At 74.8% G+C, this 46,698-nt stretch carries 51 protein-coding genes; 20 read left to right on the top strand and 31 right to left on the bottom strand.

Going from position 1 to position 46,698, the window contains the following annotated elements:
* The first annotated feature begins 60 nt into the window (after positions 1-60).
* Positions 61-699, top strand: a complete 639-nt coding sequence (locus EDJALFJO_RS17430) for a GDSL-type esterase/lipase family protein (RefSeq protein ID WP_088287558.1) — start codon at positions 61-63, stop codon at positions 697-699.
* 27 nt (positions 700-726) lie between these two features.
* Here EDJALFJO_RS17430 and EDJALFJO_RS17435 read toward each other — a convergent pair whose 3' ends face one another.
* The 3 genes from EDJALFJO_RS17435 to EDJALFJO_RS17445 form a co-directional block, all read right to left on the bottom strand.
* Positions 727-1,260: a GNAT family N-acetyltransferase gene (locus EDJALFJO_RS17435; RefSeq protein ID WP_088287560.1), complete on the bottom strand. Its 534-nt coding sequence runs from the start codon at positions 1,258-1,260 to the stop codon at positions 727-729.
* Complete coding sequence (locus EDJALFJO_RS17440) at positions 1,257-2,228, bottom strand: zinc-binding dehydrogenase (RefSeq protein WP_088287561.1); 972 nt, start codon at positions 2,226-2,228, stop codon at positions 1,257-1,259. Before EDJALFJO_RS17440 ends, EDJALFJO_RS17435 begins: the two co-directional genes overlap by 4 nt.
* 141 nt (positions 2,229-2,369) lie before the next feature.
* Positions 2,370-3,611, bottom strand: coding sequence for an NADP-dependent malic enzyme (locus EDJALFJO_RS17445; protein ID WP_088287563.1), 1,242 nt, complete (start codon positions 3,609-3,611; stop codon positions 2,370-2,372).
* 255 nt (positions 3,612-3,866) lie between these two features.
* Here EDJALFJO_RS17445 and EDJALFJO_RS36110 point away from each other — a divergent pair, with 255 nt between their 5' ends.
* The 5 genes from EDJALFJO_RS36110 to EDJALFJO_RS17470 all read left to right on the top strand — a co-directional run bounded on the left by EDJALFJO_RS36110 (position 3,867) and on the right by EDJALFJO_RS17470 (position 8,642).
* Entirely contained in the window at positions 3,867-4,238 is a 372-nt protein-coding gene (locus tag EDJALFJO_RS36110) for a S24 family peptidase (RefSeq protein WP_198950399.1), read from the top strand.
* 142 nt (positions 4,239-4,380) lie between these two features.
* A complete protein-coding gene (gene sodN / locus EDJALFJO_RS17455; RefSeq protein ID WP_088287564.1) occupies positions 4,381-4,788 on the top strand; it encodes a superoxide dismutase, Ni in 408 nt (135 codons plus the stop codon).
* 133 nt (positions 4,789-4,921) lie between these two features.
* Entirely contained in the window at positions 4,922-6,628 is a 1,707-nt protein-coding gene (locus EDJALFJO_RS17460; RefSeq protein ID WP_088287566.1) for an acetolactate synthase, read from the top strand.
* A gap of 332 nt (positions 6,629-6,960) precedes the next feature.
* Positions 6,961-7,512: a GNAT family N-acetyltransferase gene (locus EDJALFJO_RS17465; RefSeq protein WP_198950400.1), complete on the top strand. Its 552-nt coding sequence runs from the start codon at positions 6,961-6,963 to the stop codon at positions 7,510-7,512.
* Between the two features lie 173 nt (positions 7,513-7,685).
* Entirely contained in the window at positions 7,686-8,642 is a 957-nt protein-coding gene (locus tag EDJALFJO_RS17470; protein WP_088287567.1) for a hypothetical protein, read from the top strand.
* A gap of 23 nt (positions 8,643-8,665) precedes the next feature.
* Here the strand turns inward: EDJALFJO_RS17470 and EDJALFJO_RS17475 are convergent, their stop codons facing one another.
* On the bottom strand, positions 8,666-9,076 hold the full coding sequence (locus EDJALFJO_RS17475) for a GFA family protein (RefSeq protein WP_198950401.1): 411 nt from the start codon (positions 9,074-9,076) through the stop codon (positions 8,666-8,668).
* Entirely contained in the window at positions 9,073-10,062 is a 990-nt protein-coding gene (locus EDJALFJO_RS17480) for a helix-turn-helix domain-containing protein (protein WP_233149922.1), read from the bottom strand. Before EDJALFJO_RS17480 ends, EDJALFJO_RS17475 begins: the two co-directional genes overlap by 4 nt.
* A 93-nt stretch (positions 10,063-10,155) precedes the next feature.
* Between EDJALFJO_RS17480 and EDJALFJO_RS17485 the strand changes: the two genes are divergently transcribed.
* Positions 10,156-10,353, top strand: a complete 198-nt coding sequence (locus EDJALFJO_RS17485; RefSeq protein ID WP_088287569.1) for a hypothetical protein — start codon at positions 10,156-10,158, stop codon at positions 10,351-10,353.
* 22 nt (positions 10,354-10,375) lie between these two features.
* Here EDJALFJO_RS17485 and EDJALFJO_RS17490 read toward each other — a convergent pair whose 3' ends face one another.
* Both EDJALFJO_RS17490 and EDJALFJO_RS17495 read right to left on the bottom strand, forming a co-directional pair.
* Positions 10,376-10,765: a thioesterase family protein gene (locus EDJALFJO_RS17490; protein WP_088287571.1), complete on the bottom strand. Its 390-nt coding sequence runs from the start codon at positions 10,763-10,765 to the stop codon at positions 10,376-10,378.
* A gap of 36 nt (positions 10,766-10,801) precedes the next feature.
* Positions 10,802-11,896 (bottom strand): type IV pilus twitching motility protein PilT, encoded by a 1,095-nt coding sequence (locus tag EDJALFJO_RS17495; protein ID WP_198950402.1) that lies wholly within the window; start codon positions 11,894-11,896, stop codon positions 10,802-10,804.
* Positions 11,897-12,016: 120 nt separating this feature from the next.
* Between EDJALFJO_RS17495 and EDJALFJO_RS36475 the strand changes: the two genes are divergently transcribed.
* Complete coding sequence (locus EDJALFJO_RS36475; protein WP_369812550.1) at positions 12,017-12,091, top strand: 50S ribosomal protein bL37; 75 nt, start codon at positions 12,017-12,019, stop codon at positions 12,089-12,091.
* A 93-nt stretch (positions 12,092-12,184) separates the two neighbouring features.
* Here the strand turns inward: EDJALFJO_RS36475 and rsrA are convergent, their stop codons facing one another.
* From rsrA to EDJALFJO_RS17515, 4 genes are all read right to left on the bottom strand, one after another.
* Entirely contained in the window at positions 12,185-12,448 is a 264-nt protein-coding gene (gene rsrA, locus EDJALFJO_RS17500) for a mycothiol system anti-sigma-R factor (protein ID WP_088287573.1), read from the bottom strand.
* Positions 12,445-13,086 (bottom strand): sigma-70 family RNA polymerase sigma factor, encoded by a 642-nt coding sequence (locus tag EDJALFJO_RS17505; protein WP_088287575.1) that lies wholly within the window; start codon positions 13,084-13,086, stop codon positions 12,445-12,447. The genes rsrA and EDJALFJO_RS17505 overlap by 4 nt, the downstream gene beginning before the upstream one ends.
* 273 nt (positions 13,087-13,359) lie before the next feature.
* Positions 13,360-14,058: an alpha/beta family hydrolase gene (locus tag EDJALFJO_RS17510; protein WP_143448630.1), complete on the bottom strand. Its 699-nt coding sequence runs from the start codon at positions 14,056-14,058 to the stop codon at positions 13,360-13,362.
* Entirely contained in the window at positions 14,042-14,992 is a 951-nt protein-coding gene (locus EDJALFJO_RS17515; RefSeq protein ID WP_088287578.1) for an SOS response-associated peptidase, read from the bottom strand. The genes EDJALFJO_RS17510 and EDJALFJO_RS17515 overlap by 17 nt, the downstream gene beginning before the upstream one ends.
* Positions 14,993-15,123: 131 nt before the next feature.
* Here EDJALFJO_RS17515 and EDJALFJO_RS17520 point away from each other — a divergent pair, with 131 nt between their 5' ends.
* Genes EDJALFJO_RS17520 through rsgA form a run of 4 tightly spaced genes read left to right on the top strand, consistent with a single transcriptional unit; the run spans position 15,124 to position 19,041 of the window.
* Positions 15,124-15,714 carry a DoxX family protein gene (locus EDJALFJO_RS17520; RefSeq protein ID WP_088287580.1) on the top strand — a complete coding sequence of 197 codons (591 nt, stop codon included), beginning with the start codon at positions 15,124-15,126 and terminating at the stop codon, positions 15,712-15,714.
* Between the two features lie 38 nt (positions 15,715-15,752).
* A complete protein-coding gene (locus tag EDJALFJO_RS17525) occupies positions 15,753-16,583 on the top strand; it encodes a YqjF family protein (RefSeq protein ID WP_088287632.1) in 831 nt (276 codons plus the stop codon).
* 11 nt (positions 16,584-16,594) lie between these two features.
* The gene (aroA, locus tag EDJALFJO_RS17530; RefSeq protein WP_088287582.1) at positions 16,595-17,917 is read left to right on the top strand and encodes a 3-phosphoshikimate 1-carboxyvinyltransferase; all 1,323 of its coding nucleotides are present in this window, start codon (positions 16,595-16,597) and stop codon (positions 17,915-17,917) included.
* A 20-nt stretch (positions 17,918-17,937) separates the two neighbouring features.
* On the top strand, positions 17,938-19,041 hold the full coding sequence (gene rsgA, locus EDJALFJO_RS17535; RefSeq protein ID WP_088287584.1) for a ribosome small subunit-dependent GTPase A: 1,104 nt from the start codon (positions 17,938-17,940) through the stop codon (positions 19,039-19,041).
* Positions 19,042-19,067: 26 nt separating this feature from the next.
* On the opposite strand, the gene EDJALFJO_RS17540 is transcribed toward rsgA, so the two are convergent.
* The 6 genes from EDJALFJO_RS17540 to EDJALFJO_RS17565 are packed head-to-tail and all read right to left on the bottom strand — an operon-like array spanning position 19,068 to position 23,618.
* Complete coding sequence (locus EDJALFJO_RS17540) at positions 19,068-20,117, bottom strand: 2Fe-2S iron-sulfur cluster-binding protein (protein WP_088287586.1); 1,050 nt, start codon at positions 20,115-20,117, stop codon at positions 19,068-19,070.
* 4 nt (positions 20,118-20,121) lie between these two features.
* Positions 20,122-21,129 (bottom strand): toluene hydroxylase, encoded by a 1,008-nt coding sequence (locus tag EDJALFJO_RS17545; protein WP_088287587.1) that lies wholly within the window; start codon positions 21,127-21,129, stop codon positions 20,122-20,124.
* Position 21,130: 1 nt separating this feature from the next.
* Positions 21,131-21,451, bottom strand: a complete 321-nt coding sequence (locus EDJALFJO_RS17550; protein WP_233149924.1) for an MmoB/DmpM family protein — start codon at positions 21,449-21,451, stop codon at positions 21,131-21,133.
* On the bottom strand, positions 21,448-21,810 hold the full coding sequence (locus EDJALFJO_RS17555; protein WP_088287588.1) for a Rieske 2Fe-2S domain-containing protein: 363 nt from the start codon (positions 21,808-21,810) through the stop codon (positions 21,448-21,450). Before EDJALFJO_RS17555 ends, EDJALFJO_RS17550 begins: the two co-directional genes overlap by 4 nt.
* Positions 21,807-22,052 (bottom strand): toluene-4-monooxygenase system B family protein, encoded by a 246-nt coding sequence (locus tag EDJALFJO_RS17560; RefSeq protein WP_088287589.1) that lies wholly within the window; start codon positions 22,050-22,052, stop codon positions 21,807-21,809. The genes EDJALFJO_RS17555 and EDJALFJO_RS17560 overlap by 4 nt, the downstream gene beginning before the upstream one ends.
* A 51-nt stretch (positions 22,053-22,103) precedes the next feature.
* Positions 22,104-23,618 (bottom strand): YHS domain-containing protein, encoded by a 1,515-nt coding sequence (locus EDJALFJO_RS17565; protein ID WP_088287591.1) that lies wholly within the window; start codon positions 23,616-23,618, stop codon positions 22,104-22,106.
* A gap of 219 nt (positions 23,619-23,837) precedes the next feature.
* On the opposite strand from EDJALFJO_RS17565, the gene EDJALFJO_RS17570 reads away from it, so the two are divergent.
* Both EDJALFJO_RS17570 and EDJALFJO_RS17575 read left to right on the top strand, forming a co-directional pair.
* Positions 23,838-24,479, top strand: coding sequence for an MEDS domain-containing protein (locus EDJALFJO_RS17570; RefSeq protein WP_158220468.1), 642 nt, complete (start codon positions 23,838-23,840; stop codon positions 24,477-24,479).
* On the top strand, positions 24,476-26,152 hold the full coding sequence (locus EDJALFJO_RS17575) for a CdaR family transcriptional regulator (RefSeq protein WP_088287594.1): 1,677 nt from the start codon (positions 24,476-24,478) through the stop codon (positions 26,150-26,152). The genes EDJALFJO_RS17570 and EDJALFJO_RS17575 overlap by 4 nt, the downstream gene beginning before the upstream one ends.
* 25 nt (positions 26,153-26,177) lie before the next feature.
* Here EDJALFJO_RS17575 and EDJALFJO_RS17580 read toward each other — a convergent pair whose 3' ends face one another.
* The 5 genes from EDJALFJO_RS17580 to EDJALFJO_RS34410 form a co-directional block, all read right to left on the bottom strand.
* A complete protein-coding gene (locus EDJALFJO_RS17580) occupies positions 26,178-27,968 on the bottom strand; it encodes a DUF429 domain-containing protein (RefSeq protein WP_088287635.1) in 1,791 nt (596 codons plus the stop codon).
* 89 nt (positions 27,969-28,057) lie between these two features.
* Positions 28,058-28,357 (bottom strand): DUF2087 domain-containing protein, encoded by a 300-nt coding sequence (locus tag EDJALFJO_RS17585; RefSeq protein WP_088287596.1) that lies wholly within the window; start codon positions 28,355-28,357, stop codon positions 28,058-28,060.
* A 67-nt stretch (positions 28,358-28,424) separates the two neighbouring features.
* Entirely contained in the window at positions 28,425-28,880 is a 456-nt protein-coding gene (locus EDJALFJO_RS17590; RefSeq protein WP_088287598.1) for a DUF2231 domain-containing protein, read from the bottom strand.
* 497 nt (positions 28,881-29,377) lie between these two features.
* Complete coding sequence (locus EDJALFJO_RS17595; RefSeq protein WP_369812549.1) at positions 29,378-30,463, bottom strand: IS110 family transposase; 1,086 nt, start codon at positions 30,461-30,463, stop codon at positions 29,378-29,380.
* A 98-nt stretch (positions 30,464-30,561) separates the two neighbouring features.
* Positions 30,562-31,044 (bottom strand): DUF2231 domain-containing protein, encoded by a 483-nt coding sequence (locus tag EDJALFJO_RS34410; protein ID WP_088287602.1) that lies wholly within the window; start codon positions 31,042-31,044, stop codon positions 30,562-30,564.
* 286 nt (positions 31,045-31,330) lie between these two features.
* Between EDJALFJO_RS34410 and hisN the strand changes: the two genes are divergently transcribed.
* Positions 31,331-32,071, top strand: coding sequence for a histidinol-phosphatase (hisN, locus tag EDJALFJO_RS17605; protein WP_369812551.1), 741 nt, complete (start codon positions 31,331-31,333; stop codon positions 32,069-32,071).
* Here hisN and EDJALFJO_RS17610 read toward each other — a convergent pair.
* Positions 32,027-32,854: a hypothetical protein gene (locus EDJALFJO_RS17610; RefSeq protein WP_088287605.1), complete on the bottom strand. Its 828-nt coding sequence runs from the start codon at positions 32,852-32,854 to the stop codon at positions 32,027-32,029. The two genes, hisN and EDJALFJO_RS17610, sit on opposite strands and share 45 nt — an antisense overlap.
* A 64-nt stretch (positions 32,855-32,918) precedes the next feature.
* On the opposite strand from EDJALFJO_RS17610, the gene EDJALFJO_RS17615 reads away from it, so the two are divergent.
* Genes EDJALFJO_RS17615 through EDJALFJO_RS17625 form a run of 3 tightly spaced genes read left to right on the top strand, consistent with a single transcriptional unit; the run spans position 32,919 to position 35,018 of the window.
* Positions 32,919-33,863, top strand: a complete 945-nt coding sequence (locus tag EDJALFJO_RS17615) for a DMT family transporter (RefSeq protein WP_088287607.1) — start codon at positions 32,919-32,921, stop codon at positions 33,861-33,863.
* Entirely contained in the window at positions 33,860-34,513 is a 654-nt protein-coding gene (locus tag EDJALFJO_RS17620) for a GntR family transcriptional regulator (RefSeq protein ID WP_158220469.1), read from the top strand. The genes EDJALFJO_RS17615 and EDJALFJO_RS17620 overlap by 4 nt, the downstream gene beginning before the upstream one ends.
* 43 nt (positions 34,514-34,556) lie before the next feature.
* Entirely contained in the window at positions 34,557-35,018 is a 462-nt protein-coding gene (locus tag EDJALFJO_RS17625; protein ID WP_088287610.1) for an Rrf2 family transcriptional regulator, read from the top strand.
* 261 nt (positions 35,019-35,279) lie between these two features.
* Here EDJALFJO_RS17625 and EDJALFJO_RS17630 read toward each other — a convergent pair whose 3' ends face one another.
* The 3 genes from EDJALFJO_RS17630 to EDJALFJO_RS17640 form a co-directional block, all read right to left on the bottom strand.
* Positions 35,280-35,825 (bottom strand): type 1 glutamine amidotransferase domain-containing protein, encoded by a 546-nt coding sequence (locus EDJALFJO_RS17630; protein ID WP_233149926.1) that lies wholly within the window; start codon positions 35,823-35,825, stop codon positions 35,280-35,282.
* A 103-nt stretch (positions 35,826-35,928) separates the two neighbouring features.
* The gene (locus EDJALFJO_RS17635) at positions 35,929-36,249 is read right to left on the bottom strand and encodes a hypothetical protein (protein ID WP_088287611.1); all 321 of its coding nucleotides are present in this window, start codon (positions 36,247-36,249) and stop codon (positions 35,929-35,931) included.
* Positions 36,250-36,852: 603 nt separating this feature from the next.
* Complete coding sequence (locus EDJALFJO_RS17640; RefSeq protein WP_088287613.1) at positions 36,853-37,614, bottom strand: TetR family transcriptional regulator; 762 nt, start codon at positions 37,612-37,614, stop codon at positions 36,853-36,855.
* A gap of 99 nt (positions 37,615-37,713) precedes the next feature.
* On the opposite strand from EDJALFJO_RS17640, the gene EDJALFJO_RS17645 reads away from it, so the two are divergent.
* A complete protein-coding gene (locus EDJALFJO_RS17645) occupies positions 37,714-38,253 on the top strand; it encodes a ferritin (RefSeq protein ID WP_088287614.1) in 540 nt (179 codons plus the stop codon).
* On the opposite strand, the gene EDJALFJO_RS17650 is transcribed toward EDJALFJO_RS17645, so the two are convergent.
* From EDJALFJO_RS17650 to EDJALFJO_RS17660, 3 genes are read right to left on the bottom strand one after another with little or no spacing between them, the layout of a single operon-like run.
* Positions 38,172-41,693, bottom strand: coding sequence for a TM0106 family RecB-like putative nuclease (locus tag EDJALFJO_RS17650; RefSeq protein ID WP_088287616.1), 3,522 nt, complete (start codon positions 41,691-41,693; stop codon positions 38,172-38,174). The genes EDJALFJO_RS17645 and EDJALFJO_RS17650 overlap by 82 nt on opposite strands.
* A gap of 10 nt (positions 41,694-41,703) precedes the next feature.
* Complete coding sequence (locus tag EDJALFJO_RS17655; RefSeq protein WP_088287617.1) at positions 41,704-43,200, bottom strand: cation:proton antiporter; 1,497 nt, start codon at positions 43,198-43,200, stop codon at positions 41,704-41,706.
* 9 nt (positions 43,201-43,209) lie between these two features.
* The gene (locus EDJALFJO_RS17660) at positions 43,210-43,689 is read right to left on the bottom strand and encodes a MarR family winged helix-turn-helix transcriptional regulator (protein ID WP_088287619.1); all 480 of its coding nucleotides are present in this window, start codon (positions 43,687-43,689) and stop codon (positions 43,210-43,212) included.
* 160 nt (positions 43,690-43,849) lie between these two features.
* Here EDJALFJO_RS17660 and EDJALFJO_RS17665 point away from each other — a divergent pair, with 160 nt between their 5' ends.
* Positions 43,850-45,121, top strand: coding sequence for an amidohydrolase family protein (locus EDJALFJO_RS17665; protein WP_088287620.1), 1,272 nt, complete (start codon positions 43,850-43,852; stop codon positions 45,119-45,121).
* 2 nt (positions 45,122-45,123) lie between these two features.
* On the opposite strand, the gene EDJALFJO_RS17670 is transcribed toward EDJALFJO_RS17665, so the two are convergent.
* Both EDJALFJO_RS17670 and EDJALFJO_RS17675 read right to left on the bottom strand, forming a co-directional pair.
* Positions 45,124-45,387, bottom strand: coding sequence for a metal-sensitive transcriptional regulator (locus EDJALFJO_RS17670; protein WP_088287622.1), 264 nt, complete (start codon positions 45,385-45,387; stop codon positions 45,124-45,126).
* A 109-nt stretch (positions 45,388-45,496) separates the two neighbouring features.
* Positions 45,497-46,698, bottom strand: a 1,202-nt coding sequence (locus EDJALFJO_RS17675) for a peptidoglycan-binding protein (RefSeq protein ID WP_143448631.1), incomplete at its 5' end; no start/stop codon positions are given.

The raw sequence follows: 46,698 nt of genomic DNA on the forward strand, positions 1-46,698 counted from the left end.
CGGGGGGCGGACGACCATCGGGGGGCGGACATGGGACCAGCCGGACAGGACGGCACGACGATGACGGCGACGGACGGCACGGGGCGGTACGCCTCCCGGACCCCTGAGCTGCGCGTCTGCGTCGTCGGCGACGACTTCGTCGCGGGCGTCGGCGACCCGCGTTCGCTCGGCTGGGTCGGGCGGGTCGGGGCGCGGACGTCGCGCACCGAGAGCCTCGTGACGCTCTTCCCGCTCGGGGTGCCCGGCGAGACGACGACCGGCCTGCTCGCCCGCTGGCGGGAGGAGACCGGGCGCCGGTTCGCCGACGCGGACCCGGAGTCGTTCCGGCTCGTCATCGGGCTCGGGCACGCCGACCTCGCCGACGGGATGTCGCTGGCCCGGTCGCGGCTCAACCTCGCGAACGTGCTCGACGAGTGCCTGGCGCGCAACCTGCCGGTCTTCGTCGTCGGACCGCCGCCGGCCGACCGGGCGCAGCACGCCGACCTCGTCCCCGAGCTCTCCGACGCCTTCGCGGACGTCTGCCTGCGCCGCCGGGTGCCCTACGTCGACTGCTGGCGGCCGCTCGTCCACCACGAGGACTGGCTCACGGACATGGCCGCCGGCGACGGCCGGCACCCCGGCCAGGTCGGGTACGGCCTCATGGCCTGGCTCGTGCTGCACAACGGCTGGGCCCAGTGGCTCGGCGTCGCCGAGGACTGAGGCAGCGCCCGTCACGGACGCACGGCCTCACAGGTCCCGGCGCCACCACAGCATGCCGTCGTCCTCGGCGCCGACCAGGCCGAACCCGTTCTTCTCGAGCACCCGGCGGCTCGCCGCGTTGGTGACGGCGGTCTCAGCCGTGACAGCGTGCAGCCCGAGCCGGCGCGCGAGGTCGAGCATGCCCGCGAGGGCCTCGGTCGCCAGCCCCGTGCCGTGCACGGACGGCGCGAGCCCGTAGCCGACCTCGACGACGCCCGCCGCGTCCGGCGCGGTCTTGAAGCCGATCCCGCCGACGGCGACGTCCACGGCGTCCGGCTCCCGGAGGAGCCGCACCTGGAGCGGCCCCCACGGCGCGCCCGCGGTCGGGACCGCGTCGTGCCGCAGGGACAGTCCGGCCATGAGCACGTCACCGTCCGTCGGGTAGTCCGGCGCCCAGGCGCCGTCGTCGACGAGGACCGCACGCACCCTGTCCCGCACCGCGACGAGGTCCGGCCCGGGCAGCGCCACGAGCGCGAGCCGTGCCGTCCGGACGACGACCTCGGCCCGCGCGGGACCGCTCACGGCCGGGTGAAGACGACCTTGCCGACGAGGTCCCCGGCCGCCATCTTCGCGAAGCCGTCACGGGCGTCCTCGAGCGGCATCACCGAGTCGACGAGCGGTCGCACCCCGGTCTGCTCGCAGAACCGCATGAGCCGCTCGAGCTCCTCCTTGGTGCCCATCGTCGAGCCGACGACGCGCAGCTGGAGGAAGAAGATCCGGTTGAGCTCGGTCGCCGCCGGGTTCGGGCCGGACGTCGCCCCCGAGATGACGACGGTGCCGCCCTGCTTCAGCGACTTCACCGAGTGCCCCCAGGTCGCCGCGCCCACGGTCTCCATGACGGCGTCGACCCGCTCCGGCAGCCGGGCGCCGGACTCGAACGCGGCCGCGGCACCCAGCTCGAGCGCCTTGGCCCGCTTGGCCTCGTCCCGGCTCGTCGCCCAGACCCGGTACCCGGCCGCGGCGCCGAGCGCGATGAGCGCCGTCGCGACCCCGCCGCCGGCGCCCTGCACGAGCACCGTGGAGCCGGGCTGCAGGCCGGACTGGGTGAAGAGCATCCGGTAGGCCGTCAGCCATGCGGTCGGCAGGCAGGCGGCCTCCTCCCACGACAGCGCAGCAGGCTTGGGCACGAGGTTGCGCCGCGGGACGACGACCTCGTCGGCGAGCGTGCCCTGGTACCGCTCCGAGAGCAGCGACCGCTTCGGGTCCATCGTCTCGTCGCCGCGGTAGTCCGGGTCGCCGATGACGGCGTGGACGACGACCTCGCGGCCCTCGTCGTCGAGCCCGGCGGCGTCGCAGCCGAGGATCATCGGGAGCCGCTCCGCGGGCAGGCCCACCCCGCGCAGGCTCCACACGTCGTGGTGGTTCAGGCTCGCGGCGCGCACCCGCACCCGGGCCCAGCCCTCGGGCACCTCCGGGGCGGGCCGCTCCCCCACGACGAGGGCGGACAACGGGTCGTCGGGACTGGTCGTGGCGGCGTAGGCAGCGAGCATGGCCGCAATCTACGGGTCAGGCACCCGGTCCGCACCGTCCGGGCGGCCTTCTGGGCCGGGGAACGGTACGCACCGGGTGCCTGAGGCGGGACTTCGGGTCTCGCCGTGGGGCCGCCGGGTGGGCGGCCGGTTCTGCGGGGGTCAGGCGCGGGCGACGCCGTCGGCGCGGGCCGCCGCCATGACCGCCTGGGCGACGGCGGTGACGACCCGCTCGTCGAAGACGCTCGGGACGACCTCGCCCGCCGTGGGTGCGTCGACGCAGCCCGCGATCGCCTCGGCGGCCGCGAGCTTCATGCCCTCGGTGACCCGCGTCGCCCGGCAGTCGAGCGCGCCCCGGAAGATCCCCGGGAAGGCGAGGACGTTGTTGATCTGGTTCGGGAAGTCGCTGCGCCCGGTGCCGACGACCGCCGCGTACCGGCCGGCGACGTCCGGGTGCACCTCGGGGTCGGGGTTGGCGAGCGCGAAGACGACGCCGCCGGGGGCCATCGTCGCGACGACCTCCTCGGGGACCGTCCCCCCGGACACCCCGACGAAGACGTCCGCGTCGCGCAGCGCCTCGGCGATGCCGCCGGTGACGCCGCGCGGGTTCGTCCGCGCCGCGAGCTCGCTCTTGACCTCGCTGAGGTCGTCGCGCGACGTCTCGACGATGCCGCGGCTGTCGCACACGACGACGTCCTCGACGCCGGCCCGGCGCAGGATCGCCGCGATGGCCACGCCGGCGGCACCCGCTCCGCTGATGACCGTCCGCAGCCCGGTGAGCTCGCGGCCGACGACCTTCGCGGCGTTCATGAGGGCGGCGAGGACGACGACGGCGGTGCCGTGCTGGTCGTCGTGGAAGACCGGCATCGCGAGCCGCTCCTGGAGCCGGCGCTCGATCTCGAAGCAGCGCGGCGCGGAGATGTCCTCGAGGTTGATGCCGCCGAAGGTCGGGGCCATCAGCGCGACGGTCTCGACGATCGTGTCGACGTCGGTCGTGGCGAGGCAGATCGGGACGGCGTCGACGCCCGCGAAGTGCTTGAAGAGCAACGCCTTGCCCTCCATGACGGGCATCGCGGCGCCGGGCCCGATGTCGCCGAGCCCGAGGACGGCGGTGCCGTCCGAGACGACCGCGACCGTGTTGCCGCGCCCGGTGTAGACGTCGAGCAGGCCCGGGTTCGCGGCTATCGCGCGGGACACGTCGGCGACGCCGGGGGTGTAGGCGAGCGACAGGTCTCGACGGTCGCGCAGCGGCGACCTCGGGACGACCTCGAGCTTGCCGCCCGCGTGGAGCGCGAAGACCGGGTCGCTCGGGTCGGGCCGGCCCGCAGCGGGGTCGTGCGGCGTGGTGAGGGAGCTCGTGAGCTCCTCGAAGGTGACGTCGAGATCGAGCGGTTCTGCAGACATGGATGACCCCAGGAAGGAAGGACGGCGAAGCCCGCGCGCGCCGGGACGGCGTCGACGGGCGGCCGAAGCGAAAGGTGGGATGTCGAGTGGTGTCTCGACGAAGGAATCGGCGACTCGGTTGCGGTCGCGCGACCTCGCGGTCGCGGCGTGCGCGACACGGTGTGGTCGCTGACACCTGGAGAACGGGGGTCACCCGTGGCAACACTCTGCCACAACCGGACGGCGCGGCGCGAGAGCGTGGGCGACGATGGGCACGTGACGAACGCCTCGCCCGACCTGCTGCCGCTGCCCGGCGGTCTCGCCCTGGTGCGACTGGGAGCGCAGGCCCGGTCGATGCTGCCGACGCTGCGGCCCGGCGACCGGCTGCTCGTGCGGGCCGGCGCGGGCGCGACCCGACGTGTCCGCGACGGACGGCTCGTCGTCGTCCGGCTGCCCGGCGGCCGTCCGCCGTCCGTCAAGCGGCTCGTCCACACCGATGCCGAGGGCTGGTGGGTCGAGCGCGACAACCCGGCCGAGGGGGTCGACTCCTGGCAGGTGGGGTCGATCCCGGAGGGCGACCGGCTCGGTGTCGTGGTCGCGCGGCTGTGGCCGCGGCCGGGCCTGCTCCGGGCGGGGCCGCGGCGCTGACCGGTCGTGGCGGGCGCCGGTTCGGGGGTGGCGCCCATGCGCGGTGCAGGGGACGCAGGTAGCGTGACCGGCGTCGGTCCCGACCAGGGGCCGCGCACGAGCCAGACATCATCTTCGACGTTCCACGAAAGGGAGTGACGGGATGCTCAGGCGTCTCCTCGACGCCCTCGCGGGGACCGAGGTCAGCGCGCACTGCGACCTCCCCTGCGGCGTCTACGACCCGGCCCAGGCCAAGATCGAGGCCCAGTCGGTCAAGGCCACGATCGAGAAGTTCCTCGCCTCCGACGACGAGACCTTCAAGGCGCGGGCCATCGCCATCAAGGAAGAGCGCAGCGACCTCGTCAAGCACCACCTCTGGGTGCTGTGGACGGACTACTTCAAGCCGCCGCACTTCGAGAAGTACCCGCAGCTCCACCAGCTCTTCAACGACGCGACGAAGCTCGCGGGCGCGGGCGGCACGAAGGGTTCGACCGACGTCGCCGTCGCCGACCAGCTGCTCGCCAAGATCGACGAGATCGCGGAGATCTTCTGGGAGACCAAGAAGGCCTGACGCTCGACCGATCCTCGAACGGCGCCCCGGCCCTGCGGCCGGGGCGCCGTTCGGCGTCCCGGCGCCGTCTGTCCCCGGTCGGTCCTCACGTCCGGCCTCCCACCTGCGGTTACCGGCGGGTAATGTGCGCCGCATGACGACGGAGTCGCAGCCCGCAGCCGCCCACGCCACCGCCGACGGGGACACCCCCGCGACCCTCGAGGGCCACGGCGGGGCGCTCGCCGTCGCGGCCGCCCGGGCGCACGGCGTCCGCGCGATGTTCACCCTCTCCGGGGCGCACGTGTTCCCGCTCTACGACGGGGCGGTCAAGGCGGAGCCGCCGATGCCGCTCGTCGACGTCCGGCACGAGCAGACGGCGGTCTTCGCCGCCGAGGCGACCGCGAAGCTGACCCGGACGCCGGGCCTGGCCGTCCTCACCGCGGGGCCGGGCGTGACGAACGGCGTGAGCGCCGTGACGACCGCGCACTTCAACGGCTCCCCGCTGCTCGTCATCGGCGGCCGGGCGCCCGCCTACCGCTGGGGCACCGGCAGCCTCCAGGAGCTCGACCACCCGCCGCTCCTCGCGCCCGTGACGAAGCGGTCCGCGACGATCGGCTCGACCGACGCGATCGCCGCCGAGGTGGACGCCGCCCTCACCCTCGCGACGAGCCCGCACCGCGGGCCGGTCTTCCTCGACGTCGCGATGGACGTCGTGTTCGGCGGCGCGGCCGTGCCGGCCCCGACCGCCCCCGAGCGGGTGCGGGTCACCCCCGACACCGACACCCTCGACCGGGCCGCCGCCGCTCTCGCGGGCGCTCGCCGTCCGCTCCTCGTGCTCGGCTCGGACGTCTGGTCGGACGGCGCCGAGGACGCCGCGGTCGCGCTCGCGACCGAGCTCGGGCTGCCGGTCGTCCCCAACGGGATGGGCCGCGGGATCCTGCCGCCGTCCGACCCGCACCTGGTGACCCGGGCCCGCGGCGCGGCGTTCGGCGGTGCGGACGTCGTCGTCGTGGCCGGCACCCCGCTGGACTTCCGGCTCGGCTACGGGCAGTTCGGCGGCAAGGACGGCGCACCGCTCGCGCAGGTCGTGCACCTCGCGGACGACCCCTCCGGCCTCGCGCGGCACGTCGACCTCGCCGCCGGCGTGAGCGGCGACCTCACGCTCGTGCTCGACGGGCTGCGCGAGCGGGTCGCCCGCACCGGCCCGCACCCCGAGGTCGCCGCCTGGACGGCCGGCCTGCGCGCGCGGCACGAGGCGGCCCTCGCGAAGGACGCCGTGGAGCTCAGCGCCGAGAGCGACCCGATCCACCCGGCGCGGGTCTACGGCGACCTCGTCCCGCTCCTCGCCGACGACGCGGTCGTCATCGGCGACGGCGGCGACTTCGTCTCGTTCGCCGGCAAGTACGTCGAGCCGGCCCGCCCCGGCGGCTGGCTCGACCCCGGCCCCTACGGCTGCCTCGGCACCGGCCTCGGCTACGCGGTCGCGGCCCGGCTCGCCCGGCCGTCGGCGCAGGTGGCGCTCATGCTCGGCGACGGCGCGGCCGGGTTCTCGCTCATGGACGTCGACACCCTGGTCCGGCACCGCCTGCCGGTCGTCATGGTCGTCGGCAACAACGGCATGTGGGGGCTGGAGAAGCACCCGATGCAGATGATGTTCGGCTACGACGTCGCCGCGGAGCTGCTCCCCCAGACCCGGTACGACGAGGTCGTCCGTGCCCTCGGCGGCGCCGGCGAGCTGGTCACCCGCCCCGGCGACCTCCGGGCGGCGCTGCAGCGCGGCTTCGACTCCGGGGTCCCGTACCTCGTCAACGTCGTGACGGATCCGGCCGTCGCTTACCCACGGAACACGACCGGCATCTGACGGTCACCGTCTGTTTTCCGCGTGTTGCTCTGAAGTGTCACGGACATCACTCACCCGGACAGGTGACCCATCTCGCCCGTCGGATCATCGGGTTGTAGGATGAATTTCATGGAACCGATCATCATCCTCGTGACCCTGCTCCTCGTCTCCGTCCTCTCCCCGTTCTTCGGCACCGACACCCGGACCGCCGAGCTCGAGAAGCGCCGCTGGGGCGGCATGCGCTGACCTGGACGACCTCCGTCCAGCACCACGCGCAGCACCGAACCCCACCACCGGCACCACCCGCACGACCTGTGGCGCGCCGCGGGTGCCAGGCGTCGTAAGGTCCCGTCATGGACCGCACCGCCGGCACCGCGGACGCCACGACCGGCCCCATGACCGTCATGACGACCCCTGACGGCCTGACCGTCCGCCCCGCCCGGGCCGACGAGCTCGAGGCGGCCGGGCTCGCCGTCCGGGACGCCTACGCGGCAGACGGTTTCGCCGCCGAGGGCGGCTACCTCGAGACCCTCGCTGACACCCGCTCCCGGGCCCGGGACGCGACCGTCGCGGTCGCCGTGTCGACGGACGGCACGGTGCTCGGCAGCGTCACCTTCGCCCTGCCGGGCAGCCGCTGGGCCGAGCTGTCCCGCCCCGGCGAGGCCGAGTTCCGCGCCCTCGGGGTCGCCCCCGACGCCCGCGGCCGGGGCGTGGGCCTGGCGCTCACGCAGTGGTGCCTCGCCGAGGCCGGCCGGGTGGGCGCGACCCGGCTCGTGCTGTGCAGCCTCGACCGGATGCACGCGGCGCACCGGCTCTACGGCCGGCTCGGCTTCACCCGCCGGCCCGACCTCGACTGGGCCCCCGAGCCCGGCGTCGACCTGCTCGCCTTCTCCCGCGACCTGTGACGCGCGACCCGGACGCGCAGGTCACCGCGCACAGTCCCGACGCACCGGCCCGACACACACCCACCCGGGGCACGCCGGGCACCGTCACCGCCCGTTAGCCTTCGGTGTGACGTCCGTGAGCGGCGGACGCCCGGCCGTCCGGCCGATGGTGCGCAGGGGTGCGGGGGTGGGCGATGGCGATGTTCCGGCGGCGTCCGGCCGCCCGGGTCGGTGACGACCTGCCCGACCCCACGTTCTCCTTCCTCACCGTCGGCGAGGCCGCACGGCTGCGCGCGCTGACCCGGGAGGCGTTCGCCCGGCACGGCCTCGAGGTCGACGTCCACGCCGACCACCTGCGGTCGGACGACGGTGCCGGGTACGGCCTGCACAACCTCTTCGCCCTGTGCCACAACGCGCGCAAGGGCGAGCGCGAGTGGCCCTCGATCGTCGGCGACCACGTCGCGCGGATGATCCGGGCCCGGCAGGGGCCGGAGCTCACCGAGCTGGCCCCCGAGGAGATCCTCGAGCACGCGTTCATCCGGGTCGTCGCGGCGACGTCCCTGCCGGACCTGTCGGGGTTCGGCTACCGGCGCGAGGTCGTCGGGGACCTCGTCGAGCTGCTCGCGTTCGACACCCCGGACGCCGTCGTCCTCATGCCCGACGAGGTGGTCTCCCGGGTCGGCGTCGACGACCTGCGCGCGGCCGGCGTCCACAACCTGCTCACGGAGCCGTTCGGCGGCATCGAGTGGCTCGAGGCCGGCGACGTCCGGTTCGGGGTCGTCGCGGGCGAGTCCGTGCACACCGCGAGCCGGATCCTCACCGTCGACGACGTCCTGCGCCGGGTGCACGGCGAGCCCGACGCCCCGCACGGCACGCTGCTCGCGATCCCCTACCGGCACCAACTCGCCTTCCACGTCGTGCGCGACGCGAGCGTGCTGCCGACGGTCGAGGCGATGGTGCGGTTCGCGATCGCCGGGTACGACGACGGCGTCGGGAGCATCTCGCCGCACCTGTACTACCGGGCGGCGTCCGGCGCGCTGCAGCAGCTCACCGTGCACAGCGAGGAGGGCGAGGTCTCGGTGCACGTCGAGGGCGCGTTCGCCGACGCCATCGAGGCCGTCATGCCCGAGGGACCACCGCTCGACGACTGAGAGCCACGGCCGGCGGCAGGGCCTCAGCCCTCGTGGTCGTGCTCGACGACCCCGGCCGGCCGCTCGTAGTAGTCCCCGGCCTCGGCGCACCACCAGGCCTTCGTCGTCCGCAGCCCGGTCGGCCCGTCGAGGGTGCCGGCGGCGATGACGAGCTTGTCGGGCCGGCCCGCCGTCCGCCAGAACAGCGTCGACCCGCACGTGCCGCAGAACCCGTACTCGACGCCGGGTGCCGGCTCGTACCAGCGCAGCGTGCCGTCCACGGTGAGGACGACGTCCGCCGGGGCGGCCGCGGTGGCGGCCATGTGGTGGCCGGTGATCCGCCGGCAGCGCGGGCAGTGGCAGTCCCAGACGTCGCGCAGCGGCCCGGTGACGTCGTACGCGACCCCGCCGCAGTCGCAGCGGCCGTGCGCCCGGCGGGGCACCGGCCCGCTCACCCGGCGTGCCCGAAGGTGCGGCGGTAGCGGGACGGCGGCGTCCCGCGCAGCCGGGTGAAGTGGTGTCGCAGCATGGTCGCGGAGCCGAAGCCGCAGCGCCGGGCGACCTCCTCGACGGCGAGGTCGCCGGTCTCGAGAAGCTCCTCGGCGAGCGCGACCCGGCGCAGCAGCAGCCAGGCGTGCGGCGTCGTCCCGGTCTCCTCGCGGAAGCGCCGGGCGAACGTGCGCTCGGACATCGCCGCCCGCCGGGCGAGGACGGCGACCGAGAGGTCCTCGTCGAGGTGCGCGACGGCCCAGTCGAGGACGGGCGCGAGCGTGCGCGCCTCGACGTCGCGGACCGGGCTCTCGACGTACTGCGCCTGGCCGCCGTCGCGCTGCGGCGGCACGACCATCCGGCGCGCGACGGTGTTCGCGGCGGCGGCGCCGAAGGCGCTGCGGACGATGTGCAGGCACAGGTCGATCCCGGCCGCCGTGCCGGCGCTGGAGGCGACCGGGCCGTCCTCGACGAACAGGACGTCGGGCACGAGGTCGACCTCCGGGAAGGCCTCCTGGAACTCCTTCTCGTACCGCCAGTGGGTCGTCGCGCGGCGACCGTCGAGCAGGCCGGCCCGGGCGAGCACGAAGGCGCCCGAGCACAGGCTGACGACCCGGCCGCCGCGGGCGACGACGTCCTCGAGGGCCGCGACGAGGTCCGGCCCGGGCCGGTAGCCGGTGCCGCACGCCGGGACGACGACGAGGTCGGCCGTGGCGAGCCGGTCGAGGCGGTGGTCGGCGACGACGCCCAGGCCCGCCTCGCCGCGGACGACGCCGGGCCGCGGGGACGCGATCGCGAAGTCCACCGTCGGGACGCCCGCGTCACTGCGGTCGATGCCGAAGACCTCGCAGGCGACGGCGAGCTCGAACGGCGAGACGCCGTCGTCGACGACGGCAACGACGTCCGTCAGGGGGTACCGGCCGCAGGCGGCCTGGTCGCAGGCGATGGACACCCGACCATCATGCGCCGGCACTGGCTGGATGTCTACGAGAAGTGGCTTTCCTGCCACTGGTGGCAGCCTTTCAGTGCACGCAGACTTTCTGCCATGACACCTCTGCTGATCCTCGCCCTCGTCGTCACCCTCGCCCTGCTCGCGCCGCTGCTCGGCACGGACAGCCGCGACCTCGCCGGCCGCGGCAACCGTGGCGACCACCCGCTCTCCCCCGACCCGCTCTCCCCGGACGGAACGACCACGAGCGGCGACCGGCCGCGCCACCTGCGGCGGCACCAGCCGCGGTTCTGAGCGTTCCGGGCGGGGCGGCGGCTCAGGCCTCGGGCAGCCGCCCGACGAACCGCTCGACGTCGACGACCACCCGGGTCACCTCGCCGGTGCCGACGAGCCGGCCGGCCCGGTCGGTCGCGGCCACCCGGAAGCGCAGCAGCCGCCCGTCCTGGGCGACGAGCTCGGCGGTCACCTCGACGCGGCCACCGACCGGGGTCGCGAGCAGGTGCTCCAGGCTCACCCGGGTGCCGACGCTCGTGAGGCCGTCCGTGACCGGGCCGGCCACCACGGCGCAGGTCGCGGACTCGCACCACGCGAGCAGCCGCGGCGTCGCGAGCACCTCGACGATGCCGCTGCCGAGGGCGAGCGCCGTGTCGGCGGCCGTGACGTCGAAGGCGAGCCTGGCGGTCGGGGGTGCTGCGTCGTCCGGCATGGTGCGAGCGTACGGACCGCGCCGGCCGGTGCAGTGTCAGGCGACGAGACCGATCCGGCGCAGCTCGACGGACAGGTCGTGCGGGTGGCTGGACGCCGCCATCGCGTCGTCGACGGTGACCACCCCGTCGCGCACCAGCGCCACGAGGTGCTGGTCGAAGGACTGCATGCCGTAGTAGCCGCCCTCGGCGACCAGCGCCCCGATCGTGCCGGTCTTGTCCGGGTCGACGATCGCGTCGGCGATCCGGCCGGTGCTCACGCAGACCTCGGCGGTGACGCACCGCCCGAGCCCGTCGGCGCGCTGCACGAGGCGCTGGCAGACGATGCCCTTGAGGGCGCCGGCGAGCGAGATCCGGACCTGCTTCTGCTCGTGCGGCGGGAAGAAGTCGATGATGCGGGTGACCGTCTCCTGGGCGTCCGTCGTGTGCAGCGTCGACATGACGAAGTGACCGGTCTCGGCCGCGGCGATGGCCGCCTTGACGGTCTCCTGGTCGCGCATCTCGCCGACGAGGATGACGTCCGGGTCCTGCCGCATCGCGGCCCGCAGCGCGGTCGCGAAGTCCTCGGTGTCGACCCTGACCTCGCGCTGGTTGACCATGCCCATCTGGTCCTCGTGGAGGATCTCGATGGGGTCCTCGATCGTCACGATGTGGACCTCGCGCGTGGCGTTGACGAGGTTGACCATGCCCGCGAGCGTCGTCGACTTGCCGGAGCCGGTCGGGCCGGTGACGAGGACGAGCCCGCGCGGCTCGAGGGCGAGCGCGGCGACCGCGGGCGGCAGACCGAGGTTCTCCAGCGGGACGGCGCCCACGGTGACCCGGCGGAACACCAGACCGGCGGTCCCCCGCGCCCGGAACGCGTTGACCCGGAACCGGCCCAGCCCGGGGATCGAGTACGCGAAGTCGGCCTCGTGGGTGCGCGAGAACTCCTCGGCGAGGTCGGCGCGCATGACCTCGCGGACCATCGCCTCGGTGTCCTCGGGGGTGAGCACCGGGGCCTGGAGCTTGCGCAGGCGACCGTCGATCCGGACCCGTGGCGGCGAGCCGACCTTGCAGTGCAGGTCGGACCCGAAGAGCTCGACGAGCGCGCGCAGGTACGGCTCGACGGTCGCGGAAGACGTCAGGGGGTCCACGTCCGTGGTGTCGGCCCCGGCGGTCCCCTCCTTGAGCGCCGCGCCGTGGAGGACGTCGAACCGGTGTGGGACGATGACCGCGTGCGCCGTCGCGCACGAACCACACCTCGAGGAGTTCCGATGAGCAAGCGCGCCCGTAAGCGCCGCGCCCGCAAGGGCAACTCCAGCAACCACGGCAACAAGCCGAACTGCTGACCCCGGCGGTCGACGCCGTCCCCTACGGGACCGAGAAGGGCCCCGGCCGTCGGCCGGGGCCCTTCGTCGTCGGTGACAGGGGTGGAGGGTCGGTCAACCCAGCTCGAGCCGCACCTGGGTGATCCGCACCATGATCTTCGCGCGGAGCTCCTCCGGAGCGCTCTCGCAGGCGCAGCTGCGGCGCACGAGGGCCTTGAGCGCGACGTCGAGGTCGTACTCCGACAGGCACGGCGAGCACTCCACGAGGTGCTGCCGGATCTTGTCGATGTCGATCTCGGTCATCTCACCGTCGAGGTACTCGTAGACGCGGTCGAGAACCTCTCGGCAGTCCGTGTCGTGGGGGTTGCCGCAGCTCATTCCGCACCGCCCTCAGTGCCGTCCGCGCCGGTGCCGCTCGAGGCGGCGACGAGCCCGCGCTCACGCGCGTAGTCCTCGAGAAGAGCCCTCAGCTGCCGCCTCCCGCGGTGCAGCCGGGACATGACGGTGCCGATCGGGGTGCCCATGATCTCCGCGATCTCGCGGTAGGCGAACCCCTCGACGTCCGCGAGGTAGACCGCGATGCGGAACTCCTCGGGGATCTGCTGCAGCGCGGTCTTCACGTCCGAGTCGGGCAGGTGGTCGAGCGCCTCCGCCTCGGCCGAGCGGAGCCCGGACGACGTGTGCGACTCGGCGCGCGCGATCTGCCAGTCCTCGATGTCGTCGGACTGGGCCTGCTGCGGCTCCCGCTGCTTCTTGCGGTAGGTGTTGATGTACGAGTTCGTGAGGATCCGGTAGAGCCACGCCTTGAGGTTCGTGCCCGGCTCGTACTGGTGGAACGAGGCGAAGGCCTTCGTGAAGGCCTCCTGCACGAGGTCCTCGGCGTCCGACGGGTTGCGCGTCATCCGCAGCGCCGCCGAGTAGAGCTGGTCGAGGTACTGCAGCGCGTCGCGCTCGAAGCGCGCAGCACGCTGCTCGGTGGTCTCCGTCGCCGGGGCGCGGCCCGTGTCCTCGCTCATCACCCGTGAGCCTATCGGCCGCGGCCGACGCTCACCTTCCCAGGACGGCGTGAGACCCGGACCCAGCAGACCGCCCGGTGCCAGATCGTCGACGGCTGTCAGCAGCAGCACGCGCGAGGCCACCTTCTCGTCGTGGGGCACCTCACGGCGCCACCTGCCCTGACGACCCTCCCGGCCGCCGCCGCGCACCTGCAGCGCGGCTCGCCGGTTCAGAACACCGACCCGGCCGGGGGCATTCCTGACCGAACTGCACAGGTCGTCGGGCCGGGCGGATCAGCCGGAGAACGTGGCGAGGAGCACCCGGACGGCGGCCGCGACGGCGCCGTCCGGCCCGGCCGAGGGCTTGAGGCCGTGGTCGCCCTCGACGGCGGTCACGAGGACGCCCTCGAGCCCGAGGGCCTCCACCTCGGCCGGGCCGCCGAACGGGTCGCGGCGGCCCTGGACGACGTGGACCGGCACCCCCGCCCCCGCGAGCTCGCCGGACCGGGTCTTCTCGGGCCGGCCGGGCGGGTGCAGCGGGAACGCCAGGCAGAGGACGCCGGCGGCCCCGGTCGTGAGCGCCGTCCGGCAGGCGACCCGGGCCCCGGCGCTGCGGCCGCCGACGACGAGCGGCCCGGTGCCGGTGCCCGGGCCGGCGAGAGCGTCGTCCGCGAGCGCCGCGAGGACGGCGAGCCAGCCGGTGTCGAGCCGGGCGGGTGCGGGCGCGACCTTCCCGCCCGCCACCCGCCACGGCTGCTCGACGAGGACGCACCGCCAGCCGCCGGCCACGGCGACCGCGGCCGCCACCTGCAGGTCGGGCGCACCGATGCCGCCGCCCGCGCCGTGGCCCAGCACGAGGACGCCGGCCGGCCGCCGGCCGTCCGCCGGGTCGTGGACGTGCGCCCGGGCGAGGCCGACCGGGGTCCCGACGTCGACGACGGCGTCCGGGACCACCACGCCGGACGGGCGGGCGGCGTCAGAAGAGCGGGGCACTACCGCCCCCGATGAGCTCGCCGGTCGCCGGGTCGACGACGCCGCGCAGGTCGGCCACCGGGACCGCCTCGAGCAGCTCCGCGCCGTTGTTGCCCACCGCGTTGACCCGCGTCGACACCGCCGTCGCGAGGAAGCGACCGGCGACGGGCGGCTCGACGAGCGCGCGGACGTCGTCCGCGTCCGTGAGCCCCGGGTCGAGCCAGGCGTCCCAGCGGTCCCGCGGCAGCACGAGCGGCATCCGGTCGTGGATGACGTCGAGCCCGGGCTCGGCCGCGGTCGTGACGATCGTGAACGAGGTGAGCCAGGCGGCCGGGTCGTCGGGGTGGACCGCCGGGTCGCGCCAGAACTCGTAGAGCCCGGCGAACGCGATCGGCCCCTGCGCGACAGGGTGGATGAAGAACGGCTGCTTGCGCGGCTTGCCCTTGGCGTCGGTCTCGGTCGGGCTCTTCTGCCACTCGTACCAGCCGTCGGCCGGCACGAGGCAGCGCCGGGTCAGGGCGGCGCGCTTGAAGCCCGGCTTGTCGAGGATCGTCTCGACCCGGGCGTTGATCATCCGGTTGCCGACGGACCGGTCCTTGGCCCAGGACGGCACGAGACCCCAGGTGAGCAGCCGCAGCCAGCGCACCGGTTCCGCGGCCGCCGTGCCGCCGTCCGCCTGCGCGTCCTGCGCCTGCTCGACGGCGGCGTCCGCGGTGACGTCGCCGTCCTCGTCGCTCGCCTCCGCCGCCTGCTCGTCCGCGACCTCGCCCGACGCGCCCTCGACGGGCCGCGGCCGGCGTTCGAGGACGACGGGCACCTGCTTGGTCGGGGCGACGTTGTAGTCGGGCGCCGCGGCGTCCGGGGTCTCGCCCGGTCCCGGCCCCTCGGTCGCGTCGACCTCGAACTCCTCGACGAGGTCCTCGGGGCGGCTGCTCGCCGCGTAACGTCCGCACACCCCTCCCACCCTGCCACGGCGGGCGCGGTCCGCCGCGGAACCCGTGCCGATCCGGGGCCCGGAGCAGGAACGAGGGCGCCGGCGGGCCGGGCACGCGTGCGCACGGGGTCGGATAGGGGTAAGCAGGAGTCATGACCGTCGTCCGGCGCCTCGCCCGTCCCCTCCTCGCCGCCTCGTTCGTCTCGAACGGGCTCGACGCCTTCCGGCACCCGGCGCAGCGCGTCGAGGCCGCCCGGCCGCTCGTCGACCGGGTCGCCGAGCCGCTGGGCCTGCCGCGCGACCCGGAGACGTTCGTCCGGGCGAACGGCGCCGCGATGGCCGCCGCGGGCACCCTCTTCGCGCTCGGCAGGCTGCCCCGGCTCTCGGCCCTCGTCATGGCCGTGACGCTCGCCCCGACCGCCTACGCGCAGCACGCGTTCTGGCAGGAGAAGGACCCGGTGCGCCGTCGCGAGCAGCGCCGCGCGCTCGTCCAGGACGCCAGCCTCGTCGGCGCGGCGCTCGTCGCGGCCGTCGACACCCAGGGCCGGCCGGGGCTCGCCTGGCGCAGCCGGCACGCGGTCGAGCAGGCCGAGCGGACGGCGAAGCGCGCCTCCCGGGACGCCAAGCGCGCCGGGCGGCAGGCCAAGCGGGCCGCGCAGCTCGAGACGCGGCACGCCGTCCGGACGGCACGGAGCACGGCGCGCGGCGCAGCGACGTCGGCGAGGTCCGCGCTGCCGGGCTGACCGGCACAGGCACCGGCGAACGGCCTAGGGTCGTGGGCATGACCTCCGAGGTCGAGCCCGTCACGCCGACCGCACCACGCCCGGTGGGGCGCACCGTCTTCACCCAGCGCTGGGCGCACCTGACCTTCCTCCACTGGGCCGTCGAGCCCGACGTCGTCGCGCCGTTCCTGCTGCCGGGGCTGCGCCCGGACACGATCGACGGCCTCACCTACGTGGCCCTGGTCCCGTTCGTCATGCAGGACGTCGGCCTGCTCGGCGCACCCCGGATGCCGTACGTCGGCGACTTCTGCGAGACGAACGTGCGGCTGTACTCGGTCGACGAGCAGGGCCGGCGCGGCGTCGTCTTCCGCTCGCTCGACGCCTCCCGGGTCGCCCCGGTGCTCGTCGCCCGGTGGGGCCCCGGGCTGCCGTACGTCTGGTCCCGGATGCGGTTCTCCGCCCGGCCGACGCCGGCCGGCGGGACGGCGACCCCGCCGACGGACGGCGCGGCCCGGCTGCCGCGGACGGCCTACGCCGCCGGGAGCGTGCTCTCGTACACGAGCCGTCGCCGGTGGCCCGCGGGCGGTTCGTCGGCGCACCCGGCGCACCCGGCGTCGACCGTGCGGGTCCGGGTCGGCGACCCGGTCACGGCGGGGCCGCTCGAGCACTTCCTCACCGCCCGCTGGGGACTGCACCTGGCCGACCGGCGCGGCCGCACCCGGTACTGGCCCAACGAGCACCCGCAGTGGCCGCTGCACGCCGCGCAGGTCCTCGACCTGGAGGACCAGGTGCTCGAGGCGGCCGGCTTCCCGGGCCTCGTGGGGCGCCCGCCGGACAGCGTCCTGCACTCCCCCGGGGTCGACGTCCGCTTCGGCCCCGTCCTGCCATAGGCTCGCGGACCATGAGCCTGCCGACCTGGGCGGCCCCGAGGGCCGTCGAACCGGTCGACGCGACGGTCGCCCTGCCCGGGTCGAAGTCGCTGACGAACCGCTACCTCGTGCTCGCCGCGCTCGCGGAGGAGCCGTCCCGCCTGCGTGCCCCGCTGCGGTCACGCGACACCGACCTCATGGCCGCGGCCGTCGCCGCCCTCGGCGCGGACGTCGTCGACGTCCCGACGACGCAGGCCCTCGGCGCGACGTCGGCCGGCGGCGACGACTGGCTCGTGACGCCCGGGCCGTTGCGCGGCCCGGCGCAGATCGACTGCGGTCTCGCCGGCACCGTCATGCGGTTCCTGCCGCCGGTCGCGGCGCTCGCGGACGGCGACGTCCGGTTCGACGGCGACCCGCGGGCCCGGGAGCGGCCGATGGGGCCGGTCGTCCGGGCGCTGCGCGACCTCGGGGTCGAGGTCGACGACGGCGGCACCGGCCTGCTGCCGTTCACCGTCCGCGGGAAGGGCAGCGTCCGCGGCGGGACGGTCCGGATCGACGCGTCCGCGTCGTCCCAGTTCGTCTCCGCCCTGCTGCTCGTCGGCGCCCGGTTCGACGAGGGGCTCGTCGTCGAGCACGTCGGCCCGCCGATCCCGAGCGAGCCGCACGTCGTCATGACCGTCGAGGCGCTGCGGGACGTCGGGGTCGTCGTCGACGACGCCGACCCGTCGGTCTGGCGGGTCGAGCCGGGCCCGGTCGGGGCCCTCGACGTCCAGGTCGAGCCGGACCTGTCGAACGCGGCGCCGTTCCTCGCCGCCGCCGCCGTCACCGGCGGCCGGGTGTTCGTGCCCGGCTGGCCGCAGCACACGACCCAGGCCGGCGACGAGCTGCGCGACCTGCTCGACCAGATGGGCGCCGACGTGTCGCTCGAGCGCGAGGGCCTCACGGTCCGCGGCACCGGCGACCTCTACGGGATCGAGGCCGACCTGCACTCGGCGGGCGAGCTGACCCCGGTCGTCGCGGCCCTGTGCGCCCTCGCCGACACCCCCTCGCACCTGTACGGCATCGCGCACCTGCGCGGCCACGAGACCGACCGGCTCGCCGCGCTCGCCCACGAGATCAACGCCCTCGGCGGCGACGTCACCGAGACCGAGGACGGCCTCGTCATCCGCCCGAAGCCGTTGCACGGCGGGGTGTTCGCGACGTACCACGACCACCGGCTCGCAACCGCCGGCGCCCTCCTCGGGCTGGCGGTGGACGGCGTCCTCGTGGAGAACGTCGCGACGACCGCGAAGACGCTGCCGGACTTCACGGGCCTCTGGGCGCGGATGATCGAGGGCGGGGACGCACGCGGGTGACCCCCTCCAGGCGGCGCGCCATGGACGAGTCGGACATCCGCGTCCGGCCGAACCCGCGCGGCACCAGGCCCCGGACGAAGGAGCGGCCCCGGCACTCGGACGCCGTCGCGGCCCAGGTGCTCACCGTCGACCGGGGGCGCTACACCTGCCTCGTCGGCGGGTTCGACCGCGACACCGGCGACGCGCCCGTCACCGGCCCGGCTCACGAGCGGGACGACTCGGGGCTGCAGGACACCGGCGTCCCCGGCACGGTCGTCGTCGCGATGAAGGCCCGCGAGCTCGGCAAGCAGGGCGTCGTCGTCGGGGACCGGGTCGGGCTCGTCGGCGACGTCTCCGGCCGCCCGGACACCCTCGCCCGCGTCGTCCGGGTCGAGGAGCGGGCGTCGCTGCTGCGACGCAGCGCCGACGACACCGACCCGGTCGAGCGGGTCGTCGTGGCGAACGCCGACCAGCTCTGCATCGTCCTCGCGCTCGCCGACCCGGAGCCGCGGCCCCGGATGGTCGACCGCTGCCTCGTCGCGGCCTACGACGCCGGGATGGACGCGCTGCTCGTGCTCACCAAAGCCGACCTCACCGCCCCCGACGCGTTCGTCGCCGGGTACGCGCCGCTCGACGTCCCGTACGTCGTCACGCGGCGGCGCCCGGACGGCGGCATCGAAGGGCTCGACGAGGTCCGGTCGGCACTGTCGGGGCGGGTCAGCGTGCTCCTCGGGCACTCCGGCGTCGGCAAGTCGACGCTCGTCAACGCGCTCGTGCCCGGGGCCACCCGGTCGGTCGGGGTCGTCAACGACGTCACCGGCCGCGGCCGGCACACCTCGACGTCCGCGCTCGCGCTGCGGCTGCCCGGCGGCGGCTGGTGCGTCGACACCCCGGGCGTCCGCTCCTTCGGGCTCGCGCACGTCGACCCGGACCGGATCATCGGGCACTTCCCCGAGCTGGCCGCCGGCACCGACGAGTGCCCGCGGGGCTGCTCGCACGACGAGGAGGAGTGCGGGCTCGACGCGTTCGTCGCGGCCGGCGGGGCCGGCCCGGCGGGCGTCGCCCGGCTGGAGTCGCTGCGCCGCCTCCTGCGGTCGAGGGCCGGCTCGCCGGAGGACCCGAAGGACGAGGTCCAGCACCTGTGAGGCCCGGTCCGCCCTGCCGGTGAGGGTCAGCCGAAGCTGTCGTGGTGCACCCGGTCGAGCTGGACGCCGTGCGTGCGCAGCAGGGCGGTCACCGCGTCCGTCATGACCGGCGGGCCGGCGACGTAGAAGTCGGCGTCCCCCAGGGCGGGGAGCCGATCGGCGAGCGGCTCCGTGACGAACCCGACCGCACCGCCCCAGCCGGCGTCCGGGGTCACGAGCGCGCCGTGCAGGTGCCCGTCCGGCATCGCCGCCGTGTGCTCGACGAGCTCGTCCCAGCACACGAGCTCGGCCCGGGTGGCCGCACCGTAGAAGACGTGGACGGGCCGGGAGACCCGTTCTGCGGCGGGGGTTCCGGCCTGCCCGGCGAGGTGCTGCGCGAGCGCCGAGATCGCCGAGATCCCGGTGCCGCCGGCGACGAGCACCGCCGGCCGGTCGCCGTCCCGCAGCCACATGTCGCCGTACGGGAGCTCGACGTCCACCTCCTCCCCCGGCGCGAGCGCGAACGCGCGCTCGCTGCCGGGCCGGCCGGGGTAGCGCTTGACGACGAACGAGACCTCGGTCGAGCCCGGCGGGCCGGCCATCGAGTAGCACCGGCGCAGCCCCGGCCCCAGCCCGAGGACGGCGTGCTGGCCCGGCCGGTAGACCGCCTCCCGGTCCAGCCGCAGCCGCAGCCGCACGATGTCCGGGGCCAGCTCCTCGCGCGTCTCGAGCCGGGCCCGGTGGTCCCGGGTCGGCCGCTCGGGCGTCGGCACGTCGTCCGCCCGCGGCGCCTTGACGACGAGGTCGCTCGTCGGCGCCGACTGGCACGCGACGACCCGGCCGCGCCGGGCGTCCCGGGGGTCGACGGCGGGCGCCGCCTCGAAGAGCAGCTGGGTCGTCCCCTCCACGACCTGGACCTTGCACGTGCCGCAGCCGCCCCACCCGCACTCGTACGGCAGCCAGACCCCGGCCCGGCGGGCGGCTCCGAGGAGCCGCTCCCCCGGTGCGACGTCGAACGACCGGTCCGTCCCGGCGAGGGTCACCCGGTGCGGCCGGGCCGCAGCGGCGGTGCCCGTCGCCGGGACGGATGCGGTCATCGGCTCACAGCCCCGCGGCGTCCAGCAGCGCGGCCCGCTCGGCGAGCGCCGCCTCGACGACGGTCGCCGCGGGGATCGGCTGCGCCGCGGCCCCGAACAGCGGTGCGAGGCCCTCGACGGCGGCGTCGGCGCGCGGCTGCCACGTCGCGAGCCAGCCCTGGACGACGTCCCGCATCGCCGGGTCCTGCGCGACGGCGTGCCGCACGAGGGCCGCCGTCCAGTCCCGGCTCCGCGCGGCGTCGAGCTGGAACTCGGCCATGAGCAGCGAGAGGTACTCGTCACCGCCCAGCGCGGCGAGCTCGGAGAGCCGGCCGTTGACGAGGGCGTCGACCACCGGCTTGACGGCGAGGTTGAGGGCGACGAACGCCTCTCCCCAGTCCCGGACGGCGAGGAGCTGCTCGAGCACCTGCCGCAGCGGCTGCCACGCCTCGCCGCGCTCCCACCGGTCGCGGGCGGTGGCCGTGGCGGCCAGGTCGTCGCCGTGGGCGTTCGCGAGGACCTTGACGGTGTAGGCGATCCGCTGGATCCGGCGCAGCTCGTCGGCCGCCTGGAAGTTCGCGCAGTTGATGATGAACGCCGTCGGCGCCATCTGCCCGACGTAGAGCCCGGTCATCTGCAGCACGTGCAGCGGGAACCGGAGCGGGACGAACAGGTCCCGCAGCGTCGCGACCCACGCCGGGTCGAGGTCCGCCGCGGACTCGGCCGTCTCGTGGTGGTCGGTGAGCAGGTCGACGTACGTCTCGCGCTCGTGCTGGAGCGTCACGTAGTCGGCGTAGGTGAGCTTGGCCGGGTCGCGGAAGCCCTCCCAGTCCGGGACGTTGAACGCCGAGCCCTCCCGGTGCTGCAGGTAGAACAGGTTGAACGGCGCCTGCGGGTCCATCTCGAACGGGGCGGGCTCGCGGCGGAAGTGGTAGTTGAACTTCGCCGCCGTGACGTCGTACGCGCTCGGGCGCTTCTTGACGTCGCCGAGCAGGCTCCAGGTCCGGTGCGGCCTGCGCTGGGACACTGCCATGTCAGTCCTGCCTCTCGAGGAACCAGACGACCTCGTCGTCGGTGAGCTTCATGCGGCCGGCGAACCCGGCGAGCTGGGGCTCGAGCTGGTGCAGCTTGAACGTGCGGCCGAGGGCGTCCTCGAGGCTGGCGCGCGTCATCCGGCAGACGTTCGGGGTGCCGATCCGGATGTAGCCGCCCTGGTCGTCGACGAGCACGTCGGCGTCGGGGTTGTCGGTCTCGATCGCCGTGATGACCGCCTCGGCGAGGTTGGGGTCGAGGCCACGGACGACCGGCCCCACCATCTTCACGTGCGTGTCCATGCTCGACCTCTCGGTGGTCACGTCTGGAACCGGTTGTGGTGTCGGACGCCGTCCTGCGGCACGGCGACGCGGATCTCGTCGGAGACGACCTGCACGGCGAACTCGTAGAGCTGGCAGCCGACGGGGTTGAGCCCCTTGCCCGTCGCCATGTCGAACTCCCAGCGGTGGCCGGGGCAGACGAGGACGTTCGTGTCGGGGTCCCACTCGCCGTCGGCGAGCAGCACCTCCTGGTGCGGGCACATGCCCTGGTAGGCCTTGACCGGCCCGCCCTCGAGGTGGACGAGGAGGACCTGCTCGTCGTCCACCTCGACGTCGAGGACGTCGCCCTCCCACAGGTCGCCGACGTCGGCGGCATTCACCCATCGGACCTGCCCGGTCATGCGTACACGACCTCCAGGACGTCCATCGGGGCGCAGCCGGTGGTGGCGATCGTCGAGTCGTCGGCGAGGACCGTGCCGTTCCAGCGCACCTTGAACGGGCGGTCCTGCGCGGCCACCCGCTTGCCGATGCCGTGGTAGGCGATCTTCTCGGCGACGACGGTCATCAGGTCGGTGTCGTCCACGGGCACGAGGACGACGACGAAGTCGCCCTCGACGATGCCCTGCACGGGGAACAGTGCCATGCGTGCTCTCCTTCGCTCGATGTCGTCTGCCGGGTGTCCGCGCTGCCGGGGCTACTGGCCGACGCCGCCGGCGACCGGCGCCGACGCGTACGCCCAGGCGTAGTTCGTGCCGTCCTGGCCGCACTCCTCGGGCGAGAGGCCCATGTAGGCGAGCGCACCAGGGATGGTCGGCGGCTGGATCACCCCGCCGAGGAACCGGTCGATGATCGACAGGTGGCCCTTGAACTGGCCGGGGTCCTGCTCGAAGACCCACTTGCACGGCTCGGAGCAGAACGTGTAGCGCCGTCCGTCGAGGTCGAGCAGCAGGGGCAGCGGGCTGCTCAGGTAGCCGGCGGCGTACCCGGCCGGGGTGCACAGCGGGATCTGGCAGGCGTTGCACACGACGGGGAACGTCTCCGGCAGCGTCAGCTCGGGGTGGCCGTCGCGGACGTTCTCGCCCATGACGTCCCAGTACTTGCCGAAGGAGGCGTTCCAGCCGGGGTACTTCTCCTCGAGCCAGGCGCGCTCCGCGGGGGCCGCACCGGCGACCGGGTTCCACCACACGGTGGGGCGCCAGTAGTAGACGCCGAGGTGGTAGGCGTGGTGCACCCAGTTCATCTCGTTGAGCAGCTGGTCCCAGTACCAGGGCGCCTCGAGCCCGAAGTCGCGGAACTGGTCGATGAACTGGGTGTTGATGAACTCCTCCATGAACTCCTTGAAGGAGTGCGTCCGGTGCTCCAGCGGCGTGTAGTAGTCCATGGAGAGCCCGGTGAGCAGGGCGAAGACCTTCCAGGCGCGCCAGAACATCCGGTCGAAGAGGTTCTGCGCGACGTCCTTCTTGCCGGCCGCGACGAGGATCTTCAGCGTCGGCTCGCCCTGCTGGGCGTGCCGGGCCTCGTCGGTCTGGATCGAGGAGATGAGCGCGCCGAAGTCGATGTCGCCGACCTTCATGGCGTCCGCGGCCATACCGAGGAACTGCAGGTTCGTGAACCCGGTCTCGAACGTGAAGGTCAGCTGGATCGCCATGGAGACGGCGTCGTTCGCGGTGAACATGTCGTCGAAGAGGTGACGGGCGGCGATCATGCCCCACTCGTTGGTGTGGTACGCCTTGTGCGCCCAGTCCAGCCGCGGTTCCTTGTTGAGCGCCTGGTACGGGAAGTAGGTCTGCAGCTGCCCGTGCCGGGTCTCGTCGAGGCAGCCGTAGGTGGCCATGTTGCGCCAGGAGGCCGCCCGCCCGAAGCGGGCCATCCGGGCCTCGCCGATCCCGGCCTGGTACTCGCCCACGGCGATCGCGCCGTAGTGCGCGAGGGTGGCCGCCATCCAGCCGGGCTCGAGGTTCTCGAAGATCTTCGAGCGGCCGACGACGTTGTTCACGGTGAACAGCCCGGCGTCCTTGCCGGCCTGGTTGTGCACGTACTCGGCGTACGTGATCTTGTACGGCTCGTCCCACGTCCACCAGTCCTGCTTCGGGACGCCGTACCCGTTCGACAGCAGCTCGGGGAAGACGTCCTCCTCGGTGACGTAGGAGAAGTCCCAGTTCATGTCCCGGGTGAGGTCGTACCAGTCGGCGCGGGGCAGACGCGGCATTGTCGCTCCTTCGATCCTTCGAGCCTCGACGCCAGCAGGGTCGCTGCGGGCCGCCGCGGCGCGCCATGCCCTCGCAGGGCCAGGAATGCCGTTCCGCTGGCCGGAACCGGCCAGGCGACAGACGGCGCATCACGGGGTCTAATGCCCTGGGTCGACCTGCCCGGGCGTGCCGTCCGGAGCTGCCGTCGTCCGCCGGCCGCACGGACGAAGGAGTCCTCGATGCCTCGACAGATGCCCGCACAGATGCCCGGACAGCTGCCTCGGCAGGTCGGTGCCACGGACGTCGCCCTCGAGGCGGGCGACCACGTGTGCGGCTTCTACTACGGGGACGACGAGCGTGACGCGATGCTGCTGCCGTTCCTGCGCGGCGGGCTCGAGGCGGGCGACAAGTGCCTGGCCGTCGTCGACTCGACCGCACCGAAGGACGTCATCGCCGGGATCGGCGAGGGACTGGACGTCGACGGGCTGCTCGCCTCCGGCCAGCTCGAGCTGTACGACTCGGACGAGACCTACCTGCGGACCGGCACGTTCGACCCGGAGCGGATGATCGAGTTCTGGGAGGACCACGCGGCCGCGGAGAGCGCGACGGGCCGGTTCGCCTTCGCCCGCGTCGTCGGCGAGATGTCGTGGCTGGAGCGGGTCCCGCCGCTGCGCGAGCACGTCGTCCGGTACGAGACGTGGGCCGACGGCTTCGCCGCGAAGTTCCCGCACGCGATCCTGTGCCTGTACGACCTGCGCCGGCTCGGCAGCGGGATCCTCCTGGACCTCATGCGCACGCACCCCAAGCTCCTGCTCGGCGGACTCGTCCTGGAGAACCCGCACCACCTCTCGGGCGACGAGTTCGCGGCCGCCCGCGCATGAGCCCCGGCGGTTCCGCCGTCGACGACCTCGCGACCCGCGAGCAGCTGTCGAGCCTGCGGGGCCTGCTCGCGATGTCGATCCTCATGATGGAGCGGCGCGACGAGCGCGAGGTCCTGCACCTCGCGGCGAGCGCGGTGCCCGGGCTCGTGCGCTGCCGGGCCGTCGGGGTGCACCTCGGCCCGGCCGGCTGGGAGGACGGCACGACGACGCTCGGCGGGGAGGGGCTGCGGGCCCGGGTCGCCCTGCAGCTCGCCGGGTGCCCGCGTTCGGGCGGCGCCGTGGACGTGCCCGGCGAGCCCTGGGCCTGGGCGCTCCCGCTGCGCAGCGTCGAGGAGCCGATCGGGCACCTGCTCGTCGCCGGCCCCGCGGAGCCGTCGCCGTCCGACCTGCTGCTGCTGCGCACCCTCGCCCAGCAGACCGGGATCGCGATCGCCAACGCCCGGCTGCACGCGAGCACCCGGACGACGAACGCGGCGCTCGCGGAGACCGTCGCCACCCTGCAGCGCAAGACGGCGATCCACGACCGGTTCACCCAGGTCGCGCTCGAGGGCAGCGGTCACGACGGGATCGTGCGCGCGCTGCACGAGCTGACCGGGCTGCCCGCCGGGATCGAGGACCGGTCCGGCAACCTGCTCTCCTGGGCTGGCCCGGAGGCGGACCGGCCGCGCCGGCCGTCGACGACGACCCGCCGCGAGCGGCTCGCGGACCGGGCTGCCCTGGCCGGCCGGCCGATCCGGGCCGACGGCCGGCTGTTCACCGTGGCGCGACCCCGGGCGGACGTCGTCGGCGTCCTGCTCCTCGTGGACCCCGACGGCACGGCGGGCGAGCCGGAGACCGTCGCGCTCGAGCACGGTGCGACCGTCCTGGCCATCGAGCTCGCGCGGCTGCTCAGCCTCGCGGAGACCGAGCTGCGGCTCGGCGTGGACCTCGTCGCCGACCTCATCGGCGGCACCGACGGCCAAGGGGCCTCCCGACGGGCGCAGGCCCTCGGGCACGATCTGACCCGGCCGCACCGGGTGCTCGTCGTGGGCAGCCGCGCGCACCGCGCCGAGCCCGACGCCCTCATGCTCGCCGTCCGCGAGGTGGTCGGCGGCGGCCGGCCGCCCCCGCTGCTCATGCAGCGCGGGAGCACCGTCGTCATGCTCGTCGCCGTCCGCTCCCCTGCCGACCGGACCCCGTGGGAGGACCTCGCCGAGCGGCTGCGCCGCACCCCGGCGGGCCGTGGCTGCCGGGTCGGGGTCGGCGGCCTGTGCGAGGCGCCCGAGGACTACCCCCGCTCGTACCGGGAGGGCACGCTGGCGCTGCGGCTGGCCGAGTTCAGCGGCGAGCAGGCCGCGACGGCGTACGACGAGCTCGGGGTCTACCAGCTGCTCTCCGAGGTCACCGACCCGAAGGGCGTCGACGCGTTCGTCCGGCGCTGGCTCGGGCCGCTCCTGGAGTACGACGCGCGCCGCGGCGCGAGCCTGGTCCGGACGCTGTCCCGGTACCTCGACGTCGGCGGCAACTACGACGCGACGGCCGCGGCGATGGCCCTGGGGCGCAGCACCGTGCGGTACCGGCTCTCCCGGATCCGGGAGATCTCCGGCCACGACCTGTCGGACCCCGACACCCGGTTCCAGCTCCAGCTCGCGTCCCGGGCGTGGTTCACGCTGCAGGCGCTCGCGGAGGGGTAGCGCGGCACGGTCGCGAGCCGCCGTCTCAGTCGGCCCGATCCCCCGTGAGCCGCTCGAGCCGCGTCCGCAGCGAGGGCACCCGGTGCCCGTTGCCGTGGAGCCCGATGTAGCGCTCCCCGAACGCCGCGAGCAGGGCGTCGTCGAGACGCCGGACGGCGCCGGGCGGGTAGCGGTAGTCCATGCGCTCGTTGAGGTCGAGCTTGTTCACCGGGCGCAGCACCTCGCTCAGCTCGTCGAGCGAGGAGATGCCGAGCTCGAGGAGCAGGCCGGAGATCCAGGCGTAGTGGTCGGTGCGCGACCAGCCGGCGTCCGTGTACTGCCCGGCGAGGAAGGCCGCGAGGTCGCGCGGCTCGATCCGCGGGTCGTCCGCCTCGGACGTGTCGACCGGGCCGGCCTGGAGCCGCTCGCGGATCTCGGAGAACTCCCGGTCCGCCAGCTCGAGCAGGCCGGCGGCGAGCGTGAAGCGGCGGTCGAACTCGCGGGCGTGCTCGGCCGGGACCCTGCCCTTGTACCGGATGTCGTGCTCGAACTCGGCCCACGCGTGCTGCAGCACCGTGCGGATCTGCACCGCCGCAACGGTTCCGCGGAGCTGCTCGTACCCGGGCTGCGCGGCCCGCTCGTCGTCGAGCGCGACGACGAGGTGCCGGCTCGAGTAGCCGAACCGGCCCTGGCTCGCGGTCTCCCGGCCCATGTCCCGGTCGTCGCGGACGGCGATCTGCTCGGCGAGCAGGCCGGCGACGGTGGCGACGTCCCCGAGGACGTACGTGACGACCCGGACCCCGATCTGGTCGGTGATCTCGGCGAGCGGGTCGGCGTACAGCGGGACCCCGTCGACCTCGCGCCCGGCCTTCTCGGCGAACGACTCGACGCTCTTCACCCGGCCGGTGATGTTGAGGTAGTTGATGCCGGCCTCGTCGAGGACGCCCGTCACGAGGTCGACCCAGGCCGCGCCCGCCGCCCTGATCTCCGGCTGCCGGGCGGAGTACTCGCGCACGGCGGCGAGCACCGGCCCCTCGTCGTCCGCCGGCGCCGCCGCCGCGTCCGGGCCTGCGGCAGCCGCCCGTGCCCCTCGTGCCAGCGGCACGAGGTCGGCGGGCAGCGTCGGCGTGACGATGTACCCGGTGTCGAGGTCGCCGTACGTCGTGACGTCGTCCCGCCGGCGCGCCGCGAACATCGCGACGTACGCGCAGAGGACGGCGTCCACCTGGTCCTCGACGACCCGCAGGTCGCTCTTGCGCCGGGCCGCCGCCACCGCCGCGACGAGCTCGCCCCAGGACGACGTGCTGAGGTCGAGCGGCGGGGTCGCGACCGCGAGCGACTCCAGGTGCCCCATGAGCGCGCCGAGCGCGGTGCGCAGCGACTCCAGGGTCCGGCCGGGCTTGTTCTTGTACTTGAGCGTGCGACCGAGCCGGAACAGCGCGACCGTCGACGGCTTGGGGTTGACCTCGATCGCGCGCCGGGCCCGCCGCGAGCGCGGGTTGAGGTCGAGGCCCAGCGCGGCGACGACGGCCGCGCCGCGGGGGGTCCCGGTGAGCTCGGGCTTGGACGTGTTCGACGGATGGGCACCGGCGTCGAACCGCGCGAAGTCCTTGTTGAGCGCGGCCTCGGCGGGCCGGTTGCCGGTCGCGTTGCGGACGACGAGGGGCGCGTTGACGGCGACGAGGCACTCCCGCGTCGTGAACGGCTTGAGCGCGTCGACGACCTCGGCGTCGGTGTGGACCGACTCGACGTGGACGAGCCGGCCGGAGCCGTCGAGGACGGCGAGCCCCGAGGTCCGGCGGTCGTCACGGGCGAGGTCGACTCCGACGAAGTGCACGCCGCCAGCCTGCCCTATCCGGGCCCCGGCCCCGCACGCGACGAGCCGCCGCGGCCCGGACCGCCGTCCGCCGTGCGCCGTCAGCGTGCTCAGGCGTCCACCGAGCCGCCGCACCGCCAGTAGACGCCGCCCTCGCGGTCGAGGAAACCCTCCTCGACGAGGTACCGGCGCAGCGCCGCGACGTCATCGTGGGCGGTGCGGAGGATCGCGTTGACCTCGGTCTCCGGGTAGTGCACCCCGGGCTCGAAGCGCTGCGCGAGGTGGTCGAGGACGACGAGGCGCTTGCTGTGCTTCGACGGGATCGAGGCGAGGCGGCCGTGCGCGTCGAGGAAGGCCCGCAGGACGACCTCGCGGTTGCGCAGCGCCTCCTCGAGCGGCACGCGTTCCATCACCTCAGGCTACGCGGGCCGCGGCCGGGGCGTGAGCCCGTCGTGCGGCCCTCGCCACCCCGCGGCGTCAGTTCGTGTTCGTCACCAGGTCCTGCCACACGGCCCGGGCCCCGCTGTCACCGGTGACCACGGTCCAGCCGATCGCGAGGAGCGCGGCGACCACGGCGACGACGATGCCCAGGGTGGCCAGCTGCGGCCGGTCCTTGAGCAGCACGAGGACCGCGGCCGCGGCCACGAGGAAGAGCGCGAAGAGAGGCAGCACCTTGCCGTACGCCGCGTGCGTCTCGGCGAGCTCGTTCGCCCCGAGCTTGCCGATGCGCTCGTAGAGCGCCAGGCCGGACTGCCGGGCGACGACCGCCGCGACGAGGACCACGACGTTCCCGGCCAGGACCCACCGGGCGTAGCCCCGCCAGGCCGGCCGGACCGCGACGGCCACCGTCGCGATGGCCATGAGCGGCAGCAGGACGACGACGGCGTGCACGGTCAGCGGGTGGATCGGCAGACCGGCGATGGTGTCGAACACGGGGAACCCCCAGGAGCAGGTGGACGGGGCGGAAGGACGCAGGCACCGCGGACGCGATGACGCTGCGTGATCCTAAACGCCCGCCCGCTCCCCGGGGTTCAACCGACGATCACTGCAGGGCCGGGGCCTGCCCTGATATGTAGGCACGTGGTGTCAAGGGGCAGGGTGGTGCGGCGCCCGGGGACCGTCGTTCCCGGGCGCCGCACCGTGTTGCCGGACGGCGTGACTGGCGGGGGCGCGCGTGTCGGTGTCGACGCGTCGTCAGTCTGATATGCGCGGGTTGGCTACCGCAGGACGGACTGTTCGGCTGCAGCGGATCGCGGGTCTAGCAATCGAGCGTGCGCCCACCGCGAAGTGGCGGCGGTCGTGCTCATAGGGCGTGTCGCGGGTCGCTGCCAGGCGCTGCCGCCTCCGTCGGTCATCGTCATCCGGACGTGTTGTCCTCCAACGCGTGCAGGCGCCGGAGTTGAGCAGGACCCCGTTCTCGGGGCCGCGGGTCAGTCCTCGAGGATGGCCAGGGACCAGCACCAGCCGGCGAGCTCGCGGGCGATCGCGGCGTTCGCGACGGTCGAGCGTTTGCCGCGGGCGTCGAAGTGCGCCCACCGGGCCGCCAGCCGGCGGTTCGCGCGCCGGCCCCTGTCGACCGCGGCGGGGCTGGCAGCCTTCCAGCGGCGACGTAGGTCCATCCCGGGTGCCCTGTAGGCGGGCCGGTGGTGCCAGGCCGCCTCGATCAGCAGCCGGCGGGCATGGCCGTTGCCGGTCTTGGTGATCCCGCCCTGGCTGCGGGTGGCGCCCGAGGACGACTCGGTGGGGACCAGGCCGAGGTAGGCGCCGATCGATCGTCCGGTGAACCGGCGCCAGTCGCCGATCTCTACCGCGAGCCCGAACCCGGTCAGCGTGGACACTCCCCGCAGGCAGCCCAGCCGGTGCACCAGCGGAGTGAACGTCGAGTCCGCGGCCAGGTCGGCGATCGCCTCGTCGAGCCGGTCCCGGCGGGCGACGGCGGCGAGCATGGTGTCGTAGGCAGTGTCGTAGGCCAGTTGCAGCGGGACGGACTCGAACCGCTGCGCGCGCAGCCACCGGTCGTGGATCCCGGTCCAGGCCTTTCCGCCGGACCAGACGATCCCCTGCCGCAGCAGCAGCTTGGCGACCCGGTGCCGGGCCGACATCAGATCCCCACGTGCGTCCTCCCGCGCCCGGACCAGGTCTCGGGCGGCTTCGGTGGCCGCATCCGGGATCGTGACTGCGACGATCTGCCCGGCGTGCAGCAGCCGGGCCAGGTGCCGCGCGTCCCGCACGTCGGTCTTGACCCGGTCCCCGCTGGGACGCATCAACTTCGACGGCGCCGCGACCTGCACATCCAGCCCACGACCGGTGAGGAACCGGGCCAGCCCGAACCCGGTCGGACCAGCCTCGTAGGTCGCCTTCACCGGCCCGGGAAGACTCTCGATCCAGGCTGCGACGTCCTCATATGCCGGCGTCAGCCGACGCTCGGTGATCTCTCCGGTCACCCCGTCAAGCGCGGAAGCGACCACCGACCGTGCGTGCACATCCAGACCCACACTCGTACGCTGAACAACCACTGGGGGCCTCCCACATCTGTGGCTCTACGGCCGGCCAACCCCGACCGCAACCCACGTTCACATGCGGTCGAGGCCCCCAGCCCGTTCCCCCATACCGTCTAGTCGTCCTCGGCCTCGCCGACCGGCGCGTGCGTGCCCGCGATCTTCTGCTCCCACGAGGCCTTGGCCCCGCTGTGCCCGACGGCGACGACGAGACCGATGGAGGCGATCGCCGCGAGGCTCACCGCGACGATGCTCACCGGGACGAGCACCCCGCCCTTGCGCGTCGCGAACCACGCGAGGACCGCCGTGAGGAGGAGGACGAGGGCGACGACCGGGATGCTCCCCCCGAGCTCGCCGTGCTCCTCGGCGACCTTCTCGCCGGCCTGGGACAGCCGGCCCTGGAGCGCCTCGCCGGACTGGTCCGCGACGACTGCGCTGACGAGGACGAGGGCGTCGGCCACGACGACCCAGCGCAGCGCGCCGCGCCACGGGGCACGGGCCGTGACGAGCACCGTGACGACGGCCATGAGCGGGAGGAGGACCACCACCGCGTGCACGACGAGGGGGTGGACGGGCAGGCCTGAGATGACATCGAACATGATCAGGACGCTAGGGAGCCCCGGGTCAACGGCACCCGGGCCGCAGGTCAACGCCAGGTATGCGCGCGTGCGCCGGCCGCCCCGCGACGGCGTCCCGGTCCGTCAGCCGGGACTTCGGGCCCCGGAGCGTCACGGTTCTGCGCGCAGCGCCCTCCGCGGCAGGCCGGTGGCGGTACCGTCGGCGGCAGATCTCCCAACGGTCGGTCCCGGCCGACCTGACGCCCTGCGAGGAGCCCGCGTGCCGGCCTACGACGACGACCTGCGTCTGGCCCATGTCATCGCCGACATGGTCGACTCGCTGACGACGTCGCGCTTCCTCGCCGCGGACCTGACGGTCGAGACCAAGCCCGACCTGACCCCCGTCAGCGACGCCGACCGGGCCGCCGAGGAGCTCATCCGCGAGCAGCTGCGGCGGACCCGCCCGCGCGACGCCGTCGTCGGCGAGGAGTACGAGCCGACCGGCCACGGCTCGCGGCGCTGGGTCGTCGACCCGATCGACGGGACGAAGAACTTCGTCCGCGGGGTGCCGGTCTGGGCCACCCTCATCGCGCTGCTCGTGGACGACGACCCGGTCGTCGGCGTCGTGTCGGCGCCGGCGATCAACCGCCGCTGGTGGGCCGCCCGCGGCACCGGTGCCTGGACCGGCCGCAGCCTGTCCTCGGCGCGCCGGCTCTCGGTGTCGAGGGTCGGCGACCTCTCCGACGCGTCCCTGTCGTACTCGTCGGTCTCCGGCTGGGACGCGCTCGGCCGGCGCGAGGAGTTCCTCGCGCTCGAGTCGACGGTCTGGCGCAGCCGGGCCTACGGCGACTTCTGGTCGTACATGCTCCTCGCCGAGGGGGCCGTCGACGTCGCGTGCGAGCCCGACCTGCAGCTGTACGACATGGCCGCCCTCGTCCCGGTCGTCGTCGAGGCCGGCGGCCGCTTCACCTCCGTCGACGGCGTGGACGGGCCGTTCGGGGGCAACGCGCTCGCGACGAACGGCCTACTGCACGACCAGGCGCTCGCCGCGCTCTCGCCGAAGGGCTGAGCGCCGGCCCGCGAGGCGCAGCACCCACGGCGCGAGCAGCAGGGCGTAGAGGTCGAACCACCCGTAGCCGCCGGCGGCGCCCGAGGGCGGGTTGCCCTGGCTCACGATGCCGAGCACCGGGTCCGCGGCCGCCCACGCCCACGTGCCGAGCGCCGTCCCGACGAGCTCGAGGTAGCTGACGACGACGAACGCGCCGACGTAGAGCATCCGGCTGCGGCCCCACGCGAGGAAGCCCAGCAGGCAGCAGAACCAGAAGGCGCCGAGCGCGTCCGGCCGGTCGGCGACGAGGCCGTGGGCGGCCCAGGCGCCGCCGACGACGACGGTCGCCGCGACGAGCGGACGGCGGTAGGCGTCGAAGAGCGCGGACCGGCCGAGCGCGAGGGCCGCGAGGTAGACGAGGCCGTGGCCCGGCGGGACGAAGAACGGGACGGTGCCGATCCGGTAGACGTACGCCTCGAGCAGCGGCGAGAACGTGTACTCGACGCACGTCGCGAGCGCGACGACGAGCAGCGTCTGGGTGCGCACGAGCGGTGTCTCGCGGCGCAGGAGCAGCCCGAGGACGGCCCAGGTCGTCACCCCGAGCGCGACCTGCCGGCCGATCTCGGCCGGTCCGGCGGACCACAGCGACCCGGGCTCCCCGGGACCGGGCGAACCGGGCAGCCGGACCGCGTCGAGGAGGAGGACGAGCCCGATCCAGCCGATGACGGCCACGGCGACCCCGAGGTCGCCCCTGCTGCGGGCGAGGAGCCCGGCTGCGCGGCGGCCGGAGGCGTCGTGGAGCACGCCCCCAGCCTGACAGACCCCTTAGTTGTTGAACAATCTGACTACATTGTGGAACGATCGTCAGATGCTGCGGCACCGGCTCACCGTCCTCGCCTCCGCCCTGTGCTTCAGCACGACCGGCACCGCGCAGGCCCTCGGCCCGGACGCCGCGTCCCCGGTCGTCGTCGGGGCGTCCCGCGTCGCGGTCGGCGCCGTGGGCCTGCTCGCCGTCACCTGGTGGATGCAGCACCGGGCCGACCGCACACGCGGCAGCGCCGCGCCCCGCCCCCTCGTCGCCCGCCTCGGGCTCCCGACCGGGCCCGGCGTCCGCGGCGCCGTGTGGCGGGCGGGCCTGGCCGTCGCGGTCTACCAGGTCGGGTTCTTCCTCGCGGTCCGGACGACGGGGGTCGCCGTCGGCACCGTCGTCGCCCTCGGCACGGCGCCGGTCCTCACCGGCGCGGCCGGCTGGCTGCTCGGGCACGGCCGGCCCGACCGGCGCTGGGCCGTCGCGACCGCGCTGGCCTGCGCCGGGCTCGCCGTCCTCGTGACAGGCGGGGCGTCCGCGCACGTCGCACCGGCCGGCGTCCTGCTCGCCCTGGTCGCCGCCGCGGCGTACGCCGCGTACACGGTCGCGGCGAAAACCCTTCTCACGGCGGGGGTCGGCGCCGAGTCCGCGATGGCCGCGGTCTTCGGCGCGGGTGCGGTCTGGCTGCTCCCGGCCTTCGCCCTGGCGCCCGTCGGCTGGGTCGTGACGCCGCGCGGCGCCGCCCTGGTGTTGTGGCTCGGCCTCGTGCCCACCACACTCGCCTACGTGCTCTTCGCCAGAGGACTCACGCACCTGTCCGCGGCCGAGACGACGACCCTCGTCCTGGCCGAGCCGCTCGCCGCCGCCTGCCTCGGGATCGGACTGCTCGGGGAGCCCGTCGGCCGGTCGACGCTCGTCGGCGGGGGGCTGCTCGTCACCGGGCTCGTCGCGGTCGCCGTCCGGCGGTCCGCGGCCGCCGGACCCGCGTCCGGGGCACTCGCGTGAGCCCCGCCAGCGGGCCGACCCAGGTCGACCGGCTCACCAAGGACCTGCGCTCGCGCGTGCTGTCCGGGGACCTGCCGCCCGGCCACCGGTTGCGCGAGGAGGCGCTCGCCGGGGAGTACGGCCTAGCCCGGCACACCGTCCGGGCGGCCCTGCGGGCGCTCGCCGCCCAGCGGCTCGCGGTCGTGGAGCCGCACCGCGGTGCACGGGTGGCGGCACTGGACGCCTCGGCCCTGCGCGACCTGTTCGAGCTGCGGGCCGCCCTCGAGGTCGAGGCGGCCCGGCTCCTCGCCGAGCGCCGTGGGCTGGACCCGTGGCCGGGCGAGGTGGTCGACGCCGCCGCCGCCCTCGACGCCGCGTGCGCCGCCACCGACCCCGACCGGGCTGCGGTCGACGCCGCCCACGCGGCGCTGCACCACGCGCTCGTCGCGGCGGCCGGCAGCCCGCGGATCACCGCGGCGCACTCCGGGCTCGAGCTCGAGAGCCGGCTGGCCCTCGTGCAGTCCCGCCGGACGCTTCCGGTGGACCGGATGGCCGTCATCCACCGGGACCTCCTCGACCGGCTGCGGACCGACGGCCCCGAGGCGCTGCGGCGCCACCTCCACGAGGGCGCCGAGCTCGCGGGGGGCCGGCCGGCCGGGTCGGCGTCCTGACCGGACGTCCGCGCGAGGGCGCCCGACGCGCCACAATGGCCCCGTGCGCATCTCCGCCAAGACCGACTACGCGATCCGGGCCGCCGCAGAGCTGGCCCTGGCCGAGCCCGGCACGTGGGTCAAGACGGAGTCCGTGGCCACGGCCCAGGACATCCCGCTGCCCTTCCTGCTGAACATCCTCGCCGAGCTCAGGACGGCGGGCATCGTCCGCAGCAGGCGCGGCGTCGACGGCGGGTACCAGCTCGCGCGCCCGGCTACCGCCGTCACCGTCGCCGACGTCATCCGGGCCATCGACGGCCCGCTCGCCAACATCGCCGGCAGCCGCCCCGAGGACGTCGAGTACCACGGCGCGGCCGTGGCCCTGCGCCAGACCTGGGTCGCGCTGCGAGCCACGATGCGGTCCGTGCTCGAGGACATCTCGCTCGCGGATCTGTCCTCCGGCACGCTCCCGCCCGCCGTCGACGCGCTGACCCGCGGTGAGGACGCCTGGAAGGCGCGACTCTGACCGCAGCGGGCCGGCACGGGCAGGACCAGCAGGACAAGCAGGGCAAGCACCAGCAACGGCAAAGACCAGCGGCCGGGATGCCTCTCGGCACCCCGGCCGCCTCACCTCCCCCAGGAGGTCTGGTTCCGGGCGCCCCCGTCGGGGCGGGCCCGGAGATCCGGGTGCGGGCGTCCTGCCCCGCTGCGTGGTCTCGACACCCAGTGCATCAGACTCGTCGGGCCGCCGCCCGTCGGGACGGCCGGGCCCGCCGCGTGCCGACCGTCAGAAGACGTCGGCCATCGCCTTGGTGAACGCCGGCAGGTCGTCGGGGTTGCGGCTGGAGACGATGGGACCGGGGCCGCCGGTGCAGACGACGACCTCCTCGTCGACCCACTCGGCGCCGGCGTTGCGCAGGTCGGTCTGCAGGCTCGGCCAGGACGTCACACGCCGGCCGCGGACGACGTCCGCCTCGACGAGCGTCCACGGCCCGTGGCAGATCACGGCGACGGGCTTGCCGACGTCCACGAAGGCCTTGGCGAACGCGACGGCCGTCGGGTCGGTCCGCAGCTCGTCCGGGTTGGCGACCCCGCCGGGCAGGACGAGCCCGTCGTAGTCCTCGACGCCGGCACGCGAGACCGGCAGGTCGACGTCGAACGTGTCGCCCTTGTCGAGGTGGTTGTAGGCCTGGACCGTCGTCCCGTCACCGGAGGCGACGAGCACGGGCTGCCCGCCCCCTTGCACGACGGCCTTCCAGGGCTCGGTGAGCTCGACCTGCTCGATGCCTTCGGAGGCGACGAGGAACGCGATCTTCTTGCCGTCCAGGGACACGGTTCTCCTCAGAAGTCCTGTCGTTCTCGGACTTCTCCACGCTCCCCCGCGGGCTCCGCGGGCGCATGTCGAGATGCCGTGGCCGCACGGCCCGGACCGTGGCTCAGGCGGAGACGCGGGACGGTTCGATGTGGTCGAGCCGGCGGCGGGACGCCTCGGGCAGGGTCGCCTCGACGCAGGCCGGGCACGCCGCGGCGGGGCGGGCACTGAAGTGCCGCTCCCAGAACACGGTCCAGCCGTTCATCCACTCGCCGCAGAGCGTCTGCCGGCTCCCGGGACGCCAGGCGTGCTGGGCGCCGTAGGGCAGCCAGGTGTTGGGCGCAGCGCCCGTGGAGCGGTCGCGCACCTTGTGCGTCGCGACGACGAAGAGCTCCTCCGACGCGGTACGCGACGCACTGTGGGCGAGAGTGAGGCTGGCAGCCATGACAGCGATCCTCCGATCCCGTGCCCCGCTGGATGTCGCCGTCGACACCTCCACCCGCGGTGGCACTGAGTGCCATCCTGACGGCACTCGATGCCAATTTCAAGGGCCCGGGTGACATCTCCATGCGACCATTTCGCCGGCCGTCACACCCGGGACCTTGAGCACCCCGACGGCAAACGCTTTCAACGACAGCCACTTTGACATCAAGAGATTGACGGCGCCATCATTCGAGGCGTCCGGGCGCGTCACCGGCGTCGCAGAAGCCGGACCGCCCGCCACGCATCCGCATGGCACTCAGTGCCAGTCTCGTGAACCCCAGGAGCACGGTCGCCGTCACCGACCCGACGGCCCGAGGACGGCCGTCGGGTCACGGGCGACGATCTGGCCCGGACGGCGCCCGCCGCGTCCACATGCCGGACACGGCGTACCGCAGGACGCACCAACGGCGGCGGCGGACGGCGTGTCGCGCCTGGGAGCGCTCTTGTGACGTCCGGCGGTGCACCGGGTCCGGAGTGTGGACGTCCCGGTCAGCGGTCCGGGGCATGTCGCCGGGTCGCGACGGGTGGCGGTCGGGCGGTCGGGCGGTCGGGGGCTTCGCCGCTGTCAGAGCGAGCGGCTGATGCGCTGCACGACGTCGTCGATGGGGTCGCCGGCGCGGAAGACGGCGACGACGACGTCCTCGCCGGCGGGGCCGGCGTCCGGCCCGCTCGGGCGCGTCGTCCCGCGGCCGGCGGTCTCGCGCGCCACGCGGGCGGCCTCCTCGGCGGACGGGGCCGCGTCGAAGGTCGCGGCGACCCAGTCGAAGGCGGCGTCGAGGGCGGGGAACGGGTCGTACCCGCCGCCGGCGCGCAGCCAGTCGCGCAGCACGGTGTTGTGGGCGGCGACGATCGCGGCGCCCGCGGTGTCCGCCCGCAGGACGCCGCCGGGGACGTCGCGCCACCGCGCCCGCAGCGACGACGAGAAGAGCCGCGTGTACTTGGAGACGCTCGCGGTCTCCCGGTCGCGCAGCGCGGGGACCGAGCGGGTCAGCCGGTACCGCTCGACCGAGATCACCGGCTCGTCGACGTAGCTGCGGAAGACCAGGCGGGCGCCCTCGCACACCGCGCGCAGCGGCGGCAGGGACGACAGCGCCTCGAGCAGCGCCTCGGCCTCGCGGGCGATGAGCTCGTGGTCGGGGAAGATCGCGTCGTCCTTGGACCGGAAGTACCGGAAGAACGTCCGGCGGCCCACGCCCGCCCGCTCGGCGATCGCGTCGACGGTCGTCTGCTCGTACCCGCGTTCGGCGAACAGCCCCCGCGCCGCAGCGGCGATCCGGGCCCTGGCCTGCTGCGGGCCCGTCGCGGGTGCCGGGACGGTCGACGCCATGGTCCGACCGTACCGAGGCGCGTCCCCCGCCGTGAGGCACCTCCCCGTGACACATGCCACCTCACCGGGACCGGCCCGCGTCGCCGGTAGCCTGGGGAGGTGCCGACGCCCCGATTCGCGACCCTGCTCGGTGAGCAGGTCTGCCACGAGTTCACCGCCAGCCAGCAGTACGTCGCGCTCGCGGTGTGGTTCGACGCCCACGACCTCCCCCAGCTCGCGACGCACTTCTACCGCCAGGCGGTCGAGGAGCGGAACCACGCGATGATGATGGTCCGGTACATGCTCGACCGGGACCTGCCGGTGACCGTGCCCGGCGTCGGTGACGTCCGCAACGACTTCGCGGACGTCGTGGAGCCGGTCGCGCTCGCCGTCGCCCAGGAGGAGCAGGTCACCCGCCAGATCGAGGCGCTCTTCCGGGCGGCCCGTGAGGACGGCGACTTCCTCGGCGAGCAGTTCATGCTCTGGTTCATCAAGGAGCAGGTCGAGGAGGTGGCCTCGATGAAGACGCTCCTCGCGATCGCGCAGCGGGCGGGCACGGACTGGTTCCAGATCGAGAACTACCTCGCCCGCGAGTCGGTCGGGGGCGCCGGCACCGACCCCGGCGCACCCGAGGTCGCCGGCGGCATGCTGCTCGCCTGACGCCCCACCGCCACGAGGTCGAGCCGCTGCGCCTGCTCGACGTAGGCGCACAGGGCGTTGAGCCGGCGAAGGTCCGCCGGGCCGCCGACGGGGGCGAGGAGCAGGTCGGGGCTCCCGACGACGGCGACGAGCGCCCGGGCCCGGGACACCGCCACGGTGAACCGGTTGACGCTCAGGAGGAACTCCAGCCCGCGCGGTGCCTGCTCGGCCGAGGACGTCGCGAGCGAGTAGACCACCGCGGCGGCCTGGCGGCCCTGGAGCTTGTCGACGGTGCCGACGAGCACCTCGTCACCGCGCGGCACCGACGCCAGCGCCTGCCGCACCCGCTGCGCGTGCTGGTTGTACGGCGTGAGCACGAGCACCTCGTCGGGCGTCAGCGGCCGGAGCCGGTCGTCGGCGTCGCGCCACATCCCGCCGCCGAGCAGGCCCGCGACGAGGCCGGCGACGACGTGCGCCTCCTCCGGGCTCACGGCGGCGTTGCCCCGGTGCGGCACCGGCACCCAGCGCAGCCCGGTGCCGGTGAGCCCGGCAGCACCGAGCACGTGCTGGCGCTCCCGGCCGGGAGCGACCCCGAGCCGGCCGTCGTAGGCGAGCCCCGAGACGAAGCCGGCCACCGACGGGTGCATCCGGTACGTCTCGTCGAGCAGGACGCCCCGGCCGGGCGGCACGGTGGCGGCACCCGCGAGCAGGTGCTCCAGGGCCGACGCCTCGGCCCCCGGCGGGTGGGTGCCCTGGACGGGCTGCGTGAGCTGCTGCGGGTCGCCGAGCAGGAGCAGGGACCGCGCCGCGCCGGAGACCGCGAGGACGTTCGCGAGCGAGAGCTGACCGGCCTCGTCGACGACGAGGACGTCGAACCGGCCCGCGAGCTCGGGGCGGGAGAACAGCCAGGTCGTCCCCGCGACGAGCCGGGCGCCGGCGTCGAGCGCCGCGACGACGTCGGAGTTCTTCGTCGTCGAGGGGACGGCCTCGCTCTCGCAGGCCTCGTCGTCGTCGGCCTTCTGCAGCGCGTCGAGCGTGACGCCGCGGCCGGCGGCGACCCGGCACGTCTCGTCGAGCAGGTTGCCGATCACCTTGTGGCTGAACGCGCACACGCCGACGGTGAGCCCGGCCGCGACGAGGTCGACGACGACCTGCGCACCGCTGTACGTCTTGCCCGTCCCGGGCGGGCCCTGCACCGGCAGGACACCACCGTCAGCGTCGGCGGCGAGGAGCGCGACGAGCCGGCGGACGGCGTCGGACGCGGACTCCCCCGGCGCGACGAGCGGCCCGCCGGCCGTCGCGGCGACCCGGGGCGGACGGCGCAGCAGCAGGTCGCGGGCGGCCCGCCACTGCGGCAGCGGGCTGTCGACGCCGTGCGCGGCGACCCACCGGGCGAGCTCGTGGAGCCGGGCCCGCTGCTCCTTCGAACCGAAGGGCTTGCCGGGGACGAGCGCCGTGAGCTCCGGCGCGGGCTCACCGCTGCCCCGCGCCAGCACGACCCAGCCGGCGACCGGGTCGACGTCGTGCACGCGGACCGTGCGCCCCGACCTCGGATCGACCCAGCCCGAGCTGCGCGGTGCCACCTTGGTCTCCTGCGGCGGGAACTCCATGCGCCACAACGTCGACCGCTTGACCGTGCCCACCTGCTCGGGCGCCGAGAGAGCGCCGAGCGCGGCCGGGTCGGCCTGCAGCTCGGCGTCGGTGCGGTGCAGCCGGTCGAACCAGTCCCACCACTGCGGCAGCGCCTCCCGGCGGTGCCACTCGAGGAGCGCGCCGAGCAGCCAGGTCGCCCGCTGCTGCGGCGACCGCGCCGCCGGGTCGTCGGGGAGGCCGGCCCAGAGCGTCTCCCGCAGCCGGGCCGTCTCGTCGGCGTCCACGTCGACCTGCTCGGGGGCCGCGCCGTCCCCGTGCCCGGGCCGGGCGAGGGCGGCCGCCGGGCCGGACGCCCGCAGCCCTTCGAGCCAGTCCCGCAGGGCCTGCGTCGAGCGGCAGTCCTCCTCGTTGTAGGCGCGGATCTCCTCGAGGACGGCGTCGTCCCGCTCGAGCAGCCAGCGCTCGAACGCGACGACGCTGCCGAGGGCGTCGTGGACCCCCTCACCGCCCCGGAGGTGGCCCCAGTAGTACGGCTCCAACCGCTTGAGCGAGTAGGACTCCTGGCCGACCCGGACACCCTGCTTGACGACCGAGTACAGGTCGACGAGGCGCTCGCCGCGCAGCAGCCGGCTCACCTCGGCGGACCGGGTCTCGTACCGGGCGGACAGCGCCTTGAGCCGCGAGGGCTCGTAGGGCGCGTAGTGGTAGACGTGCATCCCCGGGTCGGCCTCCCAGGCCGCGACGAGGTGGTCGACGAGGGCCTCGAAGGCGGCCTTCTCCTGCTCCGGCTCGACGGCCCAGTAGCCGGTGAAGCCGCCCGCGTCGACGACCCCGAAGAGGTACTCCAGCCCGGTGTCGCCGACGAACGGGTCCCCCTCCATGTCGAAGAACACGTCCCCCGGGGACGGTTCGGGCAGCAGGGCGAGCCCGCGCCCCGGTTCGGCGGGCAGCAGCTCCCAGCGGCCCTCGCCCGACGCACGCTCGGCGACCTGCAGCCGGGCCTGCCGGACGAGCTTCTCCGCGACGGTGCGGCCCACCCGGCCGCGGCCCGGACCCGCCAGCGCCGCCGGCTCCGCGGCGGCGAGCGCGGCGACGGTCGTCACCCCGGCGGCCCGCAGCGCCTCTGCATGGTGCCGGCGCATCCCGGCGACCAGGCTCAGGTCGTCGGCCGCGCGCCACCGCGACCGGCACTGCTGCTCCCAGCGGCACTGCCCGCAGTGCCGCACCGGGTACGGCGCGGTCCCGGGCCGCTCCCGGAGGAACTCCAGCAGCTCGGCACGCACCCGGCGGGCGTACGCCGCGCAGTCGGCGAACCGGTACGGCCGCTCCTGGCCCTCGCCGGTGACGACGACGAGCCGCTCGGGCTCGACCCCCTGCAGGACGGCGAGCCGCTCGGCGTACGCGGCCATCTGGAGGATCGCGGGGACCTTGAGCCGGCGGGCCAGCTTGGTGTCGGCGACGTCGTACGACCAGCCCCACCGGCCGGGGCGGTCGTCGCGGCGCAGCAGGAAGTCGGCGTGGCCGCGCCAGAGGCCGTCGTAGAACGTCGCCTGGTAGACGACGTCGGCACCGGCCGCCATCGCCGCGACGGTCGACTCCTCGGCCGCGCGCAGACCGGCCGGGCCGCGGCCGCCCGCGTCGACGTCGATCTGCACGACCGTGCGGCCCTCGGCGCGCAGCCGGTCGAGGTAGGCGTGCTCGTGCTCGAGCCCGCGCCGGAACAGCTGCTCGAGCGCCTCGCCGGGCGCCGCGGGTGCGGGCCGCTCGCCGAGCGCCACCTCGTGGTCGAGCGTGGTGAGGTGGCGGCACGCGAGGAACCGGGTGAGGTCCGTGGGGCTCACCACGAGCTCGCCGTCGACGATCTGCACGACAGGGACGCTAGCCCTCGGCACCGACATCCGGGGCGCCGTCCGGCACCCCGGTGAACAGGCCCTCGACCTCGTCGGCGACGTCCGGCTCGGCGAGGACGAGCAGCTCGTCCCCGGCCTCGAGCACGGTCTCGCCGCGGACCTGGACGAGCGCCCCGGCCCGGGAGACGAACGACACCCAGGCGTTCTCGCCCATCGGCAGGGCCTCGATCGACGCCCCGTCCGCCGGCGCCCCCGCGGCGACGGTGTACCGGTGCATCCCGTGCGGCTCGTCGCGGAACCGCAGGCCGAGCGCCCACGGCTCGGGCTCGACGACCCGCATCGGCAGCGCCAGCCGGGTCGCGAGCCACGGGACGAGCCCGCCCGACACGACGACCGAGAAGAGGACGACGACGAAGACGACGTCGTAGACCCGCAGCGCACCGGGGTCGTGGGTCGTGAGGATGTAGGTGCCCAGGAGCACCGGGACGGCGCCCTTGAGGCCGGACCACAGCACGAAGACGCGTTCGGCCCGCGACAGCCGCACCGGCAGCAGGACCAGGCCCACGAGCACCGGCCGGACGACGAACGCCATGAGGACCGCGAGCACGAGGCCGATGAGCCAGGCCCGCCCGTCGGGCAGCGTCTTCAGCTGGACGGTGAGGCCCAGCAGGGTGAACGCGACGATCTCGGCGAGGCTCGCGAGCGCGGAGTGGAACCGCTCGATCTCGCGCTTGTAGGGCGCGCGCTCGTCCCCGAGGACGATGCCCGCGACGAACACCGCGAGGAAGCCCGACCCCTGCAGCACGGTGGCGACACCGAACACGACACCGGCGGACGCGAGCACCCGCAACGGGTACAGCCCCTCGCTGGGCAGCGGGACGCGGCGCATGAACACGAGCAGCGCCCGGCCGCCGGCGAGGCCGACGACGGCGCCGACGACCATCTGGAGCGCGAACACGAGCAGCCCGGTGCCGACCGCGCCCCAGCCGGCCGCCGTCCCCGCGCTGAGGATCGCGACGAGCAGCGCGATGCCGACGGGGTCGTTCGCCCCGGACTCGCCCTCGAGCAGGACGCCGCTCGGCCCGGAGATCTCCCGCCGGCCGAGCACGGAGAAGACCACCGCGGGGTCGGTCGGTGCGAGCGCCGTCCCGAGCAGGAGCGCGAGGTACCAGTCGAAGCCGAAGAGCCAGTGCGCGGCGGCGGCGAGCGCGGCCGCCGTGACGACGGTGCCGGCGACCCCGAGCCAGACGATGGCGCCCGCCGCGGAACGGAACCGCGTGACGCCGATGTGCATGCCGCCGTCGAAGAGGATGACGACGAGGGCGACCGTGACGAGCCGCTGGACCGTCGTGATGTCCAGGCCGCCGAGCGCGGGGACGAGGTCGGACGCGACGGCCGCGCCGACGAGGAAGAACGCCGGTGCCGGGACCCGCAGCCGGGTGCTCAGCCGGTTCGACAGGACGGCGAGCAGCCCGACGAGACAGACGATCCCGAGGGTCGCGCCGAAGGGGACGGCGTCGTCCATCCGCCGCCGTCAGACGCCGAGCACGGCGAGGTCCGCGAGCGGCGGTTCCCCCGCCGCGGCCGCGAAGGCCTCGAACGCTGCGCGCACGGCCGGTCGGTCCTCGACCGGCACCCTGCGCAGGATCGCCGACATCTCCGTACGTCGGCGCTGGACGACGGACGCGACGAGCCGGCGTCCGGTGTCCGTGAGCTCCACGAGCGTCTCGCGACGGCTCTGCGGGTTGGGCACGCGGCGGACCCAGCCGCCGGCGGCGAGCCGGTCGGTCGTCCGGCTGAAGGTCGAGGCGTGGACGCCGACGAGCTCGGCGAGCGTGCCGCTGCGGGTCGTCCCGTGGGCCGCGAGGAGCACGAGGACCCTCAGCTGCGGGAGCGAGACCTTCTCCAGGGCCGGGGCGACGGACCGCGCCACGACGCCGAGCATCGCCCGCGACGCGGTGAGGGTGGCCTCCGTCAGCTCGGGCTCGGCCTTCGGCAGGGTCGTTCGTGCCATGTGCGAACGATAGCCGCGCGCACGCGCCCCGTCCCCCGAGCGGCAAGAAAGATCGACAAGCGGTCGGCACACGTGTGCGGACCGGTCCGTGCCAGGGTGTCCTGCGGTGCCGCCAAGGCCCCGAGGTCCTCCTCCCCGCTGCCTGAAGGGCGGTTCCGCCATGGCCGACGGTCTCCTCGTCCTCACCGCCGACCGGGTCTTCGACTCCGCGACCGGACGGTGCGCACCCGACCTGGCGGTCGTCTGCAGCGGTGCACGGGTCGACGCGGTCGTCCCGGTGGCGCAGGCACCTGCGGCCGGGGACGTCGTCCGCGGCGGGCCGGTGCGCCGGATCGACCTGCCCGGCCACACGCTGCTGCCCGGGCTCGTCGACTGCCACACCCACCTCGTCGGCGAGGCCGAGAGCGGCCAGGGCTACGCGCACCTCGTGACCCGCAGCAGCGCGCAGGAGGTGCTCGTCGGGGTCGAGAACGCCCGGCGGACGCTGCGGGCGGGCTTCACGACCGTGCGGGACGTCGGGAGCTTCCGCGCCTTCGCGGACGTCGCCCTGCGCGACGCGGTGACCGCCGGCTGGGTCGAGGGGCCGCGGATGCTCTGCGCGGGCGCGTACGTCACGTGCCCCGGCGGCGCCGGCGACGTCACGGGCCTGGCCGTGGACGTCGACGCGGTCGTCCCCGCGGAGCTGCGGTTCGGCGTGTGCTCCGGGCCGGACGGCGTCCGGGCCACGGTGCGCCGGGTGCTCGGGCGCGGCGCGGACGTCGTCAAGGTGCTCGCCACCGGCGCGGTGCTCACGGCCGGGACGGCACCGGGGGCGCCGGAGCTGTCCCGCGCGGAGATCGCCGCCGCCGTCGAGGTCGCCACCGACCACGGCACGCACGTCGCGGCGCACGCGCACGGTGCCGAGGGGATCCGGCGCGCGGTGCTCGCCGGGGTGCGCTCGGTCGAGCACGGCTCGCTGCTCGACGCCGGCACGGTCGCGCTCATGGCCGAGCACGGGACCTACCTCGTCGCCGACCTCTACGACGGGGACTGGATCCTCGAGCAGGGGCCGCGGCTGGGCTTCTCGGAGGAGGTCATGCGCAAGACCCGGGACACCACGCAGGCGCAGCGGGACGGGTTCGCCGCGGCCGTCGACGCCGGGGTGCGGATCGCCTACGGCACCGACTCCGGCGTCTACCCGCACGGGGACAACGGGCGCCAGCTCGCCTACTACGTGCGGCACGGCCTGACCCCGGCGCAGGCGCTGCTCAGCGCGACCCGGTGGGCCGCCGAGCTGCTCGGGCTCGAGCACGAGATCGGCCGGCTCGCACCGGGGCTGGCGGCCGACGTCGTCGCGGTGCCCGGTGACCCCACGGTCGACGTGACCGGGTGCGAGCGGCCGGCCCTCGTCGTCCGGGCCGGCCGCGTCGTCCTGGACCCTGCGGCCCCCTGAGCTCAGGCCAGCGACAGGAAGAGCTTCTCCAGCTCGTCCGTGGTCATCTCGGACTCGCCGCCCTCGCCGAGCATGCACTGCTTGAGCCCGCTCGCCACGAGCTTGAACCCGGCCCGGTCGAGCGCCCGGGAGGCCGCCGCGAGCTGGGTGACGATGTCCTTGCAGCTGCGGCCCTCCTCGATCATCGTCACGATGCCGTCGATCTGGCCGCGGGCGCGGCGCAGCCGGTGGACGACGTCCTTGGCGGCCTGCTCCTCGAGCTGCATGGTCCGGTCCCCTGTCTGCGCGGCCGGCGGTCCCGGCGTACCCCTCCATGATGCAGGTACCCCCGGTGGTACGCGCCACCGGCACATGGACCGGGTCGGGGTCCGAGCGTCAGAGCTTGAGCGCCTTCCACGTGAGCGGCCCGACGTTGCCGGTGACGGGCAGCCCGTGCCGGCGCTGGAAGGCCATGACCGCCTGCTTCGTCCGCGGGCCGAACACGCCGTCCGCGCGGACCTTGAGCGCCTTCTGGACGATCCGCACCGCAGGTCCGCGGGACCCGGGCCGCAGCACCGGGTGCGCGGTGGGCTTCGGCGTCGGCGTCGGGGTGACCTTGGGCGTCGGCGTCGGCGTCGGCCGCGGCGTCGGCCGCACGGTCGGTGTGCCCGACGGGCTCGGTGTGGGCGTCGGGGTGCCGTCCGTGGCGCGGACGACGGCGAGGACCTCCCGCCACGTCGCCGCCCCGACGACGCCGGTCGGCGGCAGCCCGTGCGCGGTCTGGAAGGCCCTGACCGCGGTCTCGGTCATCGGCCCGTAGCTGCCGTCGGCGTCCGCACCGACGACGGCCTGGACCGCGGCGACGACGGGCCCGGTCATCGGCCGGCTCAGCTGCATCCCGCTGTACCGGGTCAGCCGGACCAGCCGGGCGGAGGCACCCGCGGGAGCGGAGACGAACGGGTAGCGCGCGCAGACGGCCGTCCGCGCCGCGGCCCAGGGGGCGGCCCAGTTGAGGTCCGCGGGCCGGCAGGGCCCGTAGTCGGCCGGCGCGACGGCGCCGGTCCAGAACGAGGTCCGCTTCTGGGCGCCGGCCCAGCCGAGCGAGACGTGGACGTGGTCACGGTGGCACGTGGTGTCCCAGGCCCGCTCCGGGTGCACCGCGCACGTCGAGTACGGCCGCCAGCCGGACGTCGCGGCGTAGGAGCCCCAGATCTTGCCGTCCCAGATGACGTACATGACGCCGAGCCGGCGGGCGTTCGCGAACCGGTTGCCGTGGGCGTCCGTGGCGAGCAGCCACGTGAGGACCGCGCGGGCCCGCGCCGCACCCACCGGGTCGTGGCCGTCGACCATCCAGTCGACGGCCCGGCCCTCGTAGTGCTCGCTGGTCCGCAGCGGGTCGGTGCCGCAGGGCCGGGCGATGCCGTAGCTCGTGCCGGGGTAGGTCGCACGCAACAGGTCACCGAGGGCCGTCGTCCCGGTCTTGTCCCGCGGGTCGCAGGAGGCGGCGGAGACGTACGGCTGCAACGGTTCCGCGGCCGCCGGCAGCCCCGCCGGGACGGCCGGGGCCGGCTGCGGGGCGACCGACGCGGGTGCCCCCG

Source organism: Kineosporia sp. A_224 (assembly GCF_002198655.1).
GTDB lineage: Bacteria > Actinomycetota > Actinomycetes > Actinomycetales > Kineosporiaceae > R-H-3.

Coding starts and splice junctions, on each gene's coding strand:
- EDJALFJO_RS17430 (WP_088287558.1), top strand. CDS start 61: ATGACGGCGACGGACGGCACGGGGCGGTACGCCTCCCGGACCCCTGAG.
- EDJALFJO_RS17440 (WP_088287561.1), bottom strand. CDS start 2,228: ATGCTCGCTGCCTACGCCGCCACGACCAGTCCCGACGACCCGTTGTCC.
- EDJALFJO_RS17445 (WP_088287563.1), bottom strand. CDS start 3,611: ATGTCTGCAGAACCGCTCGATCTCGACGTCACCTTCGAGGAGCTCACG.
- sodN (WP_088287564.1), top strand. CDS start 4,381: ATGCTCAGGCGTCTCCTCGACGCCCTCGCGGGGACCGAGGTCAGCGCG.
- EDJALFJO_RS17460 (WP_088287566.1), top strand. CDS start 4,922: ATGACGACGGAGTCGCAGCCCGCAGCCGCCCACGCCACCGCCGACGGG.
- EDJALFJO_RS17465 (WP_198950400.1), top strand. CDS start 6,961: ATGGACCGCACCGCCGGCACCGCGGACGCCACGACCGGCCCCATGACC.
- EDJALFJO_RS17470 (WP_088287567.1), top strand. CDS start 7,686: ATGGCGATGTTCCGGCGGCGTCCGGCCGCCCGGGTCGGTGACGACCTG.
- EDJALFJO_RS17485 (WP_088287569.1), top strand. CDS start 10,156: ATGACACCTCTGCTGATCCTCGCCCTCGTCGTCACCCTCGCCCTGCTC.
- EDJALFJO_RS17490 (WP_088287571.1), bottom strand. CDS start 10,765: ATGCCGGACGACGCAGCACCCCCGACCGCCAGGCTCGCCTTCGACGTC.
- rsrA (WP_088287573.1), bottom strand. CDS start 12,448: ATGAGCTGCGGCAACCCCCACGACACGGACTGCCGAGAGGTTCTCGAC.
- EDJALFJO_RS17505 (WP_088287575.1), bottom strand. CDS start 13,086: ATGAGCGAGGACACGGGCCGCGCCCCGGCGACGGAGACCACCGAGCAG.
- EDJALFJO_RS17520 (WP_088287580.1), top strand. CDS start 15,124: ATGACCGTCGTCCGGCGCCTCGCCCGTCCCCTCCTCGCCGCCTCGTTC.
- EDJALFJO_RS17525 (WP_088287632.1), top strand. CDS start 15,753: ATGACCTCCGAGGTCGAGCCCGTCACGCCGACCGCACCACGCCCGGTG.
- aroA (WP_088287582.1), top strand. CDS start 16,595: ATGAGCCTGCCGACCTGGGCGGCCCCGAGGGCCGTCGAACCGGTCGAC.
- rsgA (WP_088287584.1), top strand. CDS start 17,938: ATGGACGAGTCGGACATCCGCGTCCGGCCGAACCCGCGCGGCACCAGG.
- EDJALFJO_RS17540 (WP_088287586.1), bottom strand. CDS start 20,117: ATGACCGCATCCGTCCCGGCGACGGGCACCGCCGCTGCGGCCCGGCCG.
- EDJALFJO_RS17545 (WP_088287587.1), bottom strand. CDS start 21,129: ATGGCAGTGTCCCAGCGCAGGCCGCACCGGACCTGGAGCCTGCTCGGC.
- EDJALFJO_RS17555 (WP_088287588.1), bottom strand. CDS start 21,810: ATGACCGGGCAGGTCCGATGGGTGAATGCCGCCGACGTCGGCGACCTG.
- EDJALFJO_RS17560 (WP_088287589.1), bottom strand. CDS start 22,052: ATGGCACTGTTCCCCGTGCAGGGCATCGTCGAGGGCGACTTCGTCGTC.
- EDJALFJO_RS17565 (WP_088287591.1), bottom strand. CDS start 23,618: ATGCCGCGTCTGCCCCGCGCCGACTGGTACGACCTCACCCGGGACATG.
- EDJALFJO_RS17570 (WP_158220468.1), top strand. CDS start 23,838: ATGCCTCGACAGATGCCCGCACAGATGCCCGGACAGCTGCCTCGGCAG.
- EDJALFJO_RS17575 (WP_088287594.1), top strand. CDS start 24,476: ATGAGCCCCGGCGGTTCCGCCGTCGACGACCTCGCGACCCGCGAGCAG.
- EDJALFJO_RS17585 (WP_088287596.1), bottom strand. CDS start 28,357: ATGGAACGCGTGCCGCTCGAGGAGGCGCTGCGCAACCGCGAGGTCGTC.
- EDJALFJO_RS34410 (WP_088287602.1), bottom strand. CDS start 31,044: ATGTTCGATGTCATCTCAGGCCTGCCCGTCCACCCCCTCGTCGTGCAC.
- hisN (WP_369812551.1), top strand. CDS start 31,331: ATGGTCGACTCGCTGACGACGTCGCGCTTCCTCGCCGCGGACCTGACG.
- EDJALFJO_RS17615 (WP_088287607.1), top strand. CDS start 32,919: ATGCTGCGGCACCGGCTCACCGTCCTCGCCTCCGCCCTGTGCTTCAGC.
- EDJALFJO_RS17635 (WP_088287611.1), bottom strand. CDS start 36,249: ATGGCTGCCAGCCTCACTCTCGCCCACAGTGCGTCGCGTACCGCGTCG.
- EDJALFJO_RS17640 (WP_088287613.1), bottom strand. CDS start 37,614: ATGGCGTCGACCGTCCCGGCACCCGCGACGGGCCCGCAGCAGGCCAGG.
- EDJALFJO_RS17655 (WP_088287617.1), bottom strand. CDS start 43,200: ATGGACGACGCCGTCCCCTTCGGCGCGACCCTCGGGATCGTCTGTCTC.
- EDJALFJO_RS17660 (WP_088287619.1), bottom strand. CDS start 43,689: ATGGCACGAACGACCCTGCCGAAGGCCGAGCCCGAGCTGACGGAGGCC.
- EDJALFJO_RS17665 (WP_088287620.1), top strand. CDS start 43,850: ATGGCCGACGGTCTCCTCGTCCTCACCGCCGACCGGGTCTTCGACTCC.
- EDJALFJO_RS17670 (WP_088287622.1), bottom strand. CDS start 45,387: ATGCAGCTCGAGGAGCAGGCCGCCAAGGACGTCGTCCACCGGCTGCGC.